Here is a 57,671-nt window from a genome sequence, read left to right on the forward strand (position 1 = left end):
CCCAGTGATTTACCGTTAATGTCCCACAATGCCATTTCCACTGCACTGAGCGCAGACATCAGTACAGCTCCGCCCCGCCAGTAGGCATCACGATATATATTGTGATAATGCGCTTCGATATCAAGCGGGCTTTTACCGATTAGGTAACGTTTTATATCTTCTATTGCCCCAGTTACAGCATTCTCTTTATACTCCAGCGTTGCTTCGCCAACCCCTGAAATACCTTCATCTGTGTAAATTTTGACGAATACGAAGTTTGTCCGGTAACAATCGACGACAAACGTATTCACGCCAGTAATTTTCATCTCCACACCCCTAAGAAACATGTTATATTTATTTTTAGTTTAAAATCATCACGAGATTTTTTGGATCTCGTGATGATTTGCATTCACTCTATTTCTTGTTTGGATGTTCCTTTTTATAAATTTCCGTAGCTTGCTCTATCCACTTTTGCCCGCTCACGGACTGAATCGCCGCCCCTTGCACTAGATAGATAACACCCCCAGAGCTATTTGCTATGCAAAGCGATCTGGGGGGTGCGAAAGATAAGCTTTTCACCGAAGTATAGTTCCGGTAACGTTAATCGCTGCTATCAGCCGTTACTTCAGCGACTTGAAATCCGGCTGCAGATACTTGTTTAAATTCACCGTTTTCGCTTCCACATTGGCAGCCGTCAGTTTGTTGAACGCATCTCCCAGCTCTTGCAGTCCCTTCTCAATTTCCGGAAGCTCCTTGCCCTTGATAAACAGCTCCGTCATGACGTCATTTACAACGCCCGCTTTTTTGACATCGATTGAGCCCACTTTAAGCGGAGGGTTTAAAACGGAATAATCCAGCAGTGGCGCCATCGGATAATTCGTTGACTTCCCATTGATGACAAAACCTGCTGATCCCTTGCGATCCACTGGTTGAATCGATTTTTCCTGAGCGGCAAGGTTTGTAAAGGAACCGAGACCCTTTTTTGCCAGCGTCACAAACATTTCATCGGAGATCATGAATTCCCATACCTTCTTTGCTTCATTAAGATGCTCCGTTTTTTTGTTGATGCTGTATCCACCCGCTGTCTCGTAGGCAGGACCACCCAGAACTTTCCCTCCCCAGGTAGGGAAGTCTGCCACGGCCCAGTCGATTTTTGCTGGAAACTGATCGTTGAATACCCCGATATCCCAGGTGGCCGCGGACAGCATGCCGATATTGCCCTCCGAAAACTGGGCGCGGATCATATCGTTGTCATAATTGCCTACGCCTGGAAAGACGCTGCCTTCCTTATTCACATCAATCCACCACTTCACATATTTAGCAAAAGGCGAAAAGTCATATTTTCCAGTTACGGCATTCCAGCCATCCCTGCCATAAATGTCTCCCGAAACAACTGCCGGATAAGTCACATAATACCGCCAGAATGCCGTCTGCTTGATCGGCAGACCGAGACCGAACTTCTTGCCGCCTCCACTGGCTGTTATCTGTTTAGCATATTGCTGCATTTCCTGCCAGGTCGTTGGGGGTTTCTCTGGATCAAGTCCTGATGCTTTAAACAAATCCTTATTGTAAACTAATTTAAAAGTGGTGACGTTCTCAAAGACACGGTCCAGTTCACCATTTTTGGAGGTTGGTGGAGCTGTAAGAGCGGATTTATCAAAGCGTTTGCGAATCTCCGGTGTGATCATGGGATTCAAATCCAATGGATAATCCGCATTGGACAGATCGGGAATATAATAAGCAATATCCGGAAGTTTACCCGCATTCAGTGCAAGCTTCAGCTGCTCGTTATAGTTGTCCGAGTAAACCTTATAGTCAATCTGAATATTGTCAGGATTCGTTTCATTGAACTTTTTGATTAAGCCCTCACGAACCTCAAGATCATGCCGTGTGTTGGTCCAAACCTTGATCGTCACTTTTTCCTTAGGCTTTTCTTTCTCTACCCCCGCGGTGCTGCTGGCATCCTTGCCATTGTTTGTGCCAGACGAGCACCCGGCAGACAGAGCCAACACCACGGCAGCTATCGTAATCAAACTGCGGTTTCCCCATTTATTTCTACTCAATTGCTTCAACCCCTCATCTTGATTTGAATTACACCCTCATTATAGAAAGGAATCCACCCGCAGTTAACCCCTCAAAACTCGTATTTACTAACAAACCAGCCGCGATTATGGAAGCTTTTCCACATAGGGAAGCAGCAGCTCAAAGCATTTTCCCTGCTCCAACTTCTTCATCCGCAGGCCACTATCTTCACCAAAATAGAGCCGGATCCGCTCATGAACATTACGGATGCCAAAGGAGTCTGGATCGGGAACCTGCTCGCTGAGCAGCCGCTGTACCCGCTCCTCGTCCAGAACTTGTCCATCATCAAAGACACCAATGCAAAAAGCATCCTCTGCTGCGCGCCAGCCTTCAACCTTGATAAGACTTCCACCCGCCTGGCGGCTCATTCCGTACATGATGGCGTTTTCCACCAGCGGCTGAAGCGAGATCTTCACAATCTCCTGCTGCATGAATTCCTCAGGGATCTGGATGGCAATCGTAAACTGCCCCTTGTAGCGGATTTGCTGCATGCCAATATAATTATTCAGGTGCCTTAGTTCCTGCTCGACGGTCACGACATCGATCTGATCCAGGCCTCCTCGAAGAAAACCGCTTAAATATTCAATCATACTGGTGAGCTCCCGATCCTTGTGCTCCAGCGCTTTCCACTGGATGGTATCCAGGCTGTTGTAGAGAAAATGCGGGTTAATCTGATACTGCAACAGCCTCAGGCGGTACTCCTTCTTCAGCACCTGCTCCTGGCGGATTTCCATTAACAGTTCACGAATCCCGTCATAGAGGACGCCAATTTCATCCGCTCGCACCAAAGGTGGGATATGCAGGTTGACCCCCTCGCTTTTCTTGCGGACAACTAGTAGGGCCAGCCTTTCAATCGGCCGGGAGAAATTCCGTGCCAGCCGGATGGAGAGTAGAGTCATACCCAACAGCAGAAGCCCCACCAGGCCGATGGTCCATTGATACACCTTGTAGAGCGGCAGCAGCACCTGATGCCGCGGCACAATACCGAGCAGCATCCATTCCGCCCCAATCGTCCGCATGGAATAATAGCTGTCCCCTTCTGTAAAGCTGTATTCCTGCTTGTCCATACTCTTCTCTTCAGGAAGACGAAGGATTCTCGACTGGAGCTCCGAATTCTCCTCCGTTCCCGGAGAACGGATTAATCTTCCATTCTCGGCATCGACAATCAAATACTGGCTTTGCCCTAAATGCTGCGGCTCCTCCAGCATCGCGCTCATGGAGCTATACGGGATGGAAATCAGCAGACAACCGTGCAATTGCTGAGCGGCAACACTTCCTAAAGGAACGATCCAGGTGAATTCACCCGTTGTTTTATCGTCAGACAGCCAGTAAACGTGTTCAAGCGTTCGTTTGTCCAGGGAAAAGCTCTCAATACGTGCGGGATCATTTTTTACAGGAAGGCCGTAGCTGGAAAGATAGTGATTTCGGGGCAAGAGAAAGGAAACACGAAAATCCGCGTTAATATACTTGATATTGGTCAGGTACTGAGATAGCCGGTTGGCCACCTCTACCTGCTTGAGAATAGGAGCTTGCGGATTTGCAAAAGCCTGCATCAGCTCTTCATCCTGAAGAAACAGCCCCTCTGCTGTCTTGAATTCCTGGTATAGCTGCCCGAGAGGGGCAGCTGTGCGGGACAGGATCAAGTCCGCGCTTTCTTCCAATTGCCGGGTAAATAAATTGGAGGTCACGAGGATATTAACAAGGCCGACAGCCAGAAGTGGAAGGAGCGCCAAAGCGAGCATAAGCAAGAACAGCTTTTGATGAAACCGGCGGAAGGGAGGGCGGCGCTGTTGCTTCATACAAGAGCCCCCCGATACTCCGAAGGTGTCATGCCATATTCCCTTTTGAACAACTTCACAAAATGCTCTACCTTGTTGTACCCGACTTTGTAGGACACCTCATACACCTTAAGCGTGGGATCCTTCAGCAGCCTGATTGCTGCGCCCATGCGGGCCCGAAGCAGGTGAACACGGAAAGTGACTCCCGTTTGCTGCTTGAAGAGCTCACTCAAGTAAACAGGGGAAAGGCCTAAATCCTCGGCAATGGTGGTCAGTTGGAGATCCTGTTCGTATTCCCTGCCAATCCGCTCCAGGGCAAGACGAATCAACCGATGGATGCCTTTGCCATGCCGCTGACGGAGCAAATGATGGATCTCATGGGTAAAGAAATACAGAAGTTCCTTGATTTTCGCATGACCGGAGATGCGCATCCTTAAGTCATCTGTATTCGGCAAAAGTCCTTCACCCTGGGCCCCAGCATGCTCCCGGATCGTGGACAGCCATTCAAAGCACCAGCGCTGAGCCGCATTCAGCTCCCATTCCACAAAGGCAGGAGCCAATTGGTTTAGCCACTCGATCACACGGTCTGTATCTCCCTGCAGCATCCACCCAATGAGCTCCGCCATAGGCTTCGTCCATTGCACATAGGCCATTTCGTCACGGGACGGCAAAAGAAAGCGAACCGGATCCTCCGGATTCGCTCCCATATATTCCATCATTTTCTCCGTTTCCCAAAACAATCTAGACAGTTGGAGCGGACTTTGTCCAGACTCTGAAATCATAATGTGTACTTTCTTTTTGGTGAATCGGTCTATATAATCGTATAATCGCTGGGCAAAGACGAGGAGCTCCTCTTGGGAGTTCATGCCTCCCGTAACCAGCAGCCATTTACCAAAGGAAAGACGAATCGGGCAAATAGCCTCATATTCGGCTATAAGCTCGAACATGACATTCTGCACGGCAAACTGGTCAATCTTAGCAGACTCCATATGACCGTGTTGATCAGCCCCATCCAACGTAATCAGGTGCAGTCTCAACTCACCATCTAGCAGCCATTTCAGCCCTACCTGAACACACTCCTCTTTCCACTCATAGCCAGGTTGATCTCCTAATATGAGCTCCTGAATATACTGGGAGCGGATGGACTCCTCATAATATCGATTGCGACGGTCACGTTTTCTTAGCACCTTAAGCTGCTCCAGCCTATCCACCTGCTTAAGAAGAACCTGCAGTAATTCTTCAGGCTTCGTCGGCTTGAGGAGATAATCCGTTACACCCAACTGGAGTGCCCTGTGGGCATAATCGAACTCACTGTAAGCACTGAGTATGATAAACTGGGTATTCGGTCGATATGCCTCAGCCCGGGCTATCATCTCTAGTCCTGTCATATCCGGCATTCTGATGTCCGTAATGACAATATCCGGAGATACAGCCCGGATTTGTTCGAGGGCGCTCTCTCCATCCTCTGCTACACTAGCAACCACGAGATCGTATTCTTCCCAAGGAATAATTGTGACAAGTCTTTCCCGAATAAAATGCTCATCATCCACAATCAACACTTTATACATGCTGCATCCTCCGATCTGTCAACCCTTCACAGCACCTTGCGCAAGTCCACCTACAATTTGTCGGTTTAATACAATAAATACGACGAGTACGGGAATTACAGAAATCATCGAGCCCGCCAGCAGCAAATTCCAGGCCGCTGCTCCAGAACCCATATTCCGCAGTTCAACCACACCTACAGTCAGTGTTTTGGTATCCGGATTACCGATACTCATGACTAAAGGGAAAATATAATTGTTCCATTCCGCAATAAATTCCAACAGGAAAAAAGTAGCGGTAATCGGAGCCATCAACGGCAATGTCAGTCGGTAAAAACGCTTGAAATAGGAGGCCCCATCAACAATTGCCGCCTCATCCATCTCCTTGCCGAGCGATTTAACGAAGCCTTCGTACAGGAAAACACTAGCCCCCAAACCATACAAGGCAGCAAGAGGGATCGTAAAAATACTGTTCGTCAACCCCCAATCCACGGCAAGCTTGAATTTAGGGTACAAGGTCATCGGACCCAAGCTGACGAACATCACCCCGATAATCAGCAGCGAGAGCAGTCGTTTGCCAGGGAATTTGGTTCTGGCAAAAACATACCCAGACATAGCCCCCATAAACACACTCAGCCCAGAGCTGACCGTAGCAAAAATCACCGAGTTATAGAAATAAAGGGAGAAATTCAGCTCTTTCCAAACCTCCGAATAGTTGGAGAATACCCACTTACGGGGCAGTAAGCCGCCACCCGTAATCAGTTCCTGGTTGGATTTGAAGGAATAAAACAAGACGTAAAGCACCGGAATCAACGTTATGATGGCGACGACAGACAAAATTACATACTTTAACCACTTTAACAGATGTTTCACCTTGCTGTCCTCCTTAATTATGATAATCCATTTTCTTGGTCAACTTGAAGTAGCCTATCGATATCACGACCAGGATAAGTGCGGTAAACACCGCGACCGTTGCCCCGTAGCCATAATTAGTCCCTGCATCTCCTCCGAAAAACTGATGAAAAATATACAAGAAGGTCAGCTCGGTAGCATAGTTCGGTCCACCATCCGTAAGGACGAGAAAGGGGCCCATCGACTTGAGTGTCCCTAGAATAGACAGGAACAAAATCATCTGCAGAATCCGCCCCATCATTGGAAGGGAGATATAACGCACCTTGGTCCACCCCGAAGCGCCGTCGATATCAGCGCTTTCATAGACATCCTTCGGAATGCTGGTCAGACCTACAAGTAAAAGCAGCATATTGATCCCGAAATACTGCCAGGCGTCTAAAACCATACCGCTAACAAAAGCTGTCCACCCGCCTGACAGAAAGGCAATGGGTTGATCGATCAGGTTTAGGGCGAGCAGCAGCTGATTGAGACCCCCGTTGTACGGGTTCAGCAGGATATAAACCACCAAGGCCATCGTTGAGGCCGGCAGAATGTAAGGCATAACAAACATGGCCCGAAACACATTCTTTCCTTTCAATTGCGAACTGAGGAACAGGGCCAGCATAAAGGCCAGAGGAAGCTCAAGGATGATTTTCAGGGAGAAAAGAGCCTGCTTCCAGAGGCTAGACCAGTAGATTTGATCATCCATCAGTCTTCGGAAATTAGCCAGTCCCGTAAACCGCTCCGGCCTAACCCCATCATAGTAATAAAAAACGTATTTAACAGCCCAAGCAATCGGGTATAAGGAAAAAAGAACAAAGCAGCAAACAGGAATCAGCAGCATAAGGTAAGCGGCGCCGTACTTTCTCCAGAAGAGCCGAAAGGGGTTTAGGGCTCTTACACTTACAGCCGGAGTCATGTCAGACTTTACGGATAAATCAGTCATCATGGGTATTGCCCCCTTATTTTGTATTGGTAACGCCATTATAGCACCCCCCTTTTTGACTATCCCCCCCTTAAACTTTATATATACTGCACATAATTGGAGAAATTCTGGGCCGGGATTCATCGTTCTTCATCCCACTGGCAAGCAATTTCCTGAATCGCCCGATAGAACACCTCCAGAATTTTTTCCTCGCCCTCGGTTTTAATATTAAAATCATATTCCACGGCTCGAATCGCTTGTTGAGCTCACCAAGGATAAACGACTCCGTCGTCCTTCTGGGACGAGCGCGTTTGTCAAGGTAGATGCGAAGCAAAAGTATAAAACTTATACTTTCTTATCTACTAAAAAAAAACGGAGCCGCGTATACTACGCGTTCTCCGTTTTTTGAGTTTCTATCGCAAGCTTACTACTTAGTTACTTTTACAATCATCTTATCGCTGGATATGGCTCCCGCATTGTTGACGAGCTCCGCGCGATACTCATAGGTGCCTATTGCTCTATTCGCTATGGTCGTTACGGCTGATTGAGCAGTGGGGGTTTTATCCAAAAGTGTTTGCGTATCGATTAGAACGCTGTTTTCATATAAATGATACGTTGTTCCATTCGTACCCCACCACATGTTCATGGTGGCTTTGAAGTTGCCGTCACCATCCCAGTTATCGCTCGACAGAACCGGTTTTGCAGGCGCTGCTTTCGTTACTGTTACAATATGCGTACTGCTCGTCGTTGTCCCGAATGCATTGGTAAGCTCTGCATAATAACGATAGGTCCCATTCTTCTTGCCGTAAACGGCGGTTGCCACCGTTTGTGCGTTTGGTGAATTGTCAGTAAGGATTTTCGTATCGATTAAAACATCATTCTCGTAAAGCTTATAGATGCTACCGTTTTCTCCATACCACATATTCACCTTAACATTATAGTTACCGTCTTGCAGTCCCGTATCGTAACCATTGTCATCTGAAAGGATCGGCATACCCGGTATGGCACTAGCCTCTCCAGCATGAGGATTGTAAACGGCAATATAGGAAGCGGTGGATTCTGCCGTAGTGTAGTAACTGTTGTTCAAAAGATTTGACTTCACCTCATATAGCCCAACTGGAAGCAAAATACTCGTGGATGCTTGGCCTTCGCTGTCTGTTTGGTAAACAACATTGGTAACAGAACTAACGTAGTGAGCATTGGCTACAGTCGGACTAACCGTTAAGATCGTAAAGCTGACAGGCAATCCGCCTAAGCTACCCAGCTCACCATCCTGCTGCTGCAGCACCTTAGAAGAAAGGGTTACTGGCATATTCGTTTGAACAACCGTCGATCCCGTGTAGGAAATAGAAGCGTTCTCTTTTCCGACCGTCAATTGCCCTATGCCTTCGCTCCCCTGATACAACGAGACAGCGTTTTGCGCAAATATAGCTTTAACCTCATAATTTAAGGTATTGGCTTCCGGTGCTGCGCCGACTTCGATTTTATAGTTTAGTTGGGCCAATCCTTGAGCATCCGTAACTCCAGCAGTACCTACAGCGCTGCCATTCATACTGAACAAAATCGTTTCTCCCGTTACAGGGTGACCTTGGCTATCCTTCAAGTTTGCCTTAATCGCGACAGAATCGCTATAGATGCCAGAAGCAGGTTCAACCTGCAGCACGGTACCCGCATAGATTGTAAAATGAACCGTTGCCGCCGAAACATTTCCGGCGCGATCTGATACGGCTATGGATAACGTATGGGAACCTTTTCCGGTAATTGCTGTCCCTTCCTGCCATGGCTGGCCCTCGAGCAGGATGGTTTTACTTTCAATGCCGCTTTGCTCATCTTGAACCAAAACGATCGGCGTCACACTGTCCGTATAGCCCTTGCCATTCTCAAGCCCCTCGATGGAGATGCTCGGGGCTATTCGGTCCGATAAATTTAAATCGCCGATAAACTTCACAGTTGTAAAATCGGAATCCGTTGCACCTATCCAGTTCGCATTGGCAATGATCCACATTTGGCCGTCCCGTAATCCCCAAACCTTTCCATCCTCCGTACTGTAAAGGACTTTGGAGGTAGGTGTCGGATTGAGAACCTGAACCGTATCCCCATTAGCGAGTGTAACGGCCTCACCTGTAAAATAAGCATCCAGATTAGGGAGGGCGCCCAAGTTTTTGCGAAGCCCTAAATAGACGATTTTTCTGCCGGAATTCCTAATGTCTTGTAAGGAGCGAATCGGATCTCCCCAAACCGTCGTTGCCGGATCATCTTCAAGGCTTACCAATATAGGATTAGAAGTGGCGTTCCAATCATATGTCGGGAGCGCCCATCGATGATCTGATGCTAACAGGGCTCCTGCGCCACGGTAATCGTTGCCCGGCAAAACTGCCGTACGCTGATTAGGCTTAAACCACCACATCTGTCCAGCAGGATAAGCATAATACGCAAAAGCTTCCGGCTTCTCATCTATCAATGGGTTCAAACGCGTTTCCGCCAATAAGCTGTTCCTGTACTCCTCCAGCCAGCCAAATTCTTCAGGCTTCGCCGTATAGGAATAATAATCTCTCAGGTTTGCATCTGAAAATGTATGGAATAAAAAGTCATAGATTCCCTTCATCCCGCCTGAAATAAGGGTATTGAAATGTTCGTGCATCGTCGTTTTGTCGGGGTAGCCTATCTGTTTGGATGCCGCTTTTCGGCTTACATTTTCATCCACCTGGGTTTCCGTAACAATCAGCCATGTTGTTTTGGCCGATTGTTCAGCCGCCGCATATGCGTCTCCGGTCTTGCGCAGCAGCTCAACTGAATCATCCCCGTAAATTTCTCCGCCTAAGCCATCCAGTCCTCCGTGCAATTGGCGGTTGATATTATACCTTTTCAAGAGACCTACATATTTATAGACAACAGGGGCATCGGCGGCTTCCGAGATTTTGTCGGCAATCCGGTTGTTGAACCCACCAAAAGAAGCATCCCGAAATTCCAGATGGTCATCCCACATCACCCCTGTGCGAGCATCAGCAGTATTTATTGCGCCTGTTGCCGGATCCACGAGATAAAGAAGGCCTTCCCATGCGCTTCCCGAAGGTCCAGTCTGTAAAGGTATAAGCCTGGTAGCCGCTTCGAAAGAATCTACGGGGCTGCCCATTTTCCAGGCAGCATTTAATTCATTTAATGATTGGTATTTATTGGCCAACCAATCTTTATATTGGTCGCGGTAAACTGGCGAATCCATCACGATGCTCTCGTACCAATTGATGATCCCCGACTCATTGTAAATCGGATCTACAAACAATCGGAAGTTAGAGCCCAATTCCAATTTGCTCGCCAAATTGAAGATAGCCTGCTCCGTTGCATTCCCTGCATCCCATATATTCTGCATGGAATTGCCGCTAAATAGAACTCGGGGAGTAAAGTAAACGGTATACGTGCTGTCATTAGGCAGATGAATAGGGGCACGTACCTTGAATTTCCCTTCTACTACAGGCTCTACGGTCCCTTCCCCGCTCTGGACTGCTTCCCCAGTTGCGGAGTTAACGACTAGGAAAAGGGTGGAAAGCGGTTTTTGAAAGCCGCGAAGCACTGAGGTCGGAATGTCAAGCGTTACCTCTCCGCTCGCCGTCACGTTCTCGACTTTGAAAGTTCCTCCAGCCTCATTGGCTCTTATCAGATATCCCTCACTCAGACTGGATGCGTAGCCGTGGAACTGCAAGCCATAAGTAAATCCTTGTTCTTCCAAATAATTCACGATCCACTGCCATACCCTGGCAGGACGCTTTGTGCCGGAAGTAACCGCATTAATATATATATCCTTCACGCCATTTGCCTTCATTTGCTGAAGAATGGCGAGGTCGTACTCCCAATTTGCTTTATTCTGGTCTGGTTTGGTCACATCAAAGTTGATCAAATATTTGGAGGTCCACATGCCTCCCACAGGCACGAACGGTTTTCCATCCCAGATCATGGCATGGGCTTGATTCACATACCAGGTATGGGAACGTCCTGTCTTTTTGTCAGCGAATTGCCCGAAGGTAAGCGGTTTATAGGATGAGCTGCCGCCAGCGCCTACGATCTCGACCTGTTTCACAACGCTTTGCTGAGTCTTCATTTGGTGAAGCCCGAATTTGATCTGATAGGCTCCCTCTGGAAGCCCGTCAGGAACTTTGAAGGGCACCATGATGGTTGTGGCTTGGCTAGAATTCCAACCGGCCGGGAGAGAAGGAACTTCCTCGACTCCCCACAAAACATCCCCTCTCCAGAAAGAAAAGTAACCCGTTGTTTCAAAATTCACGATCCCATCCAAGGCCAACGTGACTCCTGCCTGCCCGTATGCCATTTCCCGTTGGATTTGTGTTGGAAGGTTCATATCGAGCACTTGTACGGTCAGCGGAACTGGTTCGGGAGAGGGGGTCCCTACTACGATATCGCCAACCTTCGCATAAGTGCCAGTATTCTGGTAATTAACGCCAGCGATTCCGGTTCTCACCTCATAGTTCGAATCAAATGCGTCAGAAGGCACGGTCTGCACCAAATTGTCTGTGTAATCCTGGTTGATTTGCCAGTCCTTCATCGGGATCATAGGTTGCTTGGTAATTCTCGTAACCGTCTCCCCTTTCCAAACGATTTCTGCATAAATCAAAGGCGAGCTTTGTACCGCTTCCGTGATCCTGTTCTTCACAGTAACAGTGACCGTTTGGTCTCGGTTCACACTGGTAGCGGAAAGAGAGGACCCTGCATAGTTGATCTTGACCTTTGCCGGATCGAAAGGCTTGTTGAATTGCTCCGGAGTCCAGTTCCATTCCGCTGGCACGATAACGATAGAATCTAGCGCATGGTAATAAAATTTTGGCGCCATCTCACGCAGGGCATCCGTTAACATGCTGAAGGAGTGCACCCCGCCGTTTAACGCCACTTCGCTTAATTTGTCCCAGTATACCGGGACTTGCCGGCTATCGCTTGTTTTATACATTTCCGAAGAACGAATCAATGGAATCGCGCTTTCATAAGATGAAGCATCTATCTTCCACTTATATCGTGACACATAATCGGTCGAACCGTTCGTAGATAGCACCCATATGGCATAATTGCCGCTTTGTGGCACAGCAAACGAAAAATCAGCCTTATGTGTTTTTGAAGTATCTGTACTGTCTAATGTGAGCGTTTTCAAACTACTTGCTTTCGAATCAGTTTTAATTTTGTAATCTCCGCCAGTGGCATCTCCCGCTTCCCCCTCTATCCAGGCAAAATCATTGATTCGTGGACGTGCGAATTTGTCCGGAGTCCAGTTCCATTCCACAGGCACAATAACAATAGAATCCAGAGCATGATAATAAAATTTGGGTGTCAATTCCCTCATAACATCCGTCATAAAGCTGAGTGAGTGCTGTCCGGTGTTTAACGTCAAATCGTTTAATTTATCCCAGTACATCGGTATTTGCCTATAATCTTTGGTTCGATAAACCTCTGGCGTACGTAGCTTGGGAACTGCGCTTTGGTAAGAGGAATCATCCATTTTCCATTTATACCGTGACAAATAAGTATCCGATCCTGTCGAGGATAATACCCATATCGCGTATTTGCCGTTTTTCGAGATAGCGAATGAAAAATCGGCTTGATGGGTTTTCGTCGTATCTGTGCTGTCAACGGTGAGAATTTTTTGCGTGCTTGCACCCAAATCGGTCTTCATTTTATAGTCTCCGCTAACAGCATTTGCATTTTCGCCTTCCAACCACACATAATCAGTTTCAGGATCGGCAAAAGCAAAATTAGAGAATAACAAAGAAAATAACAAGAGAAACGATACAAGCGTTATCCTCTTGACAAAAACATGAAATAAACTCATTCAAAGTCCTCCCACTTTAGACTCTCGGTAACAAAAGAAAGCGCTTTCTCATCTGATCAAAACAAATGCAAACTCTATGTTTGCATTCGTCTTTCCAAATCTATTTTCGGGCGTCAGGAGAGTCCTTACTTTGAGCCGTAAGTCCGCTTATAGGCCGTGTTGTACATATTCACGATGTCGTCCAGGCCGAGCTTCTTCGACTGTTCGATTAAGTCATTGATTTTCTCATCGTTGATCGGCGTTTTCCCCATCACGAATTCAGCCATCCTCTGATCCAGATATTTCGTGAGATTGTTCAACTTCGACTTCTCCATCTCCTGCTCTTCTTTCGTCTTCACGTAGGACCGCGGAGCCGAGATGACAAGCGGTTCGTAAGCCGCATTGATCTTCTTCGTCTTCTCGTCCAATGCGCTTTCCCAAGCCAAGCGCGGGAGAGCGAAGTCAAAGCCGATCATCGGATACCAGACGCCGTAATCGCGACGAAGCGTGTTGTATGGGGCCGTTCCGAACTCCTCCATAAAACGAGGCTTTCCGTCCACTATTTTATACGTCTTACCCTCAATACCAAGATTAAGCAGTTTCTTGCCTTCTTCGCCAACTAAATAATCGATAAGTTTGACTGCCGCTTGCTTGTCTTTGACTTTGGCAGATACCGCCATGCCCAGACTTCCAACAACCGGACGGGAGAACAAATAATTTTTCACACCTGGAGCAGTAACAGGTAGAAATCCGTCCAAATTGAATTGCTGATTGCCGCTTGCTGTGCGCGCTTTGCTCTGGAGAAGTTCGACATCCGCCTTCCAATAGTAGGTGACGAACGATTTGCTCGAGATCAGCCGCTCGTCATATTGCGCCCGTGTCAGCAGCGAATATTCGGGGTCTAGCAGTTTCTCACTGTACAATTTATTCATGAATTGGAGAGCTTCCTTGAATCCTTTCTGATTCCCAGTAAATGCAAATTGATCGTTCGCGGGATTCAGGTTGATATAACCTTGTATGCCGGTAAATGCTTTCATAAATACGCCGTACAGTCCCATCTCACCTGACTCTGGCGGGGTCAACGTAAGCGGGTAGGACTCAGGATTTTGCTGCTTGAACGCTTTGAGGAGCTGGTAGAACTCATCGAGCGTTGTCGGCGCTTTCAAACCGTATTTATCCATCAGATCTTGTCGCACATACCAGGCTTGGTTGAATCCTTTCCCCCCGATATAGCTGTCCAGTTGAGGAATCGTATACAAGCCTCCATCCGCTGCGGTAGCCTGTGCCTTCGCTTCCGGATTCGTATCGAAAAACTTCTTAATATTGGGGGCCTGATCGAGGTAATCCTTCAGATTCAGAAATACCTTCTCCTGCCCATACTCTCGGCCCTCCTGATTGGTCACCATCATCAAGTCGGTAACCGAATTGGTCGCAATCAGAATCTTTTGCTTCTCGGCAAAAGACGCGGCTGGAACCGCCTGAAATTCAATCTTGGCACCTGTTCTCTTCTCAAGCTCCTTGAACACTTCCCAATCTTGACGCACAGGCCCTTCGACGCGATCGGCAGCAAGCCACGTGAACACAGACGATTTCGGCTTCGCCGCTCCTGCTGACTCACTTGTTACCGGATCCGGCGATTGGCCGGCTTTCCCTCCACTGCTGCAAGCCGTTGCAATCCCGGCAAGCAGGACCGGGACAAGCATCGCCGCTATATTCTTCTTTTTCATATTGCAAACCTCCCATTATCTAGTTTTATCTATAGAAAACAGATTCGATGTGAATCCGACTCTATCCTTTCACTCCACCAATCATGCTGCCTTGAACGAAATGTTTCTGAACAAACGGGTACACGCACAGAATAGGCAACGTTGCAATCATAATCAGCGCATACTTCACCGTTTCCATCGAATTGAGATCGCCTTCGCCCTGCGGCGGATTCAAACCTTCGATCAGATAACTGCGCAGCATGATCTGCAGAGGATACATGTGCTTATCGTTCAAATAAAGAAGCGCATCGAAAAAGGCATTCCACTGACCCACGGCTGTAAACAGGCTAATCGTCATGATAACCGGCATGGAGAGCGGAATTACAGTGTGCAGCAGTACTTGCACCGGCCCGCAGCCGTCTATCGTTGCGGCATCTTCAATCTCCTGCGGAAGCGCTTCAAAAAAGGTCCGCATAATAAAGAGGTGCCAGGTGCTGATCAGCGAAGGAAGGAGAATTGCCCAGATCGTGTTTAGCAAATTCAACTGCTTCACGACCATGAAGGTCGGAATAAGTCCACCGCTGAACAGCATCGTAAAGGCAGCGAGCATCAGGATCGCCCGTCTGCCGGGCAGCCATCTCTTGGCCAGTGGATATGCCATCGCAGCCGTCGCAAACACGGTCAGCAGCGTATGGAAGAGCGTGTAGCGGATCGTGTTCCAGTAGCTGAGCCATAGTTGTTTATCCGAAATCAGCCGTTCATAAGCTATCAGAGTGATCCCTTTGGGCCACAGAACGATCTTTCCTGCGGCTACCATGGCGTTGTTGCTAATCGAAGCAGAGAACACAAAAACCATCGGATACAGCATAGCGATAATCAATAACAGCATGATAAGTACGTTGAAGAAGTCGAACAACTTCGATGGAAAACTTTGCTTGGTATGCATGTGTACCTCCTTCTACCATAAACTGGTCTCGGAATGTTTGCGGGCGATCCGGTTTGCGAACACGACCAGCACGAGGCCGATAACCGATTGGAACAGGCCGACGGCAGATGCAAAGCTGAAGTCTGCATCGAGAATCCCTCTCCGGTACACGTAAGTATTAATCACGTCCGAGGTTTCATAGTTCAGAGGGTTATACAGCAGAATGATCTTCTGGTAGCCGATCTCCATAATGTGGCCCAAATTAAGCACGAACAAAATAATCATGACCGGGACCATGCCGACAAGCGTAATATGCCACATCTTTCGGAAGCGGTTCGCACCGTCCATCTCGGCCGCTTCGTACAAGGACGGGTCGATACCCGCAATTGCCGCTAGATAAAGGATTGTGCCCCAGCCCGCTTTTTGCCAAATTTCGGATCCGATGAAGATCGTTCGAAACCATTCCGGGAGCCCGAGGAACATGACGGGTTCAGCACCGAACCACTTCATGATGACATTAGCTATCCCAGTCGTGGGCGACAGAAAGATGACGAGAATGCCCGCGATCACCACGGTGGACAAGAAATGCGGCATATAGCTGATCGTCTGGACCATCCGTTTAAAATACTTGTTCCTCAGTTCGTGAAATAGAAGCGCTAACACGATCGGTGTCGGAAAATGGAATAATAAATCGTACAAGTTCAGCATCAGCGTATTGCGTATGAGCTTCCATGAATCTGGCGTATTCACGAAAAACTCGGTGAAATGCTTGAATCCGACAAACTTGCTGCCCCAGATGCCAAGTCCCATTGAATAATCCTGAAACGCGATAAGGATCCCGTACATCGGAACATATTTAAAAATGATATAGTACAGAATGCCCGGCAGCATCAACAAGTATAGGATCTTGTTCTTCCGAGCGACCCTCCAGCCCGCTTTCCAATTGCTTGCAACCATTCATGAATCACACTCCCAAATCGTTCATCTGTATAGTCGTTTCTGTATCGCCTCAGCGATTTGGCTATCCTGAGGCAAGCCGGGAACGCTTAGTCATAGCATAGGGATATGCCCCCTCCCATGTAAATCGTGCATTTTTTCGCGATTGGCTCATTTTGCGAAGAATGCGAGAATAGCAAAAGAAGCCGGCCAATTGGCCGACTTCTCGGTTCTACATGATGCTGTGGCATCCTCTCTCTCACATGCTTTAAACAAAAAAGGCACACCGCGCAAAAAAAGCCCATTTACTTGATGCTGCGGTATTTCCCGGGCGTAATCCCTTCGTACTTACGAAAGCTACGAATAAACGCATTGCTTCCCAAATAACCTACCCGCTCCGCAATTTCTTCGATCTTCATGTCTGTCTCGCGAAGCAGCTGTTTGGCTGCCGACAGGCGGACACTCGTAATGAATTCCACATATTTCTCGCCGACCACCTCTTTGAACGTGCGGCTGAAATGACTGACCGACATATTCATCTGTTCCGTAAATCGCTCGATCGACAGATCCTCGTCATAATGTTCGCGGATATACCTCACGACATCTTCGAACTGGTCGCTGCGGCTCATCAACGGCAGCGAAAGGAACAGCATGGCGTGGATGCGTTCGAGACACTGCTCCATCTCGTCCCAAGTCTGGCTTCGGTTCAAGGAATCAAACAATCCGGAATACATCGAGATCTCCAAGTCGTTTCTGTCGGTCTCAACGGCGCGAATCCATGTATTGAGCACATCGGAGAACAAGCTTTTCATCTGGGTGGCGTTCGCTTGCTTCCGCTTGCCTGTTTCGAGAAACTCTCTCGCAGACTGAAGCAAACGAGGGTAATCGCCCGCTCGATAGACATTTCCGATCCGATTGACTTCCTCCGCGGAGAGAAAACTGTCCAGCGGCTCCCGGTCGTCCCAGCTGTCCTCATCACTGAATACTTCCACTTGGGCATTCAAGCTTTTTTGTTTCAGCAGCGCTAATCCATATTGATAGGATATATTGAGTTCGCCCATCGTTTGGACGATCTTGCCTAATCCGATCGTCGCTTTAAAATAGATGGCGTACGGCTCCAGCACCGATTTGATTTGTGCGGCGACCTCCGCCAACTCCCCTTGCTGGTCGTGATCCCAGTGAACGACACAGGCCAGTATGTCCGCCCGAGTCTGGCAAAGCCAGATCGTGCCCTGCGCCTGCTTGCCGATCATCTCCTTCACCTCCGCGAGCAGAAACGACTTGGACGTTTCCGACAGCTGCTCAAGTACGGAGTCGTAATATTGATACTCGACCACAAGCACGGCGCGCGCTCCCTCAAGCTCACAGGTAAACGCGATTTCTTTGGAATAATATGCGATTGACAAGTCATCCCGATATTCCCCGAGCAATATTCGTGAGACAAAATCCTCTTGGACGACAGGAAGAATTCCCTTTACCAATTGAGACAGCTCTTTATGCTCGTTCATCAGCAACTTAGTAAATCGTTGGATAATATCGAAATCGTTATCCTGCGGCACCGCATGCTCCGATAGACGATGCGGAGGATGCGACTGCAGCCTGTTCCGGATCTCCGAGATCGGATTGTATAAGCGGCGGCTCAAATAATAGGACACGAAAACGCCAAGCAGCAGAAAAAAACATAGAAACGCGATGCTTAACATTCTAAGCATGCGCGCAGGCTGCATCAGCTTCTGCAGATCGACCCAGCTGACATAGTACCATGATGAATCGAATTCTGACCGGACGAAAGATGCTGCCTGTCTGCGATCATATTTGGCCAAGGCTCCTTCAGACCCCGAATGAAGCACCTTCAGCCATTGTTCTTTATCCAGCTTCTCTTCATCCGACTGGCTGACCACACTGCGGTCCGCATCCAGGATCGCCATGCGGGAAATCCAGCTCTCCTGCGTCTGAATCAAGCGCTGCAGCTTCTCCTTCTCAATCTGAACAGAGAGGAATACGCCCGGCATATCCGAATTGAATGGAAATCCCATGACGACGGACGTGAAAGAAGCTCTAGCCCCGTAATCCGTCATGTAAGCGTAGTACGGATCGGTGAAGTGCATCATTTTTTTGCCTGTGAATTGCGACCATAGACGCTCGGCGTCCGGCGGCTCCAGTGAAAACTGATTCCTGAAATAATATGACTTGCTTGTATGAATATGATGATCGATCACAAGATCGGCATTGGCAAAGTAAAGAAAGGCCCCGGATACGATCGGTTCCGTCCGGATCGTATTCATCTCTTCCATCGTCGCATAGAAGAGCTCGATCTGTTCGGGGGTCGGCGGCTGCTTGCCGATATCCTTCAACAAGCTTTTCATGTTGGGCGAGCCGAGCAATTGAATCATGCTAGCTTGCAAGGATTGGAGATGAGCATCCATCTGTCTCGCGTAATTGCGCATAATGCCTAAACTGGATTTTTCAGCTTCGTTCTCGATTAAACGAACGACGAACACATTGATGAATATGGTAGCGACAATAGCCGGTACCACGATAAGTAAGAAATATTTCGTGAAAAACTGCCAGAAGAGAGTCATCCGAAACGATTTCGCTTTGAAAAAAAACGGCATAGTCGACCTTCCCCTCTCTGTATCGGCGATAGCAACCAAAAGCGAAACGACATTCCTCGCATAATGACAGCAAGGAATGCCCTTTCCGATAAACATGCTGTTTCCTCATCATACAGGAAACTAGTCAATTCGGCATTAATGTCTAAATGATGATCCCGATTTTGCCGTTATCGACCTGAACCTTATAGCTTCTCGTTCGAACTTTCTCGTCGAAGATCGATTTCCCAGTCTTGATCTCGAATTCCCAGCCATGCCAAGGACAACGCACCAGCTCGCCATTGCGGCCGAATTCGTATTCGTATACCTTGGACGGCAGCGTTGTTCCGCAAACCGGACCTTTGCACAACGGAGCGCCTTCATGCGGACACCTGTTATGCAGCGCGTAATATTCGCCTCCTACGCAGTAGATTCCGATAGACCGGCCCTCGACATCCACGATCTTGCTCTTGCCTTCCCGAATATCATCCGCTTCAGCTACATAATGGATTGCCATTGTTCATCCCCCCTCCTATATGCGATACAACGCTTTGGCGTTATCGTAAAATATTTTTTGCCGCGCTTCGGAGCTAAGCCGCTTCAAAATCTCCGTCGGCATATCGTTGTCCCAATGTGGATAGTCGCTGGAGAACATCAATATATTCTCGGCATCGATCATATCGAAGATCGAGATCAGCTGCTTAGGGTCATCTGGTTCCTCGATCGGCTGCGTGGAGAACATGCAATGTTCCCGGATATACTCGCTCGGCAGCCGCTTCAGCCATGGCACCGAGGAACGCAATGCCTTGTAGTTTTTATCCAGCCGCCACATGAGATGTGGAAGCCACGCGATGCCGCCCTCCAGCATCACGAACTTCAGCTTCGGAAATTTCTCGAATACGCCTTCGCAGACGAGACTGGTCAGATGTGCCATATAATTTTGCGAAAGGCAGGTATGCCACTCCAGGTAACGGGTTGGATAACCCGCTGGCGTCGGGGCAGGCATCCCTGCTGCGCCTTCGCCCCCCGGATGAATGGCAATGGGCAGACCATGCCGCTCGGCTGCTTCGTAAATCGGATGGAACTGGCGCTGTCCGAGCCCTGCACGCTGCGCGCTGCCCATGAGAACTTGTACCATTGCCGGATGATCAGCCAGCCGATCGATCTCCCTCACAGCGAGGGACGGATCCTGCGGAGCGACGGTGATCGAACCCCGGAATGATTCGTGCTTCGGCAGCCAGTCGGCGACAATATGATCGTTGTAGGCCGAGACGAGCGCTGCTGCGTAATCCGGATCATGGATCGTCGAGGAGTTCGTCAAGTTGCCCGTTAGTATCACTTTATCCATGTTGAACTGCTCGACAAGATCCTTAACGAGATAATCCGGATCGGAAGCAGACGGTCCTCCAGAAGGCGGAATGCAATCCTTGCGGACGACCCCGACCGGAGACCAATATCCGTGCCCAGGAAAGCCGAGCCCCGAGCTCGCTACTCTAGATCTCCACGGCTCTGACAAATACGGCAGCAATTCTTGCGGACTTTTCAGGTCGTTATGGACATCGACATCAATGCATTTCATTTCCTTGTTCATACATCAAACCCCTTTCCTTCGTCTGTCCTTATTGTAATTTCTTTTGATAGAGGTTACGATTGGTAATCATACAATTTTTTTAAGGATTCTACGATTTTCGAAGGACTGAGGGGAGACGTTTCTGATGAAGATCGAACATATTATATTCGACCAACCACCGGCCGGATCGAATTGGCATGTGGACCTGGGCCCTACTCGGCATCATATTCTGCTGCTCGTCGTGAAAGGAAAAGTACGCTACGCAGTTGGTGATCGGACATTATGCATTTCGAAGGGGGAAGGACTGTTCCTAACCCAAGGCACTTGGCGGGCTGCAGAAGCCGATGAGAGTGAGCCCCACCATATGTACTCTGCTCACTTTAGTGATTTACCTCTCAATAAGCTTACTGGATTCAGCAGCGAGCCCTACTTGCAATACCGTCCGACCGGTTTTGACTACATCAAGCAACGCTTCTCCGTTCTCAATGAATCGTGGATCGGCAAGATGCCATTCTATGAGATGATATCCGAAGGCATATTGACGGAGATACTTGGACTTGTACAGCGTGAATTAACGAACGAAGCGTTCTCCTCCTCGCGTCGAAGTCTCGCGCTGCGGATTCAGCAATATATCGTTCAGCATTATCGGGAACCTCTGCGGCTACAAGATCTCGCCCAGCATGTCGACCGAAGTCCGAATTATGTTTCGAATGTGTTCAAGGAAGTAATCGGACGAACGCCGGTAGAATATATGCATGAGATACGCGTCGCCACCGCAAGGGAGCTGCTTCTGACGACGAATATGACGATCGGGGAAATATCGGATTCGCTCGGCTACTGCGATCAGACCTATTTCAACTACATGTACAAGAAAATCGTCGGGCATCCGCCTTCCCACTCCTTGAAGCTCGGGAAAATGTAATCATGCTGTATAAAAACAAAACAGGTCCTCCACCGCTCCCGGTGAAGGACCTGAACCTGTCCCTACGTGCCTATTCCAGCCCATTTACCTCGAATTCGTAAATACGAGCCGCCGTATCGCCGCCTTGCGTCGCCTTCACAATGATAAGATTCACATGCTCCGGTTAAACTCCGCATCCTGATCGCTTTCCGGACTCCACTGGAGCAATTGTTCCGGAAACCAATACGAGGATTGGGGTTGTATCTGCATGGTGCTGATTTTCTCAAGCCTTATTTATTCGCTTTCTTCCATTCATCATACTGCTTCTGAGCTTCTTGGATAACTTTATCCATACCAGCCGATTTAAACTTCTCCATAGCTTTAACTACATAAGCATCAGGATCAACAGATCCCGTATAGATCGCTGGCATAAATTCTTTGGCCACATTCGTGATGTTCGCTACTTCCGTTTTTACCGGAGTTGGATCGAAGTTAAAGCCGAATGTAGGAGCAACGGTGGCAGATTTGTTAAACTTACCGAATGCGTCCCACTTATCCGCTGGTTCATCAGCATGCAGATACGTTAAGAACATATTGCCAAGCGCGAATCCAGGCATCGCATATCTTTCTTTCATAGCAGGAAGATCTTCGATCACATTGTCAGAAACCTTCTTATAATGCACGCCTTCAATACCGTACTGAATCATGTTGCGCAGCTTTTTATCCGAGTTGAGCAAATTAAGGAACATCATCGCACGCTCCGGATTTTTGGAGTTAGCAGAAATTGCGTGCATGGATCCAGCAGCGGAAGCTGTGTAGATAATAGGATCCTGCATAGGCGCTGATACGATCTCGTAGCCGGCGCTGCGGGACCAGCCTTTGTCCGCATAAGGCTGCGTAATTTCCTTATCCACCAGCCATTTGCCGGTCTTCATGTTGTCGATGCCTTCCAGCGTCGCTACATCTTCACGGAGATATCCAGCTTGATAATATTTGCGCATCGTCTTCAACGAATTTTTCATGTCAGCTGTATCGAGCATGTTAACGAATTTGAAATCCTTCGTATCGATTGGCATTCCGATTGGAATATTGTCGTCAAACAGATAGTCGAAAGGCAGGTATGCTTTGAATCCTTTCGGCACGGCAAGTGGAATAATATCTTTCGACTCGCCCTCTTTCACCTTCTTAAGCAGCGGCTCAAGGTCTTCCAGTGTGCGTACTTTAGTGATATCCAGATTGTACTTGTCTACATATTTCTTGTTAAAGCGCCAAACGAATTGTTGTGCCAGCTCTTTGTTTACAGGAATAGCATAATTCTTGCCGCTAACTTGGGTCCCAGCTAGAAAACGCGGGTCCAGCGTATCTTTAATGCCTTGACCGTATTTATCCAGCAAATCATTCAGCGGCAAGAACACACCCTTTGCCACATTCTGGCGATAATCGAATGCCCAAGAACTAGTGAAAGCGATATCGAAACTCTCGCCAGACGCTGTTATGACCTGCATCCTTTTCGTATAGTCGCCCCAGTCGATTTGTGTGATGTCCAGCTCGGCGTTGATTTTTTCCTTCACATACTTGTTCATTTCTTCTTGAACGGTTTTCATGTCCCCTTGCGGTCCGCCGATCAAATACATTTTCAGCTTAACAGGGTCCAGTTTATCCTTGTCTTTGCTTGGCGCTTTCGTGGCCGTTCCAGCCGTTGTCGGTGCTGGTGTGCTCGTTTTGCTGTTATCTGTTCCACATGCGGTTAGTGCCACAGTACTGAGCAGCATCGTAGCCATCGTCAATGGAAATAGTTTGTTTTTCACCATATTGATTCTTTTCCCCCTTATGATCGATCATATCTATTGACACCGCTAATGCGGGGACAATCCCGGTTACTCTTTCACTGAACCAATCGTTAAGCCCGCTACGAAATACTTTTGGAAGAACGGATATGCCAGTGCAATTGGCAGCGTGGCCAGAACGACCATCGCCATCCGAACCGTTTCAGTAGGCAGTGTGCTGATCACTTCATAGGAAATGAGATTCTTACTGTTCTGAACCATGAAATCCATATTGCCCTCAATACGCATCAGCATGGACTGAAGAGGGACCAAATTCGGGTCGTCAATATACAGCAGCGCGTTAAACCAGTCATTCCAGAAGCCTAAGGTGCTGAATAAACCTATCGTTGCGATGCCTGGAAGCGAGATCGGCAGCACGATTTTCAGATAAATACCGAATTCCGTTGCGCCATCGATTTTAGCTGATTCAATGAGCGCATCTGGAACCGTGGTTATAAAAAACGTGCGCATGACGATAATGTAGAACGCATTGACGATGGATGGCAGGATAAGGCTCCAGATCGTATTTTGCAAATGAAGAAATTGCGTCATGATGATGTAGGATGGCACTAATCCGCCGGAGAAAAGCATCGTGAAAAAGGCCAGAAAGCTGAAAAATCTGCGATATGTAAAATTCTTTCTTGAAATCGCATAAGCGTAAGTAGAAACGCAAAACAATGTAAGCAGCGTCCCGATGAGCGTCACCGTTATGGTAACTCCAAAGGATCGGAACAACTGGTGTCCTGACTCGAAAACGAACTTGTACGCTTCACCGCTCCACTTGCTGGGTATCACTTGGAACCCTTCGACAGCAAGCGTGTGTTCATCCGTAAACGAGATGAGAATAACGAATAAAAATGGAAATACACAGGATACGGCAAACAGACCGATCAGAAGGCTAAAAATCGTATTCCAGAAATAACTGATCCTGTTCAAATCCTTAGCTTTATTAAGTTGCGACATTCTCTTCACCTCCCCCGCTGCTAAAAGACCGCATAGTCTTTCTCCATTTTCCGAACGGTATAGTTAGCCAGTAGCACTAAAATAAGTCCTACCACAGACTGGTACAAGCCAGCCGCCGTACTCATGCCGATGTCCCCTGTGTTAATTAAACTGTTATAGACGAAGGTATCGATAACATTCGTAACTGCGTATAATGCGCCAGAATCTTTCGGAATTTGAAAGAATAGCCCGAAATCAGACCGGAAAATGCCGCCCAAGGAAAGTATCGTCAAAATAATCATTAGCGGCTTCAGCAGTGGAAGTGTGATAAACCGAATTTGCTGCAGCTTGGTCGCGCCATCGATCATGGCGGCTTCATAGTAGGAACGGTCAATGCCCGCAATCGCTGCGAGATAAACAACGCTGCCATAGCCAACGGATTTCCAGATGCCCATAATAATCAGAATGTAAGGCCAGTAGGTGGTATCTGCATACCAACTGACTTTTTCGCCTCCGAAGAAGAGGATAAGCCTGTTCATGACCCCTTTATCCACACTAAGAAATGTGAAAGTAAAGTAACTGATAATGACCCATGACAAAAAGTAAGGCATAAACATCGCTGTCTGATACAACTTCGCCAACTTTTTGCTTAATAACTCATTCAAAATAATGGCGAATGTAACCGCAGCAACAAGTCCAATGAAGATTAAAGCCAGATTGTAAAGAACCGTATTTCTAGTAATGAGATACGCATCGTCGGTGGAGAACAGAAATTCGAAGTTTTTCAACCCGACCCACTTGCTGTTAAAAACGCTTGCAAAAAAACCATTGGAGCTAATATGAAAATCCTTGAAAGCCAAAACGGAACCGAACATAGGTAAATAGGCGAATACGATAAAGTACAGCGCTCCCGGTAGTACCATGAAGAGAAAAGCTTGGTTCTTCAAGATGTTCTTGACTCCACGCGGCATGGCTTCTCCCCCTCTCTCTAACGTCTACCTTATTATGCCAGTAGATGATGAAGCCTAGAAAGTAGAGAAATACTACATATAGATGGATAAATTAAAGATAAGTTTTACAAGGATAAACGACTCCGTCATCCTTCTGGGACGAGCGCGTTTGTCAAGGTAGATCTTATCTACGAAAAAAACAAAACACATGCGATCAATAGATCGGATGTGTTCGTTAACTTGTCGCTTGTTTTTACTTTTTGGCGTACATCGATCTTAGTTCGGTGGGAGATACGCCGGCATATTTCTTAAATTGCCGATAGAAGTAGGATGTGTCCCAATAGCCCACGTCTTGGGCGATATCCGCTGTTTTACGATCAGTGTAAAGCAGCAGATGAGTTGCTTTCTCAATTCGGAACTGATTCAAATAATCGGAGAAGCTGGTTCCGACCTCTGTTTGAAACAATTGTCCCAGATAATTCGGATGCAGCTCAACTTTATGCCCCCATGTCTTTAACGATAGCTCCTCACGATAATGTGCATGCACATGGTCCAGCAGCGCCCCGACATGAGGACTATATGTTTGAAGAGAAGCATTGGCAGTGCGCTCTATCGTCCCTTCAATGATCCTGATGACATGCTTTTTCAATCCGGCGAGCGTATGAATATGAGCTAGTGGTGCAAAAATTTCTGCGTAATCCTGGCTTTTCTCCCGATCTTTGGCGGCCAGCATTAACTGGATCGCCGAATTAAAGTAAGGGTGCCTACTCGGCTGAGTTGGAGTGTCCTCTAGCTCTGCGGAGAGAGCTGTCTCAATGAAAGGCTGGATCCGCTCTAACTGATCTCCCGCCAAAATCTGAACAAAGGCATGGATATCGACTTCTTGCTTGGCGGCAGCTGGCACAGTCTCCACACTTTCAGCTAGCTTATGAAGGTTCACCTGATCTGCGCTTTGCAGCAAGTGTTCGTGAAACCATTGTTTCACGGAACCATAACTCTTGGCTACGCTTTGACCGTCTTCTTGGGCCCCGCCTGACACTCCCCAAACCGGATAGCCTGTAGCCTGTGTAAGCCAGCTGATCATATCTTCAATAACGAGATAGGATACGTCTTGGTGATCTGAGCTGGTCAAAGCGAAAATGACAACAATGTTCTCATCGCCATCGGAAAATGAGACAATCTCACTGCCCTTAGGCAGCCTCATCTTCGCCATTCTCTCGCATTGTTCGGCCAGCACGTCCAACTTGTGAAGCCGGGAGGACGGGTCGCTTTCATATACAATTTTCAAAGTAGCGACTTGATAATAAGCATGAAACATGGGAATTCCCAAGAGTGCAGCTCGATCTCTTAATTCCTGACCTTCAATTTCTCCGCTCGACCAGCGCTGCAAAATGTTGTTGCGGAGTATTTTCCAATCCTCATCGGTACGGAACAAACTGAACTCTTCTCGCTCCCAGTCCCTAATAATGTGCTTAATTGTCGATTCCAGCTCATCGATATTGATCGGTTTCAGAATATAATTTTCAATGCCTAACGTAATGCCTTCCTTCACGTATTGAAATTCTTCGTAACCGCTCATCACAATGAACTTCGTTCGGGGATGGATCGTTTTGACCTTGCGAATCAAATCCAATCCGTTCATCTCTGGCATCATAATATCTGTAATCAACAAGTCCACCGGCTCTTCTTGCAGCTTGGCAAACGCCTCTGCACCATCCATCGCCGTTCCTGTGACGGCCAAACCAAATTGCTGCCAATCCACGACGGAAGGCATACCTTTAGCGATTAATGGCTCATCATCCGCGAAAAAAACTTTTCTCATGCGATTGCCTCCTCCTTCAGCGCCGGGAGCTCCAAAATAACTTCTGTACCCCTATTTTCTTCACTTCGGATACGAAGTCCATAATCATTCCCATACGTTAAACGAATGCGTTCATTCACGTTAAACAAACCGAGAGAATCGCTAGTTTCGGATACACCTGCATAGACTGGCTTCAGCCTTTTTTCAATTTCATCCAATCTTACCTGTGAAATCCCTTTCCCGTTGTCTGCCACCATGATAACAATACGACCTTCCACCAGATCGGCCGTAATGGAAATTCGATTCTCGCCCGAATCCGGTCGAAATCCGTGAACGACATAATTCTCTACAATTGGCTGGATGAGCAACTTTAGCACTTTACAGCCCGCGATCGAACCGTCTAGTCGGATATCAACCATCAGTTTATCTTCATATCGGAATCGAAACAATTCCAGGTAGGTGCTGCACATGTTGATTTCTTCCACCAGCTTGATGCTCGTCTGGTTGCGAATCATATTGCGGAAAATGCCCGCAAGCAAGTAAATCATTTGTCCCACATCTCTGTTTCCGGAAGCAAAAGCTTTCATCCGAATGCTTTCCAGCGTATTGTAGAGAAAATGGGGATTAATTTGCGCCTGTAAAGCAGACAATTCGGCACTCTTCTGCCTAATTTCCGATACATACATCTTCTCGATGTAGGATTCCAGGCGATCACACATATAATTAAAGCTTTCGGATATTTGCTGAAGCTCGTCTTCCCCTTCCATACGAATTCGCGCTGACAAATCTCCGCCTTGAAGCCGGCTGGTATGCAGCATAATCTTCCTGATTTTCTTGGAAAATCGACGGATCACCGTAAATGTAAAAGCAAAACTGAGCGCGATACCAAGCAGAGTGACGCCTATTAAACTGTTGCGCACCGTATTCACACTCTTCTGAATCGTCGACAGCGGCATAATACCGGCGATCACAAGCCCTGTGTTTCCGATATTGATGAGATTGACCTTCGATGGCTCATCCAGTGCATACCATTCTTTCTGGCTTTGTAATTCGTTCCAATACGGATATTTCTTGCCGTAATATTTGTTTTCGGAATCGTAAATGACTTCGCCAGTTGGCGTCGCGATAACAAAGTTCCCTCGTCTGTCTTCTGTCTTGCTGTGAATGGATTTAATAATTTGATCCGTATTAAAATCAAAAATCATAAGGCCATTCGTCTTGAGCGTAATCGGATCTTGGAGCATCCTCGCATACATAAACAAGGACTTCCCTTCTACCCTTCGCTCCAGCAAAGCACCCTCATCCAAACTCCTCCAGCTTTGATTTTTCATCTCCTTGAGCCACTTGGTCTCCTCTGATTCGCTTATCGGCGAAGTGATGCGGTCTTGGTAGCTTTGATTTAGGATGTAAAAAAACTTTTTCTCATAGCTGTACAGAATGAGGTTCTCGATGCCGGCATCTTCGTTTACGATCGATTTAAGATAAGTGTCTATCCCTTTGCCTTGGTAATTTTCATTCATATAATAGCGATTTAATCGATGTTCCAAGTAGGCAGAATAGTCATACATCAGAAAATAATTCAAATCTTCGCTGACGGCCGCATCTGTGTACAGCTCTTGAATATTGGACTGCATTCTCTCTACCTGCTGATTCATGTAAACGCTAACAATATCGATCGTTTGCAAATTTTTATCCATTTTTTCCTGAATAACGCGCTGTTCATAGTACCGATAGGCTAAGAAAGCCACGGTGACAAACAGGATAATCAATGCAATGGTATAGAGAAACAATATTTTATTAAACATTTTCCGCTTCAAATGGTTCTGATAGAAGGTTCCTATTCTGGGCATGAGTCGCTCCCCCGCTCAATCTAATTTCGCGTCTTAGTGTACCATCGAATTCGAAAAAAGAGCAACTGGAGAATTGATTTAAAAAGCGAGAAGGAGAAAAGATCAACGCCATAGAAGACTTCATACATCGAGTTATAACAGGAGGTTATGAAATGATCATTGAGCAACAGCTAGAGAATCAAACCTTATTTTTTCAGGCTTTTCAATATGCTCCGATTGGTATGGTTCTCGTAGCCATTAATGGGAGCGTGCTCAAAGCAAATTCAACTGTCTGCTCGATCGTAGGCTTATCTGAGGAAGAATTACTCCTTAAGAGCGTTCAAGAAATGACACATCCCGATGACTTAAACCTTGATCTTGCATATAGGGACCAATTAATAGAGGGTATGAGAGAGTCGTACCAAATGGAAAAACGCCTAATTAAGCAACAGGGCGAGATTATATGGGTACAAATAACGGTCTCCTTAGTGAAAAATAAGGCTGGAGAACCCCTATTCTTCATATCTCAGGTTATCAATATCACCGATCAAAAGATGACTTATAACGAAATACAGGAGAAAAACCGCCTTTTAATAGAAAGAGAGCAACGCTATCGATCCGTTGTGGAGCATGCTTTTGATTTCATTACCATGCACAACCCTGACGGAACCTATCTCTACGCATCTCCTTCCTGCTATGAAGTTCTTGGGTATACGCCTGAAGAAATGATCGGGAAGTCAGGTTATGAATTCCTCCATCCTGAAGATGTCCAAGTGGGAATTCAGGATCATATGGCTATCCTTCAAACTGACAAGCAATCTAACAAGATTGTTCGATTACGAAAAAAGGATGGGCAGTATATATGGACCGAGTCAACTAGCAGCTCCCTTCTTGATCCAGAAACAGGTGGGACGAAAGAAATTATCATCGTTTCCAGAGATATCACTGAACGAATCAAGAAAGAGCGTAACTTGCAGGACAACGAGCAGCGTTATAAATCCCTTTTCGACTATCATCCGGATCTAATTTATTCAATGGATTTGGAGGGTAACTACACCTCTATTAATCAATCTTTTGAAGAACTGATGGGTTATTCGAAACAGGAAATGATAGAGAATCCGATAAACTTTCGTTCGGTCGTAGATCCAACAGATTATGAACAGGTAGAGCATCATTTCATTCAAGCGACAAAAGGTTTTGCACAACGATACGAGGCGTCAGGTAGGAATAAGACAGGGAGACATACGACCTTCGATGTGACCAATGTCCCGATCTTTGTCAATCGGCAAGTCATTGGTGTCTACGGACTTGCTAGTGATATCACATACCGAAAAGAATTGTGGAAAAGGTTAGAAGAAACTCAAAATTTATACCAACTCATTTCAGAGAATGCGCAGGATATTATTTCGTTTGCAACACCTGATGGCGAAATTCGTTATGTTTCCCCTGCCATTAAGTCTTTACTTGGATATGCACCTGATGAATATGTGGGCAAAGTTGCAATCGACTTCTGGCACCCTGATGATATTGTTTCTTTTATCAATAAAGGTATTCTGCAGAAAACAGATGTGGATACTTTTACTAGCCGAGTTCGTCATAAACAAGGACACTATGTCTGGTTTGAAACAACGGCAAAAATCATACGTAATGATGACAGGGAAATTGTTAAAGTATTAGCTGTAGGAAGAGATATTAGTGAAAGAAAACGTGCGGAGCAAGAACTGAACGCAGCGAAAGACCAGCTTGAATCCTTTATTGATCGAAATGTAGATCCGATTCTTATCCTTAATCTAGAAGAAAAAGTAGCAAGAATCAATCATGCCTTTGAAAAAACGTATGGATGGACGGAGTCAGAAATTGTTGGACTCCATCTCCTTGATTTACCCAACATTCCAATTGAACTCAAACCAGAAGCCATTCATAATCTGGCTAGAACTAAATCGATTGAGGCCTTCGAAGGACATGAAACCATTAGAAAAAGAAAAGATGGCGTTATTCTTACGGTAATGATTTCGAGCTTCGCTATGCGGGGTGAGAATGGACATATTAATGGTTGGGCTGTGATCCTAAGGGATATCACTGACAAAAAGCAAGCGGAAGAGTTATTGATTAGGTCGGAAAAATTATCCATTGCGGGTCAATTAGCGGCAGGAATTGCTCATGAAATTCGCAATCCGATCACTGCAATCAAAGGATTCGTTCAACTCATGAAATCTGGCATCGTCGAGAAGAAAATATATTTGGACATTATGGCCTCCGAAATCGAACGAATTGAAATGATTCTAAGTGAACTATTAATTCTTGCAAAGCCTCAAATCATTCAAACGGAGCGTAAAGACATTCGGAAGCTCCTAGCACAAGTGACCACCCTATTAGATACGCAAGCTATTATCAACAATATTCAAATCATCACGGAGTTTGATCCGGATATCCCCCCTATTCTGTGTGATGAGAATCAACTGAAACAAGTATGTATTAACTTTATTAAAAACGCGATTGAAGCTATGCCGAAAGGCGGTAATATCGTTATTCAAGTAAAAAGTAACAATGAAAATCCAAATCAAATATGGCTTCGCTTTATCGATCAAGGTTGCGGGATTCCCGAACACATTCTTTCTAAGTTAGGAGAACCCTTCTACACAACAAAAGAAACGGGAACGGGACTAGGATTCATGGTCAGTAAAAGGATAATAGAAAATCATCACGGAGAAGTCGCCGTGTTTAGTAGGGAAAACAAAGGGACAACGATTGAGATAAGTCTTCCTATTGCGTCGTATGATGAGATCAACTAGATCAATCTGGTTGATCTCGTTTCATACTGGGAAACTTCAGACGATACCTCTCTACACCTTATAAGCCCGCATCGCCTTCCGAAGCTCCCGCCAGGAAGGACGTTTGCCGTACATCAACACGCCTGTGCGATAGATCTTAGCAGCAAGCCAAGCCATAGCACCAATTGATGCCAATTGAATGACGATGGAGAGCCATATTTGCCAAATAGGCGGACTACTCATACCTATGCGCAGGAACATAATAAGTGGCGAGAAGAACGGTATGAATGACATCGTAACAACGAATCCGGCATTCGGGTTATTCAGTCCAAACATGGCAATCATGAAGGCTGCCACGATGAGCAAGGTTACCGGCATGATCGCCTGCCCAACCTCCTCTGTACGGCTCACAAGTGAACCTACAGCCGCAAAAACCGTTGCATAGATGAAGAACCCTAACAGGTAGAAGATTAAGAAATATACGATAAGTGAGATTTGTAAATCGGACCAGTTAAGGTGCAGCTCCGAAATTAGTTTGCTGCTGCCAGATAAGCTTAAATTGATTCCACCCACTACAATCGTCAGCGCTATTTGCGATAAAGCGAGTAGACAAATCCCGATGATCTTGCCAAACATCTGCTTAAGTGGTGACACACTGGTGATAAGAAGCTCCATCACTCGCGAGCTCTTCTCTGCTGTGATTTCCATCGCGACCATGTTCCCAAAACCGATAACACCCATGTAAAGCATGAACAGCATCACGTATACAAGCGCGTAGGACATCACCATTTGCGATTCCGTTTTGCCAGACGCAGCCTTGTCATTAGTTGAGATTTGCACAGTCTCTAAGGAAACTGGCGCTTGAATATTAGCCTTTTGTTCAGCCGCGAGACCTGCTCCTTGTAAGGCCGTGTCCGTTTTAATAAGCTGAAGAGCTGTCTGAAGCTTGCCTTTTAACGAAAATTCCATCGTGCCTTCGGATTTATACACCATTTTCGGAAAACCGGCTGCAACGGCATCTGTAAATTCCAAATAGCCCTTGATCTTCTTATCAGCGATCTGCTGCTTACCTAAAGCTTCATTCGCTGCAGCGCTGCCCGCATCCGGAAGTGGAATAATGACAATATCCGGATTCGGTTGATTATTATAAAATGACGCTAGCTTACCAGCAAGCTCCATTTGTTTGCCTCCAAAGACACCAATCTTCGTCGCTTCATGGGAGGAAAGTTTTTCAATGAGTGCAGGTAAATGAATCATAATGGATAATAGCAAAATCAGAATCACACTCATCACACGAAACGATTTGGATCGAAAACGGGTCATGAAAGTGAATTGAATAACGGTCATGATCCTATTCATGTGCGCTCCCCACCTTCTGAATAAAGATTTCATTTAACGTTGGCTCCATCAACTGAAACCGATATACGTTTGACTGCCCCATGGCATGTCTGAGAATATGCTGCGACGCCGCAGCATCATTAATGCGTATCTCATACCCGGTCAGATGCTTTTCTACCCCAGTAACGCCTTGGAGCTTCTCCAAACCTTCAATCGGATTCTCGGTCTCGAGTATGATTCTCTCTTTAGGAAACGTTGCTTTGATATCTTTCAAGCTGCCTTGCACAAGCGTATTGGAACGATGCAGAATGCAAATATGCTCGCACAGCTCCTCCACATGATCCATGCGATGACTGGAAAAGAGAATCGTCTTTCCCTCGTCGCGTAAGCTTTTCACTGTTGTTTTCAGCAGCTCCACATTCACAGGGTCGAGTCCACTAAAGGCTTCATCCAGAATTAGTATTTCCGGGTTATGTATGACCGCAGCGATGAATTGGATCTTCTGCTGGTTTCCCTTAGATAGCTCCTCAACCTTCTTATTGTAATATTCAGGGACGTCAAATCGCTCCAACCACAGCTTCAGACTGGCATCAGCTTGTTTACGGGAAAGACCACGCAGCTCCGCTAAATAAATGATCTGCTCGCTAACTTTGACCTTCGGATACAAACCTCGTTCTTCTGGCAAATAGCCCATCAGCTGTCTCAGCTCTTCCCGATAGCCTTGACCCTTCCACTTTATGCTTCCATGATCCGGATAAATGAGACCTAATACCATCCGCATCGTCGTTGTCTTCCCAGCTCCATTAGCCCCAAGTAACCCATATATCTCTCCCTGCTTTACACGAAGCTGGATGTCATTCACTGCCGTTTTATCCCCGTATTGCTTCGTAACATGATCAACGATCAAAGGATATGTCACCTTTTAACCACCTTCCTTAGATAACGTGTTTATTTGTACATGAATTAGTTTACCATAATATTTGGAAAAAAACGGGACAAAAAAAGCCGAATGTTGTGAGCATAACTCACACATTCAGCTTCTCCTTACAAGCCAAAAATCGCATCAATAACTGGCTTCGTTGTTCCACCTGGATACATCAAATACAGCAGAACATACACCATAACACCTGTAGGCGCCGTAAGCAGCCATACAATCGCGGCGACTCGTCCGATTTTTTTATGTTTTAGAAATTTGTTTTTGTAAGCAAACCATAATGTGATTAGACCCAGCACTCCACCCACCGTTGCCAGCGTTATATGGAAGAACAAGAATAAGTGATACGGCAGCTTCAGACTCTCCGGTCCGCCAAATGCCGTGTTTCCCTCAAACAAGGTACGGGACATGTAGATGATGAAAAACGCTAGTGCGAAGATTGCTCCAAGAACCATCAGCTTTTGATGCGTTTCTCGATTCCCTTTTACAATATGATACCAGCCGAAACCAACAAATATGGCACTGATAACGATAAACATCGTAGAAATAGTTGGTAAAATGTGCATCTCCATAAATCCTTTCTAAGCGCGATTTCAATTCCCGCCTTGGTTATTCAAGCTCTCTATTGTGTCTCAAGAAGATCCATATCGTCATCTTCCTTACGCTCTCTACGGTACCATCTGAAGAAAATATAGGCAAGTGTAGTGCCATATACGACTTCTTGAACGATTTTCATAAGAACGCCGCCAAGCTGTTGATCATCGAGCGGAGACAAATGAGTGAAAGGCACAGTAACATTCGAATACATATCATAAATGATCGAATCAGCAAATATGATAAGCGCGCATGCAGGTGTCAACAACATACCATTGCCGAAAATATACGCCAATTTCTTCAGGTCATTCAAGCTATTCAGCTCCGGAACTGGACAAAATACAGGGAACCACATCATGAACGCAGTAATCAGAAGCACCGTATGATAACTTAAAAGTAACACATCATTCTTCATCAAACCGTCCATAATAAAAGGCATGTGATAGATGGAGAAGAGCATGTTGAACAAAAACAGCGCGATCAGCGGACGTGTGAAAAATGAAAATATGCCGCGGAAGACTCGATTTTGCATAAAAAGACGGAGCACCCAAGCAGGCGTACCTAGCCATATAAATATAGGAACAATTAAATAAAGAATTGTTTGCTGCAGCATATGCACACTAAACAAGTAATGATGACCGATGTAGTTAATCGGACTCCCTTGTCCAATGTAGAATAGGGCAAGCCCCGTATAGAAATATAGCTTCTGCTTACCCGTAACTGGCTCGGCATCTGCGAAATTCCCATTCCCCTTAGCGACAAATCGACTATAGACATATCCGACAACGACGACCACCAACAGAACAACAGGATTCCACAAATCGAAAAATCCACCAATTTGGCTCATAGCTAATTTCTATCTCCTTTCAACTAAAAAAAGAGGAGGCACTTTGTCTAGACAAAGTTGCCTCTTCCTGCTTTCTTACCACCACATCCAATATACCGCTGTAATAACTCCTGTTAGAGCTACAAACGCTCCTGCCCCGAGGAAAATGAGCGGGAATAAGTGTCCTCTTTCTTTGGCATGCATCCAGAACAGAAGCTGGACGATAGCTTGCACAAGCGCCAAAGTTACGATGAAGATTAAAATAAAGGAACGATCTAAGTCTCCGTAAAGAACGACTGCGAATGCCAACATCGTGAGAAGAATCGAGATAATGTATGACAAGTAGTGGTTCAGTGGTGATTCATGCTTAACTCGTTTGCTAGGTGCGTGTGTATCATGAGAATTGCTGCTCATCTTAGTGACCCACCTTCCCCATCAGATAAACGACTGTGAAGATAAATACCCAGACTAAGTCAATAAAGTGCCAATATAAAGCTGCTACATAAAACTTAGGCGCTGTAACAACCGTAAGACCTTTTCTGAGTCCTTGCAAAATCAACAGTGTAATCCAGCAAACACCGAACGCTACGTGAGCTCCATGGAACCCGACTAAGGTATAAAACGAGGTTGAGAAAGCACTTGTTGTGAACTTGTGACCTTCGTGCACATATTCAACGAACTCGTAAATCTCCATTCCCAAGAACGAAAGACCAAACAATACAGTAACTGCAAGCCAAAACAACAATTGTCCTAGCTTCTGTTTGTGCATCGCCATGATCGCGAATACACTCGTTAAGCTACTTGTTAAGAGGATGAACGTAGACCAGCCTACTGTTTTGAGCTTGAAAAGTTCATCTGCTGTAGGACCGTCTGGAACAGAGTTCCGAAGCGCGATGTAGGTTGCGAATAAACAACCGAACAACACAACCTCGGCACCGAGGAACAACCAAAATCCGAGAACTTTATTTTTCCCTTCGAGGGTAGCCGTTTCCGGATTAGCAGGCAGTGCGCCCGTATGATGAGTACTCATGCCTTTACCCCCTTGTCATCTTCAAGCTCTTCCTTTTCAATATGCCAACCATGATCGTCATATACGGAACGCAAGAACATTGCAATAAATGTAACAATCATACCCGCGACAGCTACATAGTGGTTTTTGTACATAAAACCAAATCCTGCAATGAACAAACCAACGGACATAACAAGCGGTAAAATGGATGCTGAAGGCATATGAATCGAACCTACAGGTTCTGCCGGAGTCATCTCTTTATTACCAGCCATTTTTTCTTTCCAAAGTGCATCTAATCCGCGAACAAGCGGCGTTTGTTTGAAGTTATATTCAGGTGCAGGAGAAGGAATCGCCCACTCCAATGTACGACCGTCCCAAGGATCTGCGGGAGCCGTAATTGGTTTTCTTGCAGTTGTAATAATGTTGATTATGAATACTAATGTACCGATCCCCATCAAGAATGCCCCTACGGTTGAAACCAAGTTACCTACTTCGAGATCATGTCCGGGTTGGTACGTAAAGACACGACGCGGCATTCCCATAAGTCCCAAGAAATGCTGAGGGAAGAATGTTAAATGGAAGCCAATGAAGAACAACCAAAAATGCAGTTTACCCATTCCTTCGTTTAACATACGTCCAAACATTTTTGGCCACCAGTAGTAAAGACCCGCGAACAAACCAAGTACTAGACCACCAACGATAACGTAGTGAAAGTGTGCGACAACGAAATACGTATCATGATACTGGAAGTCTGCTGCTGGAATCGCAAGCATAACCCCCGTTGTTCCACCCATTACGAATGTTGGGATAAAAGCTGTTGCGAAAATATTCGCTGTTGTGAAGCGAATTTGCCCGCCCCAAAGTGTGAATAACCAGTTAAAGATCTTCACGCCAGTTGGAACTGCAATAGCCATAGTAGCAATCGCGAAGATGGAATTGGCCACTGGACCTAAACCAGCTGTAAACATATGGTGAACCCAAACCATGAAGCCTAGGAAACCAATCAAAACTGTTGCAAATACCATGGAGCTGTATCCGAAAAGACGTTTCTTCGAGAAAGTTGAAACGATTTCAGAAATGATACCGAAAGCAGGAAGAATCAAGATGTAAACTTCGGGATGCCCGAAAATCCAGAATAAATGCTCCCATAGTACGTTGTTACCGCCTCTGGCTGCATCGAAGAATGCACCGCCGAAGACACGGTCAAACATAAGTTCAACAAGGGCAACCGTAAATGCCGGGAAGGCAAGCACGATCAAACCGGAAGTAATGAAAGCAGACCATGTGAACATTGGCATACGCATATACGTAAGACCTGGTGCACGCATGTTGATAATGGTAACGAGGAAGTTAATCCCCCCGATTAGTGTACCAATACCGGCAATTTGTAATCCAATTACATAGAAGTCCATACCTTGCAGGTTGTTTTCTATTGTTTGTCCCAAAGCACTGTCAGTTATCGAGGATAATGGTGCATACCCCGTCCAACCGCCATCAGGTGCCCCGCCCAAGAACCAACTAGTGTTCATCAGTACGCCACCTGCGATGAACAACCAGAGACCAAGTGAGTTAACGAAAGGGAACGCAACGTCCCTTGCACCAATTTGTAGAGGAACGATGGCATTCATGAATGCGAAGATAACCGGCATAGCCGCAAAGAAAATCATCGTTGTTCCGTGCATCGTCGTTAATTGGTTAAATGAATCGCCGATAAAAATGTGTTGATCGGGATAAGCAAGTTGAATCCGGATCAAGATGGCTTCAAGTCCTCCTACTAGGAAGAAGAAGCCGCCCGCTATTAAGTACAGGATACCGATTTTCTTGTGATCGACTGTAGTGAGCCAATCCATCAAACCGCTGTATTTTTTTACTGGATGAGAGTGAGCCAACGTATTAACCTCCTTTACCTGAGAAGTTTATTTCAAAGTCTGTAAGTACTGAACAATATCTTTAATTTGAGCGTCATCAAGCTTGCCGCCTGCTTCTTTACCAAAAGCCGGCATTTTGTTGCCTGGTTTTTGTTCTTGCGGATTATGTATCCACAGCGCCATCTTCTCAGGAGTGTGTTCCAGAATACCAGCAAGGGTATTGCGATCTGCAAAACCTTTGAGGTTAGGAGCAACACCAGGACCATTTGCATTTACAGCATGACAAGACATACAATTTTCTTTGAAAAGCTCTTCACCTTTTTGTGCAGTTGCCGGCACACTAGCAGGAGCTTTCATTTTCGCTACCCATGCATTGAAATCTGCTTCAGTCTTTGATTCAACTGTGAAGTTCATTAAGGCATGCGAGGCACCGCAAAGCTCTGTACATCTACCTTGGAATGTAGCGATTTCATCTGCTTGCAAGTAAAGCGTGTTCGTGATGCCAGGATTTGTATCTACTTTACCGCCCAAGGACGGTACCCAGAAAGCATGAGAAACGTCAGCCGAAACAAGTTCAAATGCAATGATTTTATCCTTAGGTACGACAAGCTCTTGAGCTGTAGCGATGCCTAAATCGGGATATTCAAACTGCCACCAGAATTGATGTGCAGTTACTTTGACATGAACCGCAGCTTTGTCCTTATTGTAATTCGTTGAATGCTTAAATGTGTAGGTCACTGTTGGCACCGCAAGTACTAACAGAAGGAGAATCGGAACAACGGTCCAGATAATCTCAAGCACGTGGCTACCTTCAACTTGCTTAGGTACGCTATTATCACCTTCACGCTTACGAAAGCGAATTAACACATACACATAAATTGCAAATACGACAATTACGACAAAAACCATGATAAAGAGACTTAATTTCATTAAATAAAGCTGCTCGGATGCCACAGGACCTTTAGGTACTAAAGCAGACAAGGTTGGGTCTCCACACCCGGTTAGCAAGAACGTCATTGCCGCTAAAAGGGGCACCAGACGCCATAACTTTTTCAATCGACTCATTGTATCAACCCCACTTTTAAAACAATATTTTTACCACGAAGGCCATGCCCATGTCAATTCACTTTATTAACTATAAATTCGTGAAAAGTTTTTGTCAATCGCTGGAGGGAAGTTCACAAATTGTTCTTAAACCGCTCTGTAGCGATATATTTTCCCTCCATGGTTATTTCCATACACCCGCCTCTTTATGCATAAAAGCCTTTATTTGTGAACACGAATAAAAGCGCAGAAACATCCCATCCTATAAACATTACAACGTATATGGGAGGTCTCTTTTGATGCTCAGGAAGTTAGGTTTTCCGATTTGTGGAATGTTATTCCTCCTGCTGACATTATCCGGTTGTGCAGAGAATGGAAGAGAATATGGGAAAAGCCCCGACCACACGAATTTTGGCGCCCCTGTCGAAAAAACAGAGGAAACCGAAAGATCTTATCAAACTCAGCAGCTCTATGGTCCAGTTACACACAACAATTCAAAGCTGGAATACAGCCAATTTCTTTCAAATCAATTACATGCTATGAATGGGGTTAATACAGCCATCGTGATGACTACGGATCAGAATGCCTACGTCGCTCTAATGATTGACAGCAGTGCTGTAGGTACTAAGGGTACCACCAAAGAGACGAATAACCAGGGGACTAACAAAGGCTTTTATAACGATAATGCGCCACTCAACGACTCCATGCCGTCCAATGATTTAAACAATGGCTACAATAGTTATGAAACTGCCGTGCACCACGATCTACTTTCACATCGTTTCAAACAAGCCATGGCCGAGAAAATTCGTACGCTGCAGCCTAACATCATGGATGTATACATTTCAGCAAACCGAGATTTCCTTAATAAAATGAACAACTACGCCCAAGAAAGCTGGAAGGGCCATTCTCTGATGCCGTTATTAACGGATTTCAATCAAACGGTTACGCGCGTTTTCGGTACAGCGCAAGTATTGCCTGAAGATTAATGTAGTAGCAAACGACATGAATTAACGAAAATTCCTTCTATATAAAGTAGTAATTGCTGCTTGTTTGGTCGGCTCCTGTTTTCATTTGTCTGGCATTCCTGTACAATGAGGGAATCGTCTTTAACAAGGAGAGACTTTGGTCTATGACCAAAGTCCCTATATTAGCAGGAAAAAGGGAGCTGGCCAATTTACCATGTCAAATGGATTTGCCTCATTAGGAATTAGAGAAAGTCTTGTTCAAGTATTACAATCTGGAGGAGTCGTAGAACCGACCCCCATTCAAAAAGAAGCGATTCCTGTTTTATTAAAAGGTACAGATGTTATCGCACAAGCACAAACAGGTACTGGTAAAACCCTTGCCTTTGTACTTCCTATATTAGAAACAATTGATGTAGAAAGCCCAGATGTCCAAGCACTTATATTGACACCGACACGTGAATTAGCTATTCAAATTAGCAACGAGCTAAAAAACCTTGTCCCTGTTACAGGAGCAAAGGTTTTGGCGGCATATGGCGGGCAAGATGTAGAAAAGCAGCTTAGAAAGCTACAAGGTAACATACATATAGTAGTAGGAACACCGGGAAGATTGCTCGATCACCTTCGCCGCGGTTCTATTAACTTCTATAAATTAAAAATACTTGTATTAGATGAAGCCGATCAAATGCTGCATATGGGCTTCCTTCATGAAGTGAAGGATATCATTGCCCAAACATCCCCTTATCGTCAAACACTTCTCTTCTCAGCAACCATGCCTGAGCAGGTTGTAAACCTATCCAAAGCTTATATGAAAGAAGCTAAGGAAATTAAAATTCAAAGCAAACAAGTGACTTTGACTGAAATTAAACAAGTACTGGTTCCAACGACAGATCGAGACAAACAAGATGCTTTGATAGCTGCTATTAAAGAATATAAGCCATATCTAGCGATGATTTTCTGTCGTACGAAAGCTAAGGCTATAGCGCTCAATGAGGTTTTGCAGGAAATTGGCTTAATGTCGGATGAGCTTCATGGTGATTTGTCTCAAGCGAAGCGCGAACAAGTCATGAAGCGTTTCAGAGACGGGCGAATCGAACTTTTGGTTGCAACGGACATCGCAGCTCGTGGCTTGGATGTTGAAGGCGTCACTCATATTTTCAATTATGATGTCCCGCAAGATGCTGAGAGCTATATTCACCGTATTGGCCGAACTGGCCGTGCTGGGGAATCGGGTGTAGCTGTGACTTTTGCTACGCAGCGAGATATGCCTACCATTGAATTGATCGAAAAAGGGATTCGGATGTCTTTGAGAAGTCCGGAACAACAGCAAAGACGTGTTCGTTCCAACTCTGAAGAATATGTAGACACAGATGGCAGAGGTTCCGCACGCAGAAGCAGCGGCGGTCAATCACGCGGGGGCCGTAATGAAAGAAACGGTGCAGCTGAACAGCGCGGCGGACGCAGCGGAAGATCCGGCGCTCGCGAAGCTAGCCGTGGTGGTCGAGACAACGTTCAGTATGGAACGAATAGTTCGTCCTCTAGAGGCGATAAATTCGGTTCGCGTACTGCTGCACCTGGAAGTGCACGTACTGGTCCACGTCCTGCGAAGGTTAATTCGGAACGCAATCCGAATACATGGGGACGCGCTGAGAATAAAGACCGCCCAGCAGCAACGAATGCTGGACCAGGCCGCGGTGACAACATGAATGCTGCTAAAGCACGCGTCACCCGTTCTTGGAGTGGCGGAGACGAAGCCGAACGCGCGCCTCGTACAGCAGGTCGCGGTGAAGGTACAGAGCGCAAACGTTCTGCTCCTCATGGCGATAAGTCTTACTCGCCATATAACAAGTATGCCGGCACGGGGCGTGACGACGCTGCAAGTGCGTCACGCACGATTCGCGGCGGCAAAGGCCGTGGCGACAGTGCGGAGCGCGGAGCGCGAGGTGCAGCTGCACCTCGCGGTGAAGGCTTCGGGACACGCGGTGGAGCACCGCGTGGCGAAGGCTTTGGAGCTCGCGGCGGAGCGCCGCGTGGCGACAGACCGAGTGCGCCTCGCGGCGGGCAAGCTGGCGGCGAACGCAGCGGCCAGGCACGCGGACGTGGCGACAGTGCCGAGCGTGGAGCTCGCGGTAGCGCACCACGCGGTGATAGCTTTGGAGCACGCGGCGGAGCGCCGCGTGGCGACAGATCCAGCTCGCCTCGCAGCGGGCAATCAGGCGGATCCCGCGGCAGCGCACCACGCGGTGGTGGCCGTGGCGGAAAGCGCTAAGCAAAAAAGCGCTTTCTACGCAAGGCTTTACCGAATAACCCGAACGTTGTAAAATATAAATACGGCTGCAAGAGATCCTACTCATCAAAAATCGTTTCATACCGTTGCACGCACGTAGGATTTACCCCCCACAATTCCCATTAAGGAGGTATGTTCCATGTACGCATTAAAGGACAAGGAAATGATTTTTGTATTCACCGGTCCTCACGGTGCTGGTCGTAAGACGGTCGCGGAAATGTCAGGCTCTACGCTCGGCATGAAGCAGGTCATCTCCTACACCACCAGACCTCCGAAGGCTACCGAAGAAGATGGTCAAGATTATCACTTTATCTCTCCGGCTGAGTTTGTTAAAGCCCAAGCTGCCGGTGAATTCATTGAGGTTAGTACAGTTAATGACCATTTGTATGGCATCAAAAGTGCAGATATTGAACACATGTTCGAGCTTAGCGGCAGCATTTATTTAATCTTGAACCGTTTTGGCGCCGAAACCCTCAAAAAGATTTACGGAGATCACGTAGTCCTTATCTTCATTCATGCCGGGCGGGATAAACTTGAACAACGGATGAAAGAAAGTGGAGACTCTGAAGAAGTCATTACAAAGTATCTCTCTTATTACGAAGATGAATTAGCTTTCCGTGACCAATGTGATCATGTCTTTGAAAATGTGGATTTAGCGCATACGGTGTTTGATTTAACGAAAACGTTGGATCAGTACTTAAATCGCAATCTAGTTGATTTAGATTAAACGGCAGTAAATGCCTATAACAGGCCTGGACGGAACTTCGTCCGGGTCTTTTCACATGCGGCTGCAATGCCTTTTAAAAGGAGTTGTCCACTTGAAAATTATATCTATTGAACCGACACCTAGCCCGAATTCGATGAAACTCAATATGGATGAGTCGCTTCCCACTGGTGTGCGAAAAACCTATACAAAAGAAAACAGCAAGCAGGCACCTGAAAACATTGGGCAATTGTTGGCTGTCCAAGGCGTGATTAGTGTGTTCCACGCTGCGGATTTCATCGCCGTAGACCGTACCTCTAAGGGGGACTGGCAGTTCATTCTGGCGAGAGCCCGTGAGATTTTTGGGGAAGCGCAGCCATCTGCCGACGGAGGCCTGCCTCCGGAACAGCAGCCCACGGCTGATGCCGCATTCGGTGAGGCACAAGTCCTCGTGCAGATGTTTCGTGGTATCCCGCTCCAGGTGAGGGTACGCGCTGGCGCTGAGGAAGTGCGCGTAGGAATGCCGCAGCGTTTCACTGAGGCGGCAGTTCGCGCAGGTACGGCATCGCCGAACCTGATTAAGGAGCGGAAGCTCGAGGAGCTCGGCGTACGCTACGGCGAGCTCGGGGACATCGCGGGCGAAGTCGTCCAGGAGCTGGACGCTTCTTACGACGACGCCCGCGTCGAAAGCTTGGTCTCCCTCGCGATGCAGGAGACCTCAGAAACTTCCCCTGCGGAGGAATCCGCAGGGGTTGAAGATGCTAGCGCAGCCCTTGCACAGCTGCGCCATAGCGACTGGAAGCTGCGCTACGCCGCGCTTCAGAAGATCCAGCCGTCGCTTGAGACGCTGCCGCTTCTCGTCCATGCCCTGCAGGACGAGAACACGTCGATTCGGCGACTGGCAACCGTATACCTCGGGGATATCAAGGAACCCGAGGTACTGCCCTTCCTATATCGTGCCCTCGAGGACGATACACCTTCCGTTCGGAGGACCGCAGGCGATACGCTGTCCGACATCGGAGATCCTGCCGCCATACCGGCCATGGCGAAGGCTCTCAAAGACCGCAACAAGCTAGTCCGCTGGCGCGCGGCGCGCTTCTTGTACGAAGTAGGAGACAACACTGTGCTCAGTGACTTGCACCAAGCGGTAGATGACCCCGAATTCGAGGTGCGCATGCAGGTGAAAATCGCACTCGAACGCATCGAAGGCGGGCATGCCGCCGAAGGCTCCGTCTGGCAGCAAATGACTCGTAGAAACGAATAGTGTTTGGTGGAAGTTACACCTTCTTTTGGTAAGCGGGCTTGTAAGGTTAATGCCAAAGCAAGCTACGCCCAAAAGGTTTCTCAACGTGTAAAGTTGTAATTTGTACAACTTTTAGGCAAGCAAATCCACGTTTTCCACCCGAATGTTGTAAAAAATACAATAGTTTCGGCTAAAGCTCTAAAAGCCTATACAAAGGCTAATTTGTTGTAGAAGATACAACATTCTTAGCTTTCCAAGAAGAAATCAAGTAAATTGTTGTACTCTGTACAACTTGCTTTTCTAATTAAGGTCAGCTCCGTCGCCACACCCCTTTTCTATTTGTAAAAAAAGCACGGAAGGCATCCAGAATTTCAGGACAGCTTCCGTGCTTTTTTCTCCTGCCTACTTTATACTTGCGCCTTACCTTTTACTCTCTCTTCTCTCTTCTCTCTTCTCTCTTCTCTCTTCTCTCTTCTCTCTTCTCCTACTCCTATTCCTACTTCTACTCTTCCCTATCGCTTATCAAACTGCTCGAAATACAAAATCCGCTCCAAAATCGTTGGATGCGAGCCGCGGAACCACTGAACCAGCTTAGGTTGTGTGACCGGGCTGAGATTTTCTTTGGCAATGTGTTGAAATGCGCGGATTGCGGCGCTGCCGTCTCCGGTCATTTTCATAGCATAGGCATCTGCTCGATGTTCGATGACTCTCGAGAACGCATTTTGCGCTGGCGCCGAGGCAAAACTCATCATCGTCACAATAAGCAGCAAGATCGGCAGAGCAGCTAAATCGTTTTCCCCTCGTATTCCCCAAATTGAACCCCAACGCCGGATAAACAAACGATAAGCATGAAAGGCAAGCCAGAAACCGATAAAACTAAGTAGGATTCCGTAGGCAATCCCTAGATAGATATGCCGCTCGGCGTAATGTCCCATTTCATGAGCCATCACGGTCAAAATCTCATCAGGCTGCAGCTTCTTCAGTATCGTATCCCAAAGAACGATGCGCGCGTTCCCTCCAATGCCATTCACATAGGCATTAATTGTATGAGTCCGCTCAGACATATTGACTTCATATACTTGATCCGCAGGGATGTTGGATTGCGCAGCAAGCTGGAGTATTTGTGCCTTTAGCTCTTGATTTTGAAGCGGTTGAAAATCGTGATACAGCGGATCCAGCACAACGGGCTGGATGAAGGTGACAAACAAAATAAGCGGAATAGATACCAGCCAGAACCATAGCCACCAACGGTTAGGACTCCATTTTAGCACCCCTCTAAAAATCCAGACGATAACTGTCGTACCCGAGACATTAATCAGAAAATCTTTGCCATGATCACTCCAGAACATGGTTAGTGTTTCCGTGGACAACCCATAAGCCTGATCTATTTTGAACAGGAAATAATCAATCGGCAGCAAGAGCACGTCCATAAGTAAGGTAAATAAAAGCACAAAAGCAACCATCTGCAGGAAGGAAGCGCGGAACAACCTTTCTGACATACTGCGAAACCTTACTGCAATTCCGAGCAGTGCCAACAGGACCCCCATCTGTAGTGGAGTACTTAGGAAAAAGACAAGCGACCGTATGCGCGACAAGGACTCGGCCTTTGTAATTTCTTGTGTGGTCATGAACGTATGCGGGTCTGCAATGGTTCCAATTAGTGCATATGGGATGTGGAACAAGTCCCCTTTTAAGAAGTAAACGATCAAGGTTAACGCATATACACCAAAAGCTACGATAAGTCCCATGTAGAAACGCTTCATTTCATACCTCCACGACCAACTTCGTTCAAGTTAATCAATAACCAGTCTGGTGTGAAATCTCTAGACAGGAGCCACACCTGGGTGAAATGTCCATGCGGTAGTACCAAGTTACGCTTCCGGCCAAGTATATCGGACATCCCAAACAAAAGGGATAGATTACGAATAAGCAGCATGCAGGGATAATCATGTGAGTAATCTTTAAATTTATGTTCCTTACTTTGAATTCGGTCATTAATGACCTTAATAAACGTATCTATTCCTTCGACACTAGGCTTAGTCAGCTCAGAACGCGATAGCATAAGCCGTGCTTCCTCGGTATCGTAGAACAGATGGGTGACTTCTAACCCGATTCGATTATTCCTGGCATCCTCAAGCAGTGCGTCCGGCTTCTCTTGCTGCTGAACCATACGAAGGGGAACCTCGTTGTTCACATTGTATAACTCCAGAAAGATATCAATAGCGGCTTGTTCCAATGCCTTTTTCTGATCCTCGTGTTTATTCATAAGTCTCCCTTTATATCCGTTAAACGAGTCTTTGCTCCCATTTTACCCTATTCTATGTGCATATACCTCACAAGTTCATATGAACGCTCTAAAAAACCTATACCCTCGCAATAATCCGTTCTCCTAAACTATGCTGCAGAGTTGTCATTGTATGTGCATTGATTAGATCATTTTCACTTTGCAGAAATAAATGGCCGAGTCCTTTATTTGATTTTTGCATTTTCCCATGTTGTAATGAGAAGATAACCCAGATTGGACGTGGGAAATGAAGAAAATGGCTTGTTGCTTTTTAGTGTTATTCTGCATCTTTTGTTTGGCAATCGCTATGCCAACATCTCCTGCCCTGGAGCAGGTATTACCTATATCCGTCACTAAACCACATCTAGATGGTACAGAACAACCAATATCAATATCAAATTCATTACATACCCCTGCACCATCCATTCAACCCAATAAGGAGCATCATTTTCAGTTACAAAATATTCCTGCCCTATCGCAACTGCCCGAGCTGCCGAACGGATGCGAAGCAGTCGTTGCCACGATGCTGCTTAACTGGGCTGGAGTCCCAGTACCCAAAGAGGAAGTCGCTGACGCACTCCCCTTAGGTGAGTTGCCCTATGTGAATGACGACGGTGCATTTATTGGCAGTAATCCCAAAAGTGTATTTGTAGGTAACCCTTATGAGGTAGGTTATGGTATTTATCATAAGCCGATCGCGGACATGCTGGATCAATGGTTACCTGGTCGAGTGAAGGATTTATCTGGCATAGCCTTTGAAGATTTGCTCACGATTATTTCCCGAGGAAAACCGGTAATGATCTGGGCAACCGAACATATGGACATACCTTATCTGGAGATGGAATGGCAGGATGAGAAGGGGCAGCTAGTCGAGTGGTATCAACCTGAACACGCTTTACTATTAACAGGCTGGGACGACGATTACGCTTATATGAACGATCCTATGACCGGAAAACAGGAATCCTATGCTTTATCTGATTTCAAAACAGTCTGGGAGCAGATGGGGTCTCAAGCGATTACAGTTAATTAATAAAAAGCATGAACTGCTCGATCTATCCCGAGTAGTCCATGCTTTTTTTAAATGGGATCCATTTGCACAGCCGCTTGCTTACCGCTAAGCTGTATGCCTGTGTGCTTACGTCCATGCGAGCTCAAATCTTTGGTCAGCGTCTCAAGCAATTCTTTGGCCTTCGCGCCTTCTTTGCCTGATATCTTCACGACCAGCAGCACAGCGTCACCGCCTTGCAGAATGCGCTCCGCCTGCTGCCTCTTCGTCTCCAAGTCATGATCTTCGATGTGAGGTGTTAAGCGGAGCTCCTTGACTTTCGGTGCTTGCTCCCGCTTGCGGGCCTGCTGCTTTTCCTGTTGTGCTTCTTGCTTCGCTTGCCCAGCGCCTATGAGCTTACATGGAGGAGGACTGCTCATGAGCGAGGTGCAGATTAAATCCACTTTCAGCTGTTTCGCTAGCAGCAGTGCTTCCTTCGTGAGCATAACGCCTAGATCTTCGCCATGTAGTCCCGTAACATGTACCTCGGATGCTTTGATTTTCTCATTCTTAATCATTGTGATTACACCTAATCTTTCGCTATAATGAACCCATCAACAGGAAGAGGTTGTTTAAGGAGATGTCTATACAAATATGAATAATAAACAATTAGAAGAGCAAATGATCGAAAATTACAAACGTGAAGAGCATATGATGATCCTCGTTTTTGCACAATGGTGTATCAACCATGATTTGGATCCTGCTGCGCTTTATCATAGCGCCTATCCCGACCAGCCTAATAACGAATCGCTGCAGCAAGCCCTTGATTTAACGGTTCCCAAAGAAGAAGCCGGTGAAGTCCCTGATGATACGGTACTAGGCGTACTATCTCTATTCGGCAATGAGGAGCTAGCCTTTATCGTCACACAAGAAATCGATAAGCGTCCGAGTAAGAACCGTTAATCGTTTGTTTAAAATGCATGCTGCCTCATCTCAAGTTTAAAAGCTTCTGCCAACAATTCAATCGTCTGCAGTCTCGTCTCAAAGCGGTAGCCGCCGGCCACCACCATCACTTCGTCGACTTGGTAGCTTTCGGCTAAGTTCAGCAGTTGCTCCCTTACTTGGTTCGGATCACCAATAATCATACGGGATCGATTGTCCCTAACCCTTGTTTGATCCCAATCTGAGTACGTATAGTCAGCCGCTTCTTCGGGCGATTTCACTCCTGTGAATTCGCCCTTTTCCATTTGCAGGATACGCAAATCAATCGAAGCCGCAAGCTCCTCAGCCTCCGCCTGCGTCTCAGCGCACAGCACATAGATGCACACCGTCGCCTGCGGTACGACATTCAGCGCGGACGGTCGGAACGAGCTGCGGTAGCTGCGCACCGCATGCTGCCCTCCCGCTCCGTTGATGAAGTGCGCGAAGCAGAACGCTGCGCCTGCTTGCGAGGCATACACCCCGCTCTGCCCGGTGGAGCCGAGCAGCCACACCTGGGGCATCGAGTCCACCAAAGGGGTGGCGCGGATGCCCTCGAACACGTGCCCGGGTTCCACCGAGTCGGCGAGGAACCCGAGTAGATCCGTGACTTGCGCTGGGAACCGCTCAAGTCCTTCGAACATATCAGCGCTGATGCCTCGCAGCGCTTTGGCCGTATGCGGCGTGCCTCCGGGCGCACGCCCGATGCCAAGGTCGATGCGCCCCGGGTAGAGCGCTTCGAGCATACGGAAATTCTCAGCGACCTTGTAGGGGCTGTAATGGGGCAGCAGCACGCCGCCGGAGCCGAGCCGAATACGACTCGTACGGGCAGCCAGCGTGGAGAGAAGCACCTCTGGCGAGGAGCCCGCAAGGCCTGCCGAGTTATGATGCTCCGACACCCAGAATCGGGTGTAGCCTAGACGATCGGCCACCTGAGCCAACCCAATTGTTTGCTGTAACGCCTCGCTATGCGTAAACCCGGATGATACCGGTGACTGATCAAGAATACTTAGCTTCAGCATTGTCATCCCTTCTTTCTGAGTCATCTGCCGATGATCTTGATTATACAACGTCCGACCAGCAAAAGAAAAAGGACAAACCCCTAATGGCGTTGTCCCGAATTGTTAAATTTTGATTAATCCATTCCTCTTACTTACTAAAAGTGTATGGTTACGGGGGAATTTTATGCCGGTCTTTTTTCCAAACCGTAGTTTTTCAATACACTTTTATTTTTAATTGTGTGTTCGAACTCCATTGTCTAAAGACTCACATGAAGTTGCTGGATGAATGAATCCTATTCTCGGTTGAATGATGTTGTAGAATGTGCAACAATTTCTCCCTAGATCCCGCCTCTCTCCCATCAATCTTGCATCATGTACAACAATTGGACCCCATACAGGCCATTTCGCAACAAATAGGCTCAAAATGTTGTACAAACTGCAACTTCAACCTACAAAATAGCCTTTTGGTGTGTGAATTGTTGTAGAGAATACAACATTGGTAACCACTATTGCCGAGGAGGTGTGCCTGCCAGTTGTGACGAGGCAAAATCTGAATAAACGAAGAGGGGCTGTCCCCAAAGAAAGTAGATAAATCTACTTTCTTTGGGGACAGCCCCTTTTGGTCGATTGACCTTCTGGGACATTCGAATCGGTATTCAGAACGAAATTCATAGCTCCATTGGATTTTTCCAATGGAATTTGCTCTTTGGCTTCGAAATTTGTGCTTCTATTGGAATAAATCCAATGGAATTGGCTTTTAGGCCGGCAAATTCCTACTTCCACTGGATTAATCCAGTGGGAGCAGCTGGCAAACTGCAACATTCACAAAGGTGGGGCTGAATTTTTCAGTGGGAATTTAGGGTTTAGATTCAGGTTTTCCAACCGTTACCTAAACTTCAAGACTAACAAGAAATGTCTTAATTTCATAAGGCTTCAGCTCAATATTAGCAGCATCAACATCTCCGATAGGACGTTCCATCAAATCACATTCCTGCAGGGATCGAATTTTAAAATCGCTCTTAATATCCACATGGGTACGGACTCCAGCAAACTCATGGATACGCAGCACCAGTCTCTCTCCATCCTCTGATTTCTTGATCGCATCCGCCATCACGTTTGGAGCAGAGAATTCGAACATGGAAAGTGTACCTTGCGTTGGAACACCAACGTAACTTGTCAGCGGATTATTAAGCGCCCATGCTTCCTGTACCGTGCCGCCTGCATACCAATCCCCCGCATGAGGGAGAAGAGCATACACAAAGGAATGTTCCCCAAGATCAGCTGTCGGGTCCGGATGAATCGCGGATTTAATTAGCGATAAGCGCATGACGTTATCCTTAATGTCGTAGCCATACTTACAATCATTCAGTAAGCTTACGCCGTATCCACGTTCGGACAAGTCCGCCCATTGGTGCCCAACGGATTCAAAACGCGCCCAATCCCAGCTCGTGTTCCAATGCGTCGGACGCTTGACATTACCGAACTGGATATCGTAAGTAGCCTCCGTAGAACGCACGTCTACCGGGAATGCAACCTTAAGGAGCTGCTGACGTTCTTGCCAGTCGATATGGGTGCTGAAATCAATGCGTCGGCTGCCTGCGTAGACAGTCATCGACTGCGAGATCGTAGACTTCGCAAAGTTCCATTTGAATACAACAGTTGCTGCTAATGGTCCCTCTTCAACGAGCTCAACCGATACAAGATCGGTAACTTCGCGCATTTTTTCTTGGTAGAAAATATCAATATCCCAAGCGTCGAAATCAATCGGCTTATCTTCAAACACCTGCAGAACGTTGCCTCGCGAGTTTGCCTCAAGCACATTCCGGCGATTATCTAAGTCGAATACGCGAACCAATTGACCGGATTCGTTCCATTCGATTTCATAATGAGGCGTTTTTAACGAGCGTCCTTCCAGTTGGAAAGGCATCTCCTCAGCCGCATTTGTTTGAGATTGATCTGTAAAGTGAATCGTCGTCATACCTAATGATGGCATCTTAGGTGCGTCGATGATCCAGCGGCCATCTGTGTATTGCGATTTCAATTGGTTGCCTTCCCGATCTGTCCAAACGCTGCCAATCGCAGCTTTTTCCCCAGGGATTACAACAAGATCACTGCGTTCCCATGAAGCGCTGTTCAGAACCGTTACCGCACCTTTTTCCTGCTGTGTTCCAATTCGTGCTGCAGCTTCATTCCAAGCGGATGTCCCTATAGACATAGCTTCCGCATATTCCTCACGACTGTCCTCGTAGACTTCAGTAATCGAAGAACCAGGAATAATATCATGGAACTGATTGCGTAAAATGATAGTCCAACCCTTGTTAAGCATCTCCTGTGGATAAACGCTCCAATCGGATTTCAACAAAGCAGCCAAAGCGCTGACATATTCCGTTTCACGATAGAGAAGCTCCAGCTTACGATTCATTCGTTTGATATAGGCTTGGCTCGTATAAGTCCCCCGGTGATATTCAAGATACAATTCACCGTCCCATGTATGCACATAACGGTCAGTTGCTTCAACTGTTTCATGTAACCGCTCAAAGTATTCATCTGCGCGACCTGTTTTCACTTGTGGCAGGCCAGGCATATCTTCCAAACGACGGCGCATCTCCAGCATCTCTCGATTGACACCGCCTCCGCCATCTCCATAACCATAAGAAAGCAGAAGCTCTTGATTCACTTCCTTATCACGGTAGGCGTCCCAAGTACCTTTGACCGTCATTGGCGTCACCATGCCGTTGTACGTATAGAAGAAAGAGTTAGCTTCTTCCCAATCGCCAGGTGTTGTAATGAAATGCGTCAAAACTTCGGTTCCATCAATTCCCCGCCATTTGAAGGTATCGTGTGGCATACGATTGAACTGGTTCCAGCTGATTTTGGTCGTCATGAATGTATCGAAACCGGATTTCCGCAAAATTTGCGGCAGCGCCCAGCTGTACCCGAATACGTCGGGAAGCCATAAATAGTTGCTTTCCACTCCGAACTCTTCACGTATAAATCGGGTCCCGTGTAAAAATTGTCTCACCAACGATTCCCCGGAGGTTAGGTTGCAATCCGCTTCCAACCACATGCCTCCGCCAACTTCCCAGCGCCCCTCACGTACACGCTCAAGGATTTGCTCGTAAATATCAGGATAATCTTGCTTGATATAGGCGTACAGTTGAGGTTGCGTCTGCAAAAACACATAGTCCGGGAATCGTTCCATTAGGCGCAGCACGGTTGAGAACGAGCGTGCACATTTCTCCCGAGTATGCTTAAGTCTCCACAACCAAGCCACATCAATATGGGTATGCCCAATACAAGTAACCGTAACCGGATGTTTCTTCTCCATCTGATTTAATTCCTCAAGCAGCAGCTCACGGGAACTATAGACGGATTCATAGTAGGCGTCCGAGAGCGGATTCGACCAATCAACTAGCTTAAAAGAACGATCGAGCGCTTTAACTAACTGAGTACGTTCAGGATGGTTAGCATCCAGACTGCGGATTGTTTCCAGCACAGCCCGTCCTGTGTAGTAAAAATCGTCAACCCGCTCATCCAGCCAGCAGATTTCAGCGCGATTTACCGTATGCTTCTTCTCGCGCGGTTTCCCGCCTCCTTCGAGTCCTGACCACAGGCGGATATCCATCCGCCCCTGCGTACCTGCCGCTTCTTCCGGCAAAAATACTTCTTGATGGTTCGAATCTACGCCCTGAAAAGGGGAACCGTTCCAATATAATAAGGATTCGAAACCGTCATTGTTGCCTCCGCCCGTTTCACCGAAATCGAAGCGCCCCAAAATGGTTTTGTCTGCCCATTCCTTTGGAACGTCAATCGTGCGCGATAGCCACACGTAGCGGTCGCGCCCTTTCCAAGTCTCACCTGTCTTCAGTTCAAACGTAGGCTGCGTGACTGGCGGCCTTGCTCCAATCGTTCCTTCCTCGTCTTCCGTAGCTGAAAATCGCTCCAAAGGTACCGCTTCGCGATACCGGGTTTCGCTTAATTCGCGCAGTCTCGCTTCCAGCTTCGATTCTGTAAAAAACATATCGAATCTCTCCTCCTATCGATTTCAATGAATCAATTTCTCTAGCTTGAGCAAATTGCTATAACTTAACGCCAAACTATCCATCGGGTTTCCCGGGCAATAATCTTGCTCAACAGCGAACCATTCTACCCCATTTTGCAATCCCCACTTCAGGATCGGTGCGAAATCAATCAATCCAGTTCCGATTTCAGCAAAATATTTTCTTTCGTCTGCTGTAATATCCTTCAGATGAAGGATTGGCATACGAAAAGCATAATTTTGGATGAAAGATAGCGGATCTTGATCCGCTTTTTTTACCCAGTAGGTATCAATCTCCGCATAAATAGCCGGATCCTCAAGCAAATATTCCAACGCAAATTTTCCGTCGATTGTCGTATGAAACTCAAAATCGTGATTATGATAACCTACGCGGTATCCCATCGCACTTACTTTGGAAGCGGCTTGCAACAAATCTTGGCGCACGCTAGCATATCCTTCTGGATTCTGCAGCCCATCCGGTAGGGAGTGGCAGATCAAATCCTTCGTATCGAAAAGTCGAGCCTCCTCCAATACGGCGTCCATATCGTTCTTCAATCGCTCCAAACCGACATGCATACCAGCCGTTTGCAATCCAATCTCCTTCATTACCGCAGCAATATCTTTCGCGGGGTTTCCATGTAACCCATCGATTTGGACGGCTGCCCATCCCATCTTTTTCAGTTCTCTCAACACGCTTGGGAAATCTTTTTTCAATTCGTTTCTCAAGGTATATAATTGCGCTGCCAATTTATGTTTGATCATTCCGCCATCTCCTCCCTTTTCAAATCCAACCATTCGACCTCTTGCTCAGTTAAGGGCAGATTCATAGCTTGTATGGAGGAATCCAGTTCCTCGGGGTTTCGAGGCCCAATGATGGCACATGTCGGGAATGACTGATTAAGTACGTATGATAAGGCAATTTGAATCGGTGTAACCTGTTTCTCTTCCGCCAGCTTTGCGGCACGACGATAACGTTCCCAGTTGTTTTCGCTGTAGTACACGCGTACCATTTCCTCATCCGCACGATTGTCTGGTGTGAAATTTCCTGAGAAAAACCCGCCAGCTTGGGCGGACCATGCCAATAATGGCAGCTGATTGACCGAATGCCATCCGCAGGTTTCCTCATCTGCCGAAACGCAGCCTTCCCAGCGAGGTACGTTAGGCTTAGCAAGACTAAGATTCGGACTGCTGAATGAAAAACCTGTGAGTTTATGGGCAGCCGCGTACTCATTCGCTTCCTGGATTCGCTTATGCGACCAGTTAGATGCTCCAATTGCCCGGATTCGCTTGGCCTCAAGGTGTGCATTCAGCTCTTCAATGATCGGTCCGACCGCAACGTCCGGATCGTCCCGGTGCAGCGCATATAGATCGACATACTCCGTTCCTAGCCTTTCCAGACTTTCTGTCAAATCCTTGCGGATCGCTTCGGGATTTACCCGTGGACCCGGACTCCCGTCATCATGATGAGCACCCTTCGTTAGAATGACCACATTCTCTCGGTTTTTTTGCTCCGCGAGCCATTGGCCGAGAACCAGTTCTTTCCCGCGATATTGATGGGCAGTATCGAAGGCATTGCCGCCTGCACGAATGTAAGCATCCAGCATCATCCGTTCTGGCTCTTCCAATTTTCTCAAATCTCCCGTTCCCATGAACAACCGGGAAATGGGTTTATCTACGCCTTTAATATACATATATCTCATCCTGAGTCCTCCTTCAAACATTTGACCGACCAATCAAAGTGAGTACGGCTGCCGTTCTATTCATCCTCTTTAAACACCGGCAGCAAACGGAGTTCAAACGTGAATTCTTTTTCGTTAAGACGGTATGACTCAAGAAGCTCCGGCCCACATGAATTGGATCCTACTCCGCTCATCTTGTAATCCAGATGGACGATCGTTTCCTTCCTCTTCGCAAGCTCGTAGTTATGAGCCGCTCCTGTCAAATCCTCTGGGGTAAAATGGCCCACATTCAAGGAGAAATCCTCTGGAGAGGAAAACTTGATTCCCATCCCTTGCTCATTGGAAACAATAGCCCACTCTGTTCCATACCTGGACCCATTTTCCTGAGGCATAATGTAATCTTCGAACATCTCATCGACGGTCATCAGGTATCTGCCTTTTTTCACGCTTTGACGCTTGTCGATATAGCTCTCATGCGGCCCGAAGCCTAGGTATTCCACTTCCTCCATACCTTGAGGCATCGTAAGCTGAAGGCCAAAACGCGGAAGATAGACCTGCTTTTCTCCCACTTTTACTTGCAGCTTGACTGAAATCTCGCCAGCTCCATCTACTCTCCATATCGCTTCTCCATGAAGTATGGTAAACCGGCTATCTCCGCCGAGGGAGAAATCGCTCTTGATTTCAACAGACGTATCGCCTATTTTTGTCCATTCACAGCTGTAGGTTTTCATTGCTGTCCGGTCATAAGCGGCGTTCATCCATCTTTCCTTCACATGCATGTCATTATCCGTTGGAGCGCGCCAAATCGTAAGCCCAGCCGGAGCCTGTAGCATATTCACTCCCTGCTTGGAAATCTTCTGTATCATTCCGCTGTATAAGTCAAAGGTATGACAGAAATCAAAGCCTTCGATCTTCAGGATGTCTCCCTCCTGATAAGCTTGAAGAGGGGACATCTGCCGTAAGCTATCACCTGATTCTTTCACCTGCTGCACAGGTAATTCAAATTGTTCAAATGTGATTTCATAACCGGCTTCCGCCCAAATCGTCTGTTCCTTCAACCAACAGGATAAGGTAAGCATATAGGTTCCCGTTGATGTTTCCGGCAAATCATAGGGTATTGTCACCATTTGATGACCATGCGGTGCGGCTTCAACAGACCCAAGTTGTCCCTGTTGGACAACCAAACCATCCATCTCCACTTTCCAGTGAAACCCCAAATGAGATAAATGGATGAAGTCATAAAGGTTCGTCACCTTAATCGTACCTTTTCGCAAATCTTGTGCTTCTATGCGAATAGGCGCGATCACCTTTTTGAGCTCAAGCAGACCCGTATGCGGTTTCCTATACGGCGTGATCAGACCATCGATACAGAAATTCCCGTCGTTAGGCTTATCTCCAAAATTGCCACCATAAGCAAAGAAAGGCGTACCGTCTTTCGTCTCCGTCTTGATGCCGTGGTCGCACCACTCCCACACACAGCCGCCCATGAGCTTTGGATATCTGTAAATGGCATCCCAGTAATCCTTCAAATCGCCTGGCCCATTCCCCATAGCATGGCTGTATTCGCATAGGAACAGCGGCTTCTTTTGTTTCTCGTCCCGAGCATACGCTTCAATTTCTTGCACGGAAGCATACATTCGGCTTACCATATCGAGACTCTCCACGTCGGGATTAGCTTGACTCGAAGCAGCACCTTCATAATGAACCGGTATGGACGCATCACGCGACTTTGTCCATTCAGCCATCGCGATATGGTTAACATCGTAACCAGACTCGTTGCCCATGGACCACATCACGATCGATGGATGATTTTTATCACGTTCTACCATACGAATAGCCCGATCTAGAAACGAAGCTTTCCATTCAGGCTTCTGAGAAAGCAGATGGATATTCGTATCATCCCATTCCTCGCTGGCCGTCCCCATTCCATGGCATTCCAAGTCAGCTTCATCAATAACATAGAAACCGTACTCGTCGCACAGATCCATAAATCGGGAATCGTTCGGATAATGAGAAGTACGGATTGTGTTGATATTATGCTTCTTCATCAGAACGAGATCTTTGATCATATGATTCAGCGGAATCGTTTGTCCGAGCTCAGGATGGGAATCATGGCGATTGACGCCTTTTAGCTTGACCGCCTG

At 46.8% G+C, this 57,671-nt stretch carries 41 protein-coding genes and 1 pseudogene (1 of these 42 running past the window's edge); 8 read left to right on the forward strand and 34 right to left on the reverse strand.

All coding sequences use genetic code 11. The features are described from left to right. From GC102_RS15175 to GC102_RS15235, 13 genes and pseudogenes are all read right to left on the reverse strand, one after another. Positions 1-305 (reverse strand): annotated as a pseudogene (locus GC102_RS15175) (mandelate racemase); the annotation flags it as partial. A gap of 294 nt (positions 306-599) precedes the next feature. Next, positions 600-2,042 (reverse strand): ABC transporter substrate-binding protein, encoded by a 1,443-nt coding sequence (locus tag GC102_RS15180; RefSeq protein ID WP_171690293.1) that lies wholly within the window; start codon positions 2,040-2,042, stop codon positions 600-602. Positions 2,043-2,147: 105 nt separating this feature from the next. Then, entirely contained in the window at positions 2,148-3,860 is a 1,713-nt protein-coding gene (locus tag GC102_RS15185; RefSeq protein ID WP_171690294.1) for a sensor histidine kinase, read from the reverse strand. Beyond that, positions 3,857-5,407, reverse strand: a complete 1,551-nt coding sequence (locus GC102_RS15190; protein WP_171690295.1) for a response regulator transcription factor — start codon at positions 5,405-5,407, stop codon at positions 3,857-3,859. Before GC102_RS15190 ends, GC102_RS15185 begins: the two co-directional genes overlap by 4 nt. Before the next feature lie 18 nt (positions 5,408-5,425). Further along, positions 5,426-6,256 (reverse strand): carbohydrate ABC transporter permease, encoded by an 831-nt coding sequence (locus tag GC102_RS15195; RefSeq protein ID WP_171690296.1) that lies wholly within the window; start codon positions 6,254-6,256, stop codon positions 5,426-5,428. A 13-nt stretch (positions 6,257-6,269) separates the two neighbouring features. Next, positions 6,270-7,259, reverse strand: coding sequence for a carbohydrate ABC transporter permease (locus tag GC102_RS15200; protein WP_171690297.1), 990 nt, complete (start codon positions 7,257-7,259; stop codon positions 6,270-6,272). A gap of 367 nt (positions 7,260-7,626) precedes the next feature. Beyond that, a complete protein-coding gene (locus GC102_RS15205) occupies positions 7,627-13,026 on the reverse strand; it encodes a hypothetical protein (RefSeq protein ID WP_171690298.1) in 5,400 nt (1,799 codons plus the stop codon). A gap of 125 nt (positions 13,027-13,151) precedes the next feature. Next, complete coding sequence (locus GC102_RS15210) at positions 13,152-14,732, reverse strand: extracellular solute-binding protein (protein WP_171690299.1); 1,581 nt, start codon at positions 14,730-14,732, stop codon at positions 13,152-13,154. A gap of 61 nt (positions 14,733-14,793) precedes the next feature. Continuing rightward, positions 14,794-15,657: a carbohydrate ABC transporter permease gene (locus GC102_RS15215; RefSeq protein WP_171690300.1), complete on the reverse strand. Its 864-nt coding sequence runs from the start codon at positions 15,655-15,657 to the stop codon at positions 14,794-14,796. A 12-nt stretch (positions 15,658-15,669) separates the two neighbouring features. After that, positions 15,670-16,593, reverse strand: a complete 924-nt coding sequence (locus GC102_RS15220) for an ABC transporter permease (protein WP_171690301.1) — start codon at positions 16,591-16,593, stop codon at positions 15,670-15,672. Between the two features lie 284 nt (positions 16,594-16,877). Beyond that, a complete protein-coding gene (locus tag GC102_RS15225; protein WP_171690302.1) occupies positions 16,878-19,283 on the reverse strand; it encodes a helix-turn-helix domain-containing protein in 2,406 nt (801 codons plus the stop codon). A gap of 46 nt (positions 19,284-19,329) precedes the next feature. Further along, on the reverse strand, positions 19,330-19,680 hold the full coding sequence (locus GC102_RS15230) for a Rieske (2Fe-2S) protein (RefSeq protein WP_171690303.1): 351 nt from the start codon (positions 19,678-19,680) through the stop codon (positions 19,330-19,332). Positions 19,681-19,695: 15 nt separating this feature from the next. Continuing rightward, the gene (locus GC102_RS15235; protein WP_171690304.1) at positions 19,696-20,754 is read right to left on the reverse strand and encodes an amidohydrolase family protein; all 1,059 of its coding nucleotides are present in this window, start codon (positions 20,752-20,754) and stop codon (positions 19,696-19,698) included. 124 nt (positions 20,755-20,878) lie between these two features. Between GC102_RS15235 and GC102_RS15240 the strand changes: the two genes are divergently transcribed. Beyond that, a complete protein-coding gene (locus GC102_RS15240; protein WP_171690305.1) occupies positions 20,879-21,655 on the forward strand; it encodes an AraC family transcriptional regulator in 777 nt (258 codons plus the stop codon). A 269-nt stretch (positions 21,656-21,924) separates the two neighbouring features. Here the strand turns inward: GC102_RS15240 and GC102_RS15245 are convergent, their stop codons facing one another. The 5 genes from GC102_RS15245 to GC102_RS15265 all read right to left on the reverse strand — a co-directional run bounded on the left by GC102_RS15245 (position 21,925) and on the right by GC102_RS15265 (position 29,003). Further along, on the reverse strand, positions 21,925-23,445 hold the full coding sequence (locus GC102_RS15245) for an ABC transporter substrate-binding protein (protein WP_171690306.1): 1,521 nt from the start codon (positions 23,443-23,445) through the stop codon (positions 21,925-21,927). Between the two features lie 66 nt (positions 23,446-23,511). Continuing rightward, on the reverse strand, positions 23,512-24,423 hold the full coding sequence (locus GC102_RS15250; RefSeq protein ID WP_171690307.1) for a carbohydrate ABC transporter permease: 912 nt from the start codon (positions 24,421-24,423) through the stop codon (positions 23,512-23,514). A gap of 20 nt (positions 24,424-24,443) precedes the next feature. Then, entirely contained in the window at positions 24,444-25,373 is a 930-nt protein-coding gene (locus tag GC102_RS15255) for an ABC transporter permease (protein ID WP_171690308.1), read from the reverse strand. Between the two features lie 232 nt (positions 25,374-25,605). Next, complete coding sequence (locus GC102_RS15260) at positions 25,606-27,174, reverse strand: response regulator transcription factor (RefSeq protein WP_171690309.1); 1,569 nt, start codon at positions 27,172-27,174, stop codon at positions 25,606-25,608. Beyond that, entirely contained in the window at positions 27,171-29,003 is a 1,833-nt protein-coding gene (locus tag GC102_RS15265) for a cache domain-containing sensor histidine kinase (protein WP_171690310.1), read from the reverse strand. Before GC102_RS15265 ends, GC102_RS15260 begins: the two co-directional genes overlap by 4 nt. A gap of 152 nt (positions 29,004-29,155) precedes the next feature. Between GC102_RS15265 and GC102_RS15270 the strand changes: the two genes are divergently transcribed. Beyond that, positions 29,156-31,774: a PAS domain S-box protein gene (locus GC102_RS15270; protein WP_171690311.1), complete on the forward strand. Its 2,619-nt coding sequence runs from the start codon at positions 29,156-29,158 to the stop codon at positions 31,772-31,774. Between the two features lie 51 nt (positions 31,775-31,825). On the opposite strand, the gene GC102_RS15275 is transcribed toward GC102_RS15270, so the two are convergent. The 8 genes from GC102_RS15275 to coxB all read right to left on the reverse strand — a co-directional run bounded on the left by GC102_RS15275 (position 31,826) and on the right by coxB (position 39,387). Next, positions 31,826-33,112, reverse strand: a complete 1,287-nt coding sequence (locus GC102_RS15275; RefSeq protein ID WP_171690312.1) for an ABC transporter permease — start codon at positions 33,110-33,112, stop codon at positions 31,826-31,828. Next, positions 33,105-34,010, reverse strand: a complete 906-nt coding sequence (locus tag GC102_RS15280; protein WP_171690313.1) for an ABC transporter ATP-binding protein — start codon at positions 34,008-34,010, stop codon at positions 33,105-33,107. Before GC102_RS15280 ends, GC102_RS15275 begins: the two co-directional genes overlap by 8 nt. A gap of 125 nt (positions 34,011-34,135) precedes the next feature. Continuing rightward, positions 34,136-34,597 carry a DUF420 domain-containing protein gene (locus GC102_RS15285; protein ID WP_171649503.1) on the reverse strand — a complete coding sequence of 154 codons (462 nt, stop codon included), beginning with the start codon at positions 34,595-34,597 and terminating at the stop codon, positions 34,136-34,138. Between the two features lie 50 nt (positions 34,598-34,647). Continuing rightward, a complete protein-coding gene (locus GC102_RS15290) occupies positions 34,648-35,466 on the reverse strand; it encodes a cytochrome c oxidase assembly protein (protein WP_171690314.1) in 819 nt (272 codons plus the stop codon). A gap of 75 nt (positions 35,467-35,541) precedes the next feature. Beyond that, the gene (locus GC102_RS15295; protein ID WP_171690315.1) at positions 35,542-35,859 is read right to left on the reverse strand and encodes a cytochrome C oxidase subunit IV family protein; all 318 of its coding nucleotides are present in this window, start codon (positions 35,857-35,859) and stop codon (positions 35,542-35,544) included. A gap of 1 nt (position 35,860) precedes the next feature. Next, positions 35,861-36,475, reverse strand: a complete 615-nt coding sequence (locus GC102_RS15300) for a cytochrome (ubi)quinol oxidase subunit III (RefSeq protein WP_171690316.1) — start codon at positions 36,473-36,475, stop codon at positions 35,861-35,863. After that, positions 36,472-38,343, reverse strand: a complete 1,872-nt coding sequence (gene ctaD / locus GC102_RS15305; RefSeq protein ID WP_171690317.1) for a cytochrome c oxidase subunit I — start codon at positions 38,341-38,343, stop codon at positions 36,472-36,474. The genes GC102_RS15300 and ctaD overlap by 4 nt, the downstream gene beginning before the upstream one ends. Positions 38,344-38,370: 27 nt before the next feature. Further along, the gene (gene coxB, locus GC102_RS15310; protein WP_171690318.1) at positions 38,371-39,387 is read right to left on the reverse strand and encodes a cytochrome c oxidase subunit II; all 1,017 of its coding nucleotides are present in this window, start codon (positions 39,385-39,387) and stop codon (positions 38,371-38,373) included. Between the two features lie 278 nt (positions 39,388-39,665). Here coxB and GC102_RS15315 point away from each other — a divergent pair, with 278 nt between their 5' ends. The 4 genes from GC102_RS15315 to GC102_RS15330 all read left to right on the forward strand — a co-directional run bounded on the left by GC102_RS15315 (position 39,666) and on the right by GC102_RS15330 (position 44,582). Further along, positions 39,666-40,352 (forward strand): YhcN/YlaJ family sporulation lipoprotein, encoded by a 687-nt coding sequence (locus GC102_RS15315; RefSeq protein ID WP_171690319.1) that lies wholly within the window; start codon positions 39,666-39,668, stop codon positions 40,350-40,352. Positions 40,353-40,545: 193 nt separating this feature from the next. Further along, positions 40,546-42,597: a DEAD/DEAH box helicase gene (locus tag GC102_RS15320; protein WP_171690320.1), complete on the forward strand. Its 2,052-nt coding sequence runs from the start codon at positions 40,546-40,548 to the stop codon at positions 42,595-42,597. A gap of 157 nt (positions 42,598-42,754) precedes the next feature. Next, positions 42,755-43,342 (forward strand): guanylate kinase, encoded by a 588-nt coding sequence (locus GC102_RS15325; RefSeq protein ID WP_171690321.1) that lies wholly within the window; start codon positions 42,755-42,757, stop codon positions 43,340-43,342. A 91-nt stretch (positions 43,343-43,433) separates the two neighbouring features. Continuing rightward, positions 43,434-44,582: a virulence factor gene (locus tag GC102_RS15330; RefSeq protein WP_171690322.1), complete on the forward strand. Its 1,149-nt coding sequence runs from the start codon at positions 43,434-43,436 to the stop codon at positions 44,580-44,582. A gap of 491 nt (positions 44,583-45,073) precedes the next feature. Here GC102_RS15330 and GC102_RS15335 read toward each other — a convergent pair whose 3' ends face one another. Next, entirely contained in the window at positions 45,074-46,324 is a 1,251-nt protein-coding gene (locus GC102_RS15335) for a M48 family metallopeptidase (RefSeq protein WP_171690323.1), read from the reverse strand. Then, positions 46,321-46,827 carry a hypothetical protein gene (locus GC102_RS15340; RefSeq protein ID WP_171690324.1) on the reverse strand — a complete coding sequence of 169 codons (507 nt, stop codon included), beginning with the start codon at positions 46,825-46,827 and terminating at the stop codon, positions 46,321-46,323. Before GC102_RS15340 ends, GC102_RS15335 begins: the two co-directional genes overlap by 4 nt. Positions 46,828-47,101: 274 nt before the next feature. Between GC102_RS15340 and GC102_RS15345 the strand changes: the two genes are divergently transcribed. After that, on the forward strand, positions 47,102-47,875 hold the full coding sequence (locus GC102_RS15345) for a C39 family peptidase (RefSeq protein ID WP_171690325.1): 774 nt from the start codon (positions 47,102-47,104) through the stop codon (positions 47,873-47,875). Positions 47,876-47,922: 47 nt separating this feature from the next. Here the strand turns inward: GC102_RS15345 and infC are convergent, their stop codons facing one another. Further along, the gene (gene infC / locus GC102_RS15350) at positions 47,923-48,408 is read right to left on the reverse strand and encodes a translation initiation factor IF-3 (protein WP_171690326.1); all 486 of its coding nucleotides are present in this window, start codon (positions 48,406-48,408) and stop codon (positions 47,923-47,925) included. Between the two features lie 76 nt (positions 48,409-48,484). On the opposite strand from infC, the gene yxiS reads away from it, so the two are divergent. Beyond that, positions 48,485-48,793: a protein YxiS gene (gene yxiS / locus GC102_RS15355; protein ID WP_171649491.1), complete on the forward strand. Its 309-nt coding sequence runs from the start codon at positions 48,485-48,487 to the stop codon at positions 48,791-48,793. 8 nt (positions 48,794-48,801) lie between these two features. Here the strand turns inward: yxiS and GC102_RS15360 are convergent, their stop codons facing one another. The 5 genes from GC102_RS15360 to GC102_RS15380 all read right to left on the reverse strand — a co-directional run. Continuing rightward, positions 48,802-49,830 (reverse strand): LLM class flavin-dependent oxidoreductase, encoded by a 1,029-nt coding sequence (locus tag GC102_RS15360; RefSeq protein WP_171690327.1) that lies wholly within the window; start codon positions 49,828-49,830, stop codon positions 48,802-48,804. 868 nt (positions 49,831-50,698) lie between these two features. Next, a complete protein-coding gene (locus GC102_RS15365; protein ID WP_171690328.1) occupies positions 50,699-53,830 on the reverse strand; it encodes an alpha-mannosidase in 3,132 nt (1,043 codons plus the stop codon). Between the two features lie 24 nt (positions 53,831-53,854). After that, positions 53,855-54,610 carry a sugar phosphate isomerase/epimerase family protein gene (locus GC102_RS15370; protein ID WP_216628067.1) on the reverse strand — a complete coding sequence of 252 codons (756 nt, stop codon included), beginning with the start codon at positions 54,608-54,610 and terminating at the stop codon, positions 53,855-53,857. Continuing rightward, entirely contained in the window at positions 54,607-55,548 is a 942-nt protein-coding gene (locus GC102_RS15375) for an aldo/keto reductase (RefSeq protein WP_171690329.1), read from the reverse strand. Before GC102_RS15375 ends, GC102_RS15370 begins: the two co-directional genes overlap by 4 nt. Before the next feature lie 56 nt (positions 55,549-55,604). Beyond that, positions 55,605-57,671, reverse strand: the 3' portion of a protein-coding gene (locus GC102_RS15380) for a glycoside hydrolase family 2 TIM barrel-domain containing protein (RefSeq protein WP_312883288.1). 972 nt of this gene lie beyond the right edge of the window; only the last 2,067 of its 3,039 coding nucleotides appear in the window; its start codon lies off the right edge, out of view — the gene reads right to left on this strand; its stop codon occupies positions 55,605-55,607.

It is taken from the genome of Paenibacillus germinis (assembly GCF_013141785.1).
In the GTDB taxonomy this organism is placed as follows: domain Bacteria; phylum Bacillota; class Bacilli; order Paenibacillales; family NBRC-103111; genus Paenibacillus_E; species Paenibacillus_E phytorum.

Coding starts and splice junctions, on each gene's coding strand:
- GC102_RS15185 (WP_171690294.1), bottom strand. CDS start 3,860: ATGAAGCAACAGCGCCGCCCTCCCTTCCGCCGGTTTCATCAAAAGCTG.
- GC102_RS15190 (WP_171690295.1), bottom strand. CDS start 5,407: ATGTATAAAGTGTTGATTGTGGATGATGAGCATTTTATTCGGGAAAGA.
- GC102_RS15200 (WP_171690297.1), bottom strand. CDS start 7,259: ATGGCGTTACCAATACAAAATAAGGGGGCAATACCCATGATGACTGAT.
- GC102_RS15205 (WP_171690298.1), bottom strand. CDS start 13,026: ATGAGTTTATTTCATGTTTTTGTCAAGAGGATAACGCTTGTATCGTTT.
- GC102_RS15210 (WP_171690299.1), bottom strand. CDS start 14,732: ATGAAAAAGAAGAATATAGCGGCGATGCTTGTCCCGGTCCTGCTTGCC.
- GC102_RS15215 (WP_171690300.1), bottom strand. CDS start 15,657: ATGCATACCAAGCAAAGTTTTCCATCGAAGTTGTTCGACTTCTTCAAC.
- GC102_RS15220 (WP_171690301.1), bottom strand. CDS start 16,593: ATGGTTGCAAGCAATTGGAAAGCGGGCTGGAGGGTCGCTCGGAAGAAC.
- GC102_RS15225 (WP_171690302.1), bottom strand. CDS start 19,283: ATGTTTATCGGAAAGGGCATTCCTTGCTGTCATTATGCGAGGAATGTC.
- GC102_RS15230 (WP_171690303.1), bottom strand. CDS start 19,680: ATGGCAATCCATTATGTAGCTGAAGCGGATGATATTCGGGAAGGCAAG.
- GC102_RS15235 (WP_171690304.1), bottom strand. CDS start 20,754: ATGAACAAGGAAATGAAATGCATTGATGTCGATGTCCATAACGACCTG.
- GC102_RS15240 (WP_171690305.1), top strand. CDS start 20,879: ATGAAGATCGAACATATTATATTCGACCAACCACCGGCCGGATCGAAT.
- GC102_RS15245 (WP_171690306.1), bottom strand. CDS start 23,445: ATGGTGAAAAACAAACTATTTCCATTGACGATGGCTACGATGCTGCTC.
- GC102_RS15250 (WP_171690307.1), bottom strand. CDS start 24,423: ATGTCGCAACTTAATAAAGCTAAGGATTTGAACAGGATCAGTTATTTC.
- GC102_RS15255 (WP_171690308.1), bottom strand. CDS start 25,373: ATGCCGCGTGGAGTCAAGAACATCTTGAAGAACCAAGCTTTTCTCTTC.
- GC102_RS15260 (WP_171690309.1), bottom strand. CDS start 27,174: ATGAGAAAAGTTTTTTTCGCGGATGATGAGCCATTAATCGCTAAAGGT.
- GC102_RS15265 (WP_171690310.1), bottom strand. CDS start 29,003: ATGCCCAGAATAGGAACCTTCTATCAGAACCATTTGAAGCGGAAAATG.
- GC102_RS15270 (WP_171690311.1), top strand. CDS start 29,156: ATGATCATTGAGCAACAGCTAGAGAATCAAACCTTATTTTTTCAGGCT.
- GC102_RS15275 (WP_171690312.1), bottom strand. CDS start 33,112: ATGAATAGGATCATGACCGTTATTCAATTCACTTTCATGACCCGTTTT.
- GC102_RS15285 (WP_171649503.1), bottom strand. CDS start 34,597: ATGGAGATGCACATTTTACCAACTATTTCTACGATGTTTATCGTTATC.
- GC102_RS15290 (WP_171690314.1), bottom strand. CDS start 35,466: ATGAGCCAAATTGGTGGATTTTTCGATTTGTGGAATCCTGTTGTTCTG.
- GC102_RS15295 (WP_171690315.1), bottom strand. CDS start 35,859: ATGAGCAGCAATTCTCATGATACACACGCACCTAGCAAACGAGTTAAG.
- GC102_RS15300 (WP_171690316.1), bottom strand. CDS start 36,475: ATGAGTACTCATCATACGGGCGCACTGCCTGCTAATCCGGAAACGGCT.
- coxB (WP_171690318.1), bottom strand. CDS start 39,387: ATGAGTCGATTGAAAAAGTTATGGCGTCTGGTGCCCCTTTTAGCGGCA.
- GC102_RS15315 (WP_171690319.1), top strand. CDS start 39,666: ATGCTCAGGAAGTTAGGTTTTCCGATTTGTGGAATGTTATTCCTCCTG.
- GC102_RS15320 (WP_171690320.1), top strand. CDS start 40,546: ATGTCAAATGGATTTGCCTCATTAGGAATTAGAGAAAGTCTTGTTCAA.
- GC102_RS15325 (WP_171690321.1), top strand. CDS start 42,755: ATGTACGCATTAAAGGACAAGGAAATGATTTTTGTATTCACCGGTCCT.
- GC102_RS15335 (WP_171690323.1), bottom strand. CDS start 46,324: ATGAAGCGTTTCTACATGGGACTTATCGTAGCTTTTGGTGTATATGCG.
- GC102_RS15340 (WP_171690324.1), bottom strand. CDS start 46,827: ATGAATAAACACGAGGATCAGAAAAAGGCATTGGAACAAGCCGCTATT.
- GC102_RS15345 (WP_171690325.1), top strand. CDS start 47,102: ATGGCTTGTTGCTTTTTAGTGTTATTCTGCATCTTTTGTTTGGCAATC.
- infC (WP_171690326.1), bottom strand. CDS start 48,408: ATGATTAAGAATGAGAAAATCAAAGCATCCGAGGTACATGTTACGGGA.
- yxiS (WP_171649491.1), top strand. CDS start 48,485: ATGAATAATAAACAATTAGAAGAGCAAATGATCGAAAATTACAAACGT.
- GC102_RS15360 (WP_171690327.1), bottom strand. CDS start 49,830: ATGCTGAAGCTAAGTATTCTTGATCAGTCACCGGTATCATCCGGGTTT.
- GC102_RS15365 (WP_171690328.1), bottom strand. CDS start 53,830: ATGTTTTTTACAGAATCGAAGCTGGAAGCGAGACTGCGCGAATTAAGC.
- GC102_RS15370 (WP_216628067.1), bottom strand. CDS start 54,610: ATGATCAAACATAAATTGGCAGCGCAATTATATACCTTGAGAAACGAA.
- GC102_RS15375 (WP_171690329.1), bottom strand. CDS start 55,548: ATGAGATATATGTATATTAAAGGCGTAGATAAACCCATTTCCCGGTTG.